Origin of the sequence: Clostridioides sp. GD02377 (assembly GCF_045899875.1) — a bacterium.
GTDB lineage: Bacteria > Bacillota > Clostridia > Peptostreptococcales > Peptostreptococcaceae > Clostridioides > Clostridioides difficile_A.
In genome coordinates, this window is the sequence record NZ_JBJODA010000008.1 from 57672 (window position 1) to 115342 (window position 57671).

Genomic DNA, 57671 nt, shown 5'->3' on the forward strand with positions numbered 1-57671 from the left:
TCTTTTTTTTATTCATATATAACAGTTCTTTTACTTTTTTCAATTTCTTCAATATAATGCAAGAATTTTTCAATTTCATTTGGATTTACACCTGTAAATTCATGTTTAACTAGACATTTTTTAATTAGTGTAAAATATTTTTCTTCCAATCTATAGTAATTTGGATTAACAAGTGCTTCAATATTGTTGTTGTGGTTTTCTTTGCTAAAACTATTTACAAATATTAAAATGTTTTTAATATTTTCTTTCTTTTCCAAATCATCGCTTGTATACTGAAAGCAAAATTCCAAAGTAACTCCAATGTCAGATGTATAACCATCTGTAGAGCCCCACATATCAAAATATAGACTTGGGCCGCTTGTCTCTTTACGAAGTCCGAAATGTCCGTTAGCAGAGTCTTTAAAACTTATATCTAACATGCCCTTGTTAATTTCTTCGACCTTATTTTCTATCATTTCAACATTTTCTTTATTAACTTTCAAATCTAATATTGTACTAAATGTTATATTCATACCAAAACCTCCGTTTATTTTATATTTTAATTATATCATCTGATATAAACTATATTTGTCTCAAGTCAAAATTTTTAACATTCTACACCATCTTTAAATAAAAGGTATGCCACTTCTATTTTTCTTTTTTCATCTTTCATATTTCTATAATTTTCAATTTCATCTTTTTTAATTCCTTTGAAACCATTTTTGTAAAATTGTGGATTTTCTTGTATTAACGTTTCTATAATGTATTCTTTTGTTTTTTCTATTTCTTCTACATTATTAATTTGCTTTACTGCATCGTCGAATATTTCTACTATCTCAAGCACATTTTCTTTTATTTCATTTGCCCAATCATCCTCAAATTTTATATCTTTTGTTATTTCTTTCGCTTCTTCATATGATATTTTAAATTCTTTAATTATTTCTCTGCGATAATTTAGCTTTGCTTTATGTGCTAGTAAGTCCCAACTTCTATTTTCTTCTAATGTAGAATCTTCTATAGCATGACATATCCAAGATGCTTTTTCTCTTAAAGAATTATGTTTCAAAATTTCTTTGAAATAATCTATAAAAAATTTAGCACTATCTACATTTCTTACTTCTTCTCTTATTTTTTCTAATTTTTTTTCCCACGACTTTATCATTTTTATTAAGTCTTTTTTTTCGAAATATTTATTGTCAACTTCTTCTAATTCATCAATTACATTTAAAAGTTCTTTTCTTATATCATTTGCCCAATTAACTTGTTTTTCAGACCCTCTTAATTCTTTCAATTTTATACCCCCTTCTTTATTTAAGAAAGATAAACAAAGACTAAATTGCGCTTTATATTCCACATCATTATATTTTCTTTTTATTTCTCTTGTCATTTTATGTGCTTCTTTAAATAAATTTTTCATCTTTGTTTATCCCCTTTCATTTTATTTGTTAATTATATTATAGTTGCTACCGACTATTTTGTCAATATAAAATAGTCGGTAGAAACATGAATAGTTTATATCAACTATTCCATGTTGATTTTTTAGTCGTTATAGATTATAATTATTGTATAAATAAAAAAGGGATGGTGTAAAAATGAACAAAGAATTATATGACCTGGGCTTTAAAGTTGGAAGTAGTAATGTATTAAGCCAGCATCAAATTTTAACAATAAGTGATGCTCTGCATAGAGGCGATAAGAATAAAGCATTGGAAATAATTTTAAAGGCTTTTATGCGTTTAGAAATGACTGTCCCAAAAGAACTTTTTGATAGTTTAGATAATTATTTAGTTGCTGTCAATTTTATTTTTGGACTTCACAATGGTCAACATTCGTTTTCTACTAATTTTAGTAATTTTATATCTTTGAGTGATGCTTCAAAGAAATACAATAAAGCTGAGTCTACTTTAAGAGAAAACATAAGAAATGGTAAATTTACAAAAGATGTAGATTGTAAACTGTTTGGAAAAACATGGGTTTTTAATATTAATGCACTCGAGAGGGAATATGGTGTGTGGAGTGATTAATTTTGTTTAAAGTCAACTAATATTAGGGCAACTTATGGTTATTTGGCTAAAAATTATAGAATTGAACATGGTATAGAGAAAAGTCATTTTAATGATGCTTTTGCTATAGCTAAGGGTGTTAATTAAGTTAGAAATTCAGAAATATTTAAAGTTGAACAATTCTATGATGCAAAATATATAGACAGTAGAACTGGTGAAAAAGCTTCTGCAAGTGAACTTAATTGTGGAAGAAGAACTAGAAATAAAAATTTAAATTTTGAAAATCTTAGAGTGTTTAGAGGTCAAAAAATATCTAATGGCCAAATCTGATATTTGTATGTAAATACAGAAAAAACTTGTTAATTAAATTTGGCGAATTAATAATAATCAATTATACCTTAACAAATATTTCTGGAAGGAGAAGTCCTTTTGGTCAGATGGATATTTTACTTGTAGTATAAAGGTATAGTGGTTTTACACCTTATCTTATAAAAAAGGGGGTAGAAACTATCAAATTAGTTGCTACCCTTTTAAAAAACTATTTCTTTATAAATTCTAATGCTTTTTTATTAGTTTCACCTAAAAAGCTAAAATTAAATGCAATTATTTTCTTTTTCTATTAAAAAACAAAAGTATAGCAGAAAACATAGCAATTATAGAAAACCCTAGTATACCTGTATCACCTGTCTTTGGAGAATTAATTTTATTAGCATCACTAGAATTTAAATTACTTTCAGTAGAATTATTATCTATAGATGAATTATCCTTTATAGATGAATTATTATCTTCAGTTGGATAATTAGGATTTTTATTACTATTTTCTTTATCAGTTTCCTGTTCATTTTCTTTAAAAGTTCCATCAGGGAATATAATTCCTCCGTTTGGAGGAACTATTACACTTCCATCAGGGAATGTTATCTCTGAGCCTGGTGGAACAATTATATTTCCTTCCTCATCGATGCTGGGTTTCTCTCCATCAGGGTTTGGTTTAATTTCAATATCATCAGGTGTTACAATGCTACCATCAGGAAAAACCTTATTACCATCTTTGTCTATATAATAGTCATTTTGTCCTCCTTGATTGCCATTGTCATCAATATCTGGGAGTTTATCACCATTAGTATCCTCATCAGGCTGCTCAGGTTGGTCTGGCCTATCAGGGATGTTATTATTATGTTCATCATCACCATCATTGTCGCCCCAATCAGGACCAGGGTCGGGTAACTCTCCATCCCCATTATTCCAGCCTCCTTCTTTTACAAGAACAGCAGCTGAACGTATAGAAGTACGATTATCACTATTTGTTACTTTGTATGTGATACCGTAAACGCCTGGTTTTATAGTATTTACAGTTCCACTCATTTTGACTTTATCTGTTAAATATCCATCAACCTCGTCATATGCATATAATAATCCACTTTTTGAGTTAAAGTCATCTCCAACTGAAAGATATACATCTCTTACTTGCAGTTGTGGCCAACGAGTATTCTCCCAGTCTCCAATATCTTCACTATTTTCAGGTATATCTTCTCCTTTTTCTAAAACATGTACAATTCTAGAGAATCTAATTCTATTATCATCAGAATCGCTTACTGAATATGTTATAAGATAAGAACCTACTGTATTGTTATCTAAATCTGTTTCATAAGTTATTTTATCAGTCAAATCTCCATCTTCAGGGTCTATTACTTTTACACCTTTTCTTATTCTATCATCACCATAAATATCTCCAACCGTTATATATTCTTCATCCCACAATGTAGCTTCTGGCTTTCCATTATTCTTATTAGGTTTATTAGGAAGTGAGCTCTTGTAATCTTGAACTATAACCTTACAATTCTTTTCAGATGTTTGACACTTAAAATCTGTAACACTATATTTTAAATTATATTCCCCTGTTTCAAATCGGTTAACATATCCTTCGACTTTTATATATTTTGTTAAGTCTTCACCTCGAAAATCTTTTGCTGTAATACCATCTAGAACATTAAGATTGTCTCCAACATTTATTATTTTTGTGCCAATCTCATCTAGAACAGGTACACCATATGCACTTATAACAGGAGGGGTTAAGATTTCTTCTTCAGAATCTACTCTACCTATTTGATAATGAATGACATCTCCTTCATTTCCGAATGAATCGACTGGCATAAAATGTATATACTTGTTCCCTTTATGTTCAAAAATAATTTGATTAGGAGATAATGATGTAGTTAGCATACCTGTTTTTAATGTATCCTCTCTCTTATTACTTAGCTTATACTTATATGCTTTCACATCACCAACTATATGTCCTTCAGTACCCCACTCATGACCTTCTTCTGTTGTCATGTCTCTTATTATTAAGTTGTTATCTTTGAGTCTAGTCCTAACCTGATATTTTTCAGAGTCGCCTATTTCCACTGCATTAATATTAAGTGTAATTTCATCTTCTAACTCTTCTGTATCCATATCACTTCCATGAACATTTTTTACTCCTGGACCAAACACATCTTTTGCATTTTCATCAGTGAAGCTTAAATCTTCAGTGTAAGCAATTGTTTTATAAACATTTAATTTTTTATCAAGTTTTCTTACTTCATAAAATACTTTATCTCCAAGTTTATTTTCGTCCCAACTTACAATTAGGTTGTTTTCATCTAAATTTGCTTCTACTTTTATTTCCATATCACCATAAACAACTACTTTTCTTTTTACATCTCTTACATTACCTTGAGAATCTTCCACATGATAATTTAACTCATATTCTCCATTTGTATTTGTATCTACACTACCTTGAACCTCAACTTTACTTGTCAAATCACCATCTTCAGTATCGTAAGCCGAAATCCCTTGCATTTCATCAAAGGTACTTCCTTCCTTTACTCTAGCTGTATAAACATCTCGTATAACAGGTATGTGGTTAGTATCATATTTTCCCCCAATTAAATGATGATATGTTTTGCTTACATTTCCATTTTTGTCGATAGCTTTAACATGTAAGAACTTAAATTTACTATTAGAAATATCTATATCTTCTACATTTTTAGTATTTACAAAATTAGCTGCTTCAGTATCTTCTTTACTGTTAATAATATAATTAAATCCAGCTAATCCAGATTCTACAGAACCATTTCTAATTTTAGATGAGTTAATAACATTTCCATTTTTGTCGATAGCTTCTATAAAATATCTATAAGTAGAAGATAAATCTCTTGCAACTAACTTTAACTTTGTGCCATTAGTTGTCTTTTCAGGAATAGAAGCAAGTCTAGAGTTTTTAGCTTCTTCAGCTTCAGAGACTTCGTTTAAATATGTTATAACTGGAGAACTAACATCTTTAGCTTCAGTATCAATAAATCCTGTATTATTAAAAACACCTTTTTCTTTAAAATCAAATCCATTAACATCTGTTCTATATACTATATATTTATCAGCATTTTCTACTTTATCCCAAGATATTGACAATTTATCTTGTGATTCTTCTATGGCGAGTTTTATATTACCTGTCACATGTATTTTTACTATTTCCTCAGTTTTCAACCCTTTCGAGTCTTGTACACTATACTTTAATTCATAAACTCCTTGTACTTGGTTATTAATATCCCCCTGCACAGTTATCTTTGATGTCAAATCGCCATCTTCCATGTCGTAAGCTGTTACATTTTTTAATTTGTCAAATTCTTCATCTATTTCTATAACTTGATTTAGACCAGGTACAGTTAAAATAGGTGCATTATTATGAGAATCATCTGAAAGCTTGATGTGTTTTGTTTTTGTGCGATTACCTGCATTATCAATAGCAACTATATGTAGATAATCATCCTCACTTACACCTTTAAACTCAAAGTTACCATCAGTATTATTTATGTCACTTAAAACTTCTGTATCTGTATTTTTATCAAGAATATAGCTATAACCTTTTAATCCTGTTTTTATTGAAGTTTTTATTGTATTAGAATAAGCTATTTCATAATCATCTGAGTCATATGCCTTGACAGAGTATTCATATTCGCTTTCTAAGTCATCGCAGTCGAACTTTAATTTAGCAGACATCTCTTTGCTTAATGTAAAAGAGAAAAACATATTTGGAGCATCTAAGTCTTGTCCATTTACGTCTTTTAAAGTGTTACTTGAAACTTTTATATATTTAGATTTACTATCACCTATTTTTTTTCTCTCTATTACATAATAAGAAGCTTCCTTATATTTATCCCATGATAAATCTATAAAGTTTTCCTTATCATTTGCATTTGCACTTATTGTAATATCTTTATTAGAGACAATTTTTTCTATATAAACACTATCTTCGTATTTATATGTTCCACCAGTGCTTTCATCTTTTTCTTTTTCATATTCAACGACAAATCCTTCTATATCTGTCCAAGTTGGATTTGGTGAATTAGCTGTATCATTCCACAAACCATTGCTATTTTTAATAGATACTAGATAATTCTCCCCACCTGCATCAAAATTATTTGGTTCTCCAGGACACCAATTTGTATATTCAAAAGGTTCTCCTGTTATCCATTTCCAAGTTCCTTCTTTTTCTTCATCTGTACCCCCTAACCATACAGTTTTTGTGGTTAAGCTATTGAATATATCTAATTCATCTTTAGATGTAATAGTTACTAGATGCCCTTTTAAACCTCTATATTCCATTTTTTCTGCTTCTAATTTTGCATTTTTCCAACTTATTCTTTTTGCAGCTACAAATTGATAGTAGTTTCCATTAGTTGGATTATATACTATATCATCCACAGTATTATTTTGTAGTCTTACATTAAATTTAAAACTTGTGCTATTGTCATGTTCGATTTTTACAGACTTAATTAAATCTTCTACTTCTTTAGTAGTGTATTTATTAGTTAATATTACTTGTTGTCCTTTTACAGATTTCTCTATCCCTCTATCCTTATATTTAATAACTATACTATTATTAAAGCCCTTACTGATATAAAATTTAATACCATCTATAAGTTCCCCACTATTATTTGTAATTGTTGCATCAGGAAAAGTAGTTAAAAATCTTTTTGTATCTGGTTCACCTAAATCGATACTTAGATAATCAAAACTTTCTTTTACTGTTATATATTTTGTAGCTCTACTCTCTTGCCCTTTAGTATCTGCTACAAAGTATTCTAAAGTCCATTTCCCTAAAATATTTGTATCAATGCTGTCTACTATAGCTCCATCAGGATTTTTTATTATTATCTTAATATCTTTAGTTAAATCACCATCATAATCATCAATTGCACTAACGTTTCCCATTACATCAAATTTACTGCCCTTTGATATAGATGTATTTCCACCTATGTTCAGAACAGGAGCATAATCTGTAAATATTCCTAGAACTGGCAATGTTAATACATTACTTTTATTTCCAGCTTTGTCTATTGCTATAATATGCACATATGAGTTACTGGCCAATTCTTTAGCACTTATAAAACCATCTTTACTATTAATACTATTGCCCAAAGAAGCTGATGGAATATTATTATTACTTACTTCATAACTATATCCAGCAAATCCCGATTTTATTTGTAGAGTTTTTTTATTTGAAGTATTAGTTATATCTCCAAATTTTGATATAGCGTCAATATAATATTCATATTCACTACAAATATCAATTGAATCAAATGCTATTCCCTGTTTTATACCAGAATTATATATTTTGTATAATGGAACTGTTGGTGCATCAACATCTTTTGCATCAGAAACTTCTAACTGGCTTTCAGTTAGTTTTCCTTTTTCCTCTTTATTTGAAGAAATTGGTTTAAATTCCTTTTCTCCTTTTTTCTTTTGATATGCAACATAGTAATCTAAATATTTATCCTTAACATCATTCCAATCAAGAAAAACTTGATTTTGTATAATCTCAGTATCTAAAACAATATCTTGTTTAGTCTCAAAAGGTTCTACATTTATAATACTTTCATAGTCAAATAAATTAGTTGTGTCAGGAGAAGGCAATTTCTCGCCTGCTTTACCAAATTCGACTATAAATCCTTTAGAATTATTATTTTCAGTTGAACCATTTGTCCATACAGAATCTTTGGTTAATATGTTTTTATGTTCATCATTTATTGTAGCTAAATCAGCATTATGACCTAGCATTTCTTGTTTTTTAGCTGCTAGTTTAGCTTCTTCTAATGTTAGACCAGGACTCTCTATTAATTTATAGTAATGATTGTTTTTATAGTTATATATTATTTTTTCAGCATTGTTGCTATCTAAAACTATATTAAATTTAAATTTTGTACGATTGTCAGTATCAATTTTTATAGATTTGATTAACTCTTCAGCTTCTTTTATTGTAAACTTATCTTGTATATCTAAACTTCTATCTATCGTAGTATTTTCTACTCCATTTAGCTCATAGTGTATTTTCATAGAGCTATTAAATTCATCACTAAAATATATCTTTATACCATCTATTTCTTTTGAAGAATCACTAGTAGTAATTTTAGCGTTAGGAAGCTTAACAAAAGTGTTTGTTACTAGAATTTCTCCAATATCAAGTTTAAATGGTATATCTTTTATAATATTAATTGTTCTTATATACTCTGTAACTTGTTTTTTAGAATCTTCAACACTATATTTTATAATCCAGTTACCTAAAATTTCTGTATTAATATTTTCTACTATAGCTCCAGCTGGACCTGTTATTTCTGTAGTGATTTTCTCAGTTAAATCTCCATCTATTTCATCATAAGCACTTACGTTCTCTAAAATATTAATACTACTATTTTGTCTTAATGATATATCACTAGGTACAGTTAAAATTGGAGCTTCATCTGTAAATAATTTTAGGATTGGAATAGTTTTAACTTCACTTATATTTCCAAAGTTATCTGAAGCAGTTACGTGCAAATAATTTTTATCAACTAATTCTCTAAATGATATAAATCCATTTGTGCTATTTTTATTTAAAGAAGTTGGAACAGGGCTATTACTTACTTCATAAGAAAATTCTTTAAAATCGCTTTGAACAAATATCTTTTCTATATTAGATGTCCCTATTCTATCTCCATTTTTATTTATTGCATTAATGTAATAAGAATATTCAGTTCCAACATCTTCAGTTTCTAATTGTATTCCTTTTTTTAAACCATCTTTCAAAACTTCAAAATTAGGAAGATTTGGAGCTTTTGAATCAGTTATTTCATAATCTTCAATTTCATTTGTATCTGCTGTAACACTCTTAGATAGAGTCCAATTTTTATCTTCTTTTTTCTTAACATAAATGTTGTATGCATATGCTTCTAAATCACTATTCCACTTCAAGTTTGCCTTTTCTAAGTTGTCTGCTAAAGTAACTTTTAAATTTATGTCAGGTTTAATTTTAATATTAGTAGAAATTTTATCTAAAAATCCAAGTTTGCTAACATTTGCAGTCCCCCATCCATTGTTTACAACATAATATATAGAAATTGCATCATAACTGTCTCTTTGCACATCAATTTCTCTTAATTTAGTATAATCGTAATTTGGATAGAATATTGTAAAATTACCTATATCTTTCCATGTGTTATTTTTTAACCCCTTGATATAAAAGCGATTATCTACTCCAGAAGTTTTTGATATACTTACAGCACTAATTTTTAATGGTGAATTAAATGTTATTATTGCAGTATTTCCACCTTTTCCAGAATACCAGCCTCCTGTTAAAGCTTCTGGTTTATCTGATGTAGTTCCCAAAGGAATATATCTTTCTTCTGCTAAAGTAATATTTAAATCATATTCTAAGCTGCTATCACATTTAATTTTTAATGTCTTTAGAACTTCGTCTAATTCATCCTGATTAGAAACTTGTATAGATAAATTGTTTTGTTTTTTAGTATATTCAGCATCATTTAATTTATATTTTATTTCTATATCATCACTAAAACCTTTATTAAAACTTATGTTTAAACTACCTGCTCTATATAATGAACCTCTTGCGTTTGGGAATATTACATTTCCATTTCCATCATTTTCATATTGTCCCAAAATTAGTTCTAAATCACCTTGAACTTGTGGTATGCTATAATTTTTTGTTATTGTAACTGGCTTACCTAATAAGTTAATAGAGAATTCACAACCTTCATATTCATTATAACTTATAGAAAAACTTCTTAGAAGCTCATTTAAAGTATCTTGTGTTAGTCCTCCAATAATTATATCTTTTCCCTTTTTAGTTATCTCTTCGCCATTTATACTATATCTTATTTCTAACTCAGTTTTTGAAACAAAATTTAAATCTGCCTTATCTCTTATTTTTCCAGTAGCATTTTTGAATGTTATTACTCCATCAGAATGTTGTATCTCACCCATATCCAAGCTATCATCCATTTCAATTTTAATATCTTTTGTAATCTTTTTCCCAGAGTTGAAATTTAGAGAAAAAGACATATCTAAATTAGATGTGTTATCATGTGATATTTTAAGACTACTTAATACTTCTTTTAGTTGCTCATTATTTTCTATATTAATAACTATATTTTCATTGTTTTCTTTTTTTTCTTCGCCATCTACACTATAAGTTGTTACTAAATTTCTATTATATCCATTTTTAAATGATATATTTAAACTAGTATTTGTATTTATTTTGCCAGCTGCACTTGGAAATGTTATATTCCCTTTTCCATCGCTGTTAAAATCACCTATTTCAAAATTAGCTTTATCTATAGATATGTTTAAACATTCCTTTTTTTTATCAGACATAAAAAACTCTAAATCATAGATATGAGCCCAATCTCTTCCATATGAATAGAATTCTAGCTCTTCATAATTATTAGGAACGACATCGAATTTTGCATTTGATTGATTTGCCCCAAATGAGCCAATATCTTTCCAAGTTCCATTATTTTTCCCCCTAACAATTAAAGCGTTTTTAGAATTATATCTTATTGCAGATAGATATACATTATTTATATTTTTTAAATACATTGATGTATTATAAGTTCCTGCGTTCCATCCTACACTACCTTTAAATACATTACTAGGTTGATTATTTCCATAACCTATTCCTGAAGCTACAAAATTTTTAGGAATCTGCCAAGATAAATTTTCCATATCTGCATCTGAAGAAACTGAAAATATCTTTAAAGAACATCCTTCAAGTTCATCAAAAGTAATTTCCAAGCTTTTCAATATCTCATCTAGTTCCTTTTGAGAATTTATTTCTATTTTAATAGTCTTATCTTTTTTTATTATTTCCTCTCCATTTAATTGATACTTTATAGATGTATCCTGATTTTCTACATCATTGAGCTCAAAGACTATACTAGAACCAAATCCGACTGTATTTCCCTTAGCATCAGGAAATGTGATTTTATTATTTATTACTTTCTTTTCTCCAAGCTCTAAATTTAACATACTTTCAATTTTATCTACTGTTACAGAATCTGAAGCAAGTTCTTCTTCTAAATTAGAGTTTAATATAACTTCATGTATAGTAGCCCAAGCACTTCCTAATCCTCCAGTAGCTATCCAAGACGAACTTACATTAATTTCATCATAATCACCTTTTTTTATAATAGGGATATTAACTGTATTCATCTCATTCCCTTTCACTATTTCAACTGTTTGACCAATTACCTCTGATGACCCTCCTTTCTTACCAGTTATAGTGTATTGATTTTTTATTGTTGTCGATGGAGATACTTTTAATTTTATAGTATCAACTTTAGTTTGACTTGGAAATTTGAAATTGATATTTCCAGATTCACTAGGAGCATTCCAATACGTGTTTACATTACAATCAATCACATTCGCTGGATAACCTGCACCATAATAAGTTCCTGTTGCAACCGTTCCATCAGGAAAAGTTTTCTTTAGTTCCATATCTACAAGGCTTACATCAATTTTAACTTTTTGGTTTTTTGTATTTAACTTCAATGTTTTTAGTATTTCATTTATTGTTTTTCTATCATATGCCTCTGTAATTACCACTTTTTCATCACTATTTATCTTATTTCCATTAACTTCATATTCAGTTCCTATAGGTGTCGAATATTCAAGTTTTAGACTCAATTTATTAAATCCATTTACAATTGCACTTGGAAAAGTAACAAAGGAGTCATTAATAGATGGCTCACCTAGGCTTAAACTTGGAGAATCAGTATAGCTAAAATACTGTGCTTCAGTTTCATCAAATGAAATCTCACAAAGTCTACTTATATTGTCATCAGATAAATTAGGGGTTACTTTTATTCCATTATAGATACCTTTATCGACTTTAATAGTTTGAGTCTCTCTAGAATAGAGGTCTATAGCATAGTCACTAGCTTCACCTATCTTTATCCAAGTTCCATCCTTAAGTCCTTCTATTATTGCACCATTTTTTCTTCCAAAAGTTAAATTTATGGTATCTAACTCTGTCTCCTTATCGAATATTAATTGCCACCATCCTTTGCCATCAGCACGAAAATGACTTCCTAAGTCTCCATCTATAGCCTCTTCTTGTCCAACACCATTTGAACTTATAGTTCCACTTGGTACATTAGCCAATTTCACAGAGAAATTTACATTGCCATTAGTTTTAATTTTTAATGTCTTTAGCACTTCATCCAGTTCTTCTTGATTTTCTATTTTGATATTTATGACTCTGCTTTTAAGTGATGGTTCATATGTTATTCCTTCCAAATTTTTTCCATTTTTTGTATAACTGATTTTAACATCACTTTCGCCATCAAAATTGAAAAATAAATTTGTTTTTTCCTTTATAATTCCTTGAGCATTAGGAAAACTTAGAACTCCATCATCATTTTTGTATTCTCCCATATCAAGTGAATTATTTTCATTTTTAGTATCAGTAGTTGTATTATTTCTTTTAACTTGTGTGATTTTTTTGATAAATTCATCTTTGTATTCTTTGATAAATTCATCTGCAAGAGCATTTACAGGAGTATTTGAATTTATTATTGAAGCAGCTATTAATATAGATATTATTTTTTTATTTATCATAAAAAATCTTCCTCCTTTCTGGATTATATAATCTTTATAAGTAAATAAAAAAAATATAGTTTTTTTATTTATAATTTTTTTTGAGAATATTATTTACCATATTTTTTTGTGAATTTAGAATAATTAATAAAGAAAAAATTTAAGATATTATTTAATTATCATCTTAAACAGAGAGGATTAGATAAAAAAATATCAATTATTCGAGATAATTATTAAGTTTTTAAGTAGGGAAAAATATAGTTTGGTTAGAAATTAAATTAATTATAGGTTGTAAATATTTTGATTGAGAATTTAGGTCTAATACAAAAGATTGATTGTAGATGAATTTATCGAATAATAGAGTAAATATAGTATAAAGTTGTATTTGTTTTTAAAAAATATAATAATTATATTGTAATAAATTAGAAATCGAGATAATAAATTGTTCCAAAATAAGAATCTTATCTTAAAATATAAAACAATGATAAATTTAAAACAAATAAATAATAGTAAAAAATAAAATTTATATAGAGTAAAAAATTATATTTATGTAAAATTCGTTATATGTAAAATATGTTAAAAAAATAAGAACTTAAATAAATTTTGGTAAAGTATAAAAAATGATATTAATAAATTTCGAAAATAAAAAAGTGTAATAATTTCAATATAAATTTTGTTGAAAATAAAATCAAAAATAAGAAAGTTTTAAATAGATTTTAAGGTGGTTTAAAAATATATAGTGTGGGTTTTAATTAAGTGTAAAAATAAGAAGCTTAAAATGGATTTTTATACAAAGATAAAGAGGGAGTAATAAAATTTTTTAAAAAAATAGATGAAGTAAAAAAACAGAAAAAAATGAAGCTTTAAAATGGATTTTAAGTGGTCTATAAATTATTGGGCATATATTTAATCAAATGTAAAAAATGAAGCTTTAAAATAGCTCTTTTAGATGGGAATAAGGATAGAATAGTTATTTTTAAAAAAACAGAAAAAATGAAGCTTCAAAATGGATTTTAAAGGGGTCTAGGATTGTTATGTATATATTTAATCGGATATAAAAAAACAAGGGCTTAAAATGGATTTTTATAAAAATAGTAAAAAAATATATATGGCATGGAATACTTAGTTCCATGCCATTTTTGTATTAAATCTACTGTTTGCAAGTGTTACAATGTGATATATATATTAAAAATAGTAATTTAAGTCAAAAGATGGTCAGTAAAAAAAATGAAAATACTTATTTTTTCTTCACTTTAAAGCAGTTAAAAATAGAAGGTGTTTGTAGTGACAAATTGATACATAAAAAATGTGAGATTTAAAACAACTTTAAATCTCACATTTTTTATATACTTATTTTTCTATCATGACAATAAATATATTATATAAATTAATTTTTCCACCTATGTAAATAAATCTTCCAATAATTGATATTTCATCTCCTAAATGGAGATTTTTTAAATATAAGGCATTTTCATTATAAGCGATTATATTAATATAATCATTAGTATTATTACATCTATGAACTTTAAGCATATTATGTCCTATAATAGTACCAGCCTTTGTTGTTTTAATAAATGCTTCTTTTGAGATAGTTCCATTTAGTCTTACTATATTAGCTCTTTTAGTAATTACCTTATCTTTGTTTTTGATTCTTTCTGCAAAAATATATATATTAGATTTTAATTTTTTTATTGAAAATTTTGTTTTAGACTTTTTAGAATAAACAAAACCACTTATTTTAATATTTTTATCAATATCAATATTGCATAATAAGTCCTCGCAAATTATAACTGGTAAAATGTTACTTTGAAAATCATTTCTTTTAACTTCTATAAATGTTTTATAGTATTTCTTGTTACCTTCTTCATATAAGAGTTCTAAATTAGAAATCTTTCCTGTAACACTAATATAATTTCTTGCATGCTTGTTATTATTATTCATCATTAATTACCTTCCTGTATTTTTTCTATAGATAAAACTGAAACCTCATATGCCATCTTAATGCTTTTAAAATTATCTTTTTTTGTTTTATACTCTCTATTTCTAATTTCTCCTATTATCCTAATTTTTGTACCTTCTTTCAATTTAGACAACCTTGTTGCATTTATTCCCCATGATACAACAGGTATGTAATCTGTTTTTCTATAATAACGGTGAATTTTAAGAATAGAAGAATAAACAGCTCCATTACAATTTGTTATTTTATACATAGAGTTAGATGTTATACAACCTTCTAATTCTACTAAATTGTCATCTTTTTCATTATCTGTTATATGAATATCTAATACATATATGTAAAATAACATTTTTTTATTATTATTATCATCTATATATCTACTTCTTACTTGTCCATAGATATTTACTTTATCGCCCTTTGATAAATTTGACAAAAGCTTCTTGTTAATCAAAATATCTATAATATTTTCTTTGTTATTTGTAATTATTTTTATTCGATTTTCAAAGAATAATTCTTCAGAATAAACTTGTTTTGTATTATAGAATTTATTTACAATAAATTTATTACTGTATTTAAATTCATCTAATAATGTGCCTATTACATGTATCTTATTTATACCTATTTCTCTCATTAGTTATATAATTATTAATTTGAATTAATAATATTCTCCTTTCATTTATGATAACTTGAATGTGTCGCATCCTAACTCATTGTAAATATTGTTCACATATATTTTCATTAAAGAATTTTCAGCATTGAGGATTTTTGAGTTATTAAACTCAAGTGAATATGTTAAATTATTTAAATAATTATTTATAATTTCTCTTTCTTTTAAGTCGAATTTTTTAGCAGTTAATATTTTTAAATAATGTGATAAATCATCTTTAGTTTGCCAATTTATAGAATTAAAATTTTCATGTTCTTTGCTAATTAAAATTGGTTTTTTCTTTCCAATAATATAAATTCCATCACTCTTTTCTATTACAACTACTCCCTTTTTTAAATCTATTACAAATCCACCTGTAACAAAAAATAAATCAAGTTTAACAAGTCCAATAATACCTATTTTATCAGTTGCAATAATTCTTTTATTTCCATTAATTACAGTAATAATTTTTTCTTCAGAGTGTATATTTAATTTACTTGAATATTCATTTTCATTATGATTATTTATTATTATTTTTTTAGCCGCACCTGTTCTTTTTATTTCTTTTTTGTTTTCAAAAGCTTTATTTAAAATCATATGTTTTCCTCACCTTCTCATTATTGTATATATATATACTTTTAGAACAATTTTTTTATTTTTTATTTTATTAATAAAAAATAAGACATTATTAAATGTCTTATTTTTTCATTACATATATTATTTTCCCAACTATTTTATTTGATTTTAAAAAAGTGTCTTTCCAGTATCTTGAATCTTCCGAATTTACTCTATTATCTCCAAGAAGATAATAATTTCCTTTAGGAATTTTAACTTTAGGAATATTTAAAGAATCATTATATAAGATATAATCTTCTTTTATACTTTTATCATTTATATATACTACTCCATTTATTATTTCTACTGTATCTCCTTCAACACCAATTACTCTCTTTATATATAATTTTTCTTCTCTACCGAATAATAATATCTTAAAAAGATTATCAGATGTTTTTTTATCTGTAAAAGCTATAATATCACCATATTTATAGCCATTTTGGGGATTTAATCTTGAAAGAACTACTGTGCTATTTTTACTTATTGTTGGAGACATAGAGTTTGTAGGAACTATACCTGCACTAACTACAAACTTAGAGATAATGACAGATAAACTTATGCCTATAAATACTACTATAAATAATTGACTTACTTTTGATAAAGAATTTTTTTTAATCATGAATTTTTACTCCAAACTTATTTTATAATCAGCATATGAGCCTGAAGAAATTAGTAAATCAATTAATTCTTGTTGAACTCCTGATTTATCGTCTTCATATACAAATAAAATTAAAACTCCGTATTCACCTTTTTGAATTACACCTACATTAACTGCATATTGTTTCTTATCAACTGTAATAGGGGCATTTGCTATTAATCCAGCATTTCTACTATCTATAAAAGCTTCTCTATAGGTTATATTTGTCGCAGGGAATGAATTGAAAAAGGATTTTAACATTTCTTTTAGGACATCTTTTTGTATTTCCTCTTTCATGCCAATAGCTTTTAAATTCCCCCACACTCTCGAAGGATGGCTACAATCTAAAGTATTACCTTGTAATTTAACAAGCCAGTTATTGCTAGGGACAAATCTATATTTATTTCCTAAGAGTATATATGAATTATTCACAGCTTCAGTTGAGTTTGGCATTTCCAATCTAGTTGGAAATTCAATCTTCCCATCTATTGTTACAAATTCTGGTACAGATGAACCTTCTACACTTCTCAATGAAGTAGTGGGAGATTCTTCTGTTATTTTTAATCCTCTTATATCTTTTTGTAGCTGCCCTATTATTCTGTCTTTGCTTTCTATATTTTGATTTAATTTCTTATTTTCACTTTTCAATTGTGATACCCTTTTATCACATCCAGTAAATAACACACATGATGATAATAATGTTGTAATTAAAATTATAGTTTTCTTCTTTTTTTCCATTTTCAATTCTCCTTTTATTATAGTTGATTTAAGTCAATTTTTTTATGCTTGTATGATGATTTATTATATTTTCTTAGAGCTTTATTAAAGTGTTCTATAGATATTATGCCTTCAAAATTTTCTTGTTCTGATTTTATTCTAGCTATACATAATATATGAGTTAATTCAGTTAATCTAATATCTTTTGAAGCACAATATAATAAGTTTATAGGGAAATCATTTATAAGTTTGAAATCATATTTTATTAAAAGTTCTTCAATATAATTATCTTTTCTATTAATCTTAATTAATTTATCAAAATAATTATTTTTGCTTAGTACTTTCTCTAATCCTTTTTTGCCACTCACAGTTCCTATAAATATTATTTTACCTTCTAAACTATTTAACTCTTTTGCTAAAATATTTTGGCAAAATGTATTTAATTCATCTATATCATCAATTTGTAAGAAACAAGGTGATAGAGACTTTGCTAGACTAAATTTATCATGTAATTTGTTTTGTCCAAGAAAATCAAAGTAGTTATTGAAATCTGATGCTTTATATAATAAAAAATTTATATTTTTATAACCATTTCTTGCATGTAACAATATATCTTTGCTAAAATAGCTATTTTCTTCTAAAAGAATCGAAGAAGCAAAATTATTTTTTTTAAATTCTATGTTAGAATTTTGGAAATAGGATATTGCATCTTTTATTATCTTTTTATATTCTAATAAATTGCATATTAGCAATTCTCTTTTTATATCTTGATTTATTTCTGTCATACATACCTCCATAAGCTTTGATTCCTCCTATTCTTTTACTTTAAATACTTTTACTGTTTGTTTTCCAAACTTATCACATTCATCATGTGTTGAATAATATATATCTAACCTATTACCTTTGATTGCACCACCACAATCGGTAGCAATGAGAACACCTATTCCTTCTATATAAATTTTTGTGCCATATGGAATTATATTAGGGTCTACTGCAACAGTATTTCCTTGATATGCACCAACACCAATAGAAGTAATTTTATCCTCTGGACTTGAAGCCCACTGTTCACAACACTTTTCACATGGACAGTATGCAGTAGCAGTGAAATTTCCCAAATCTTCTAGTTTCAAATCTTCTAGATTTTTTGTGTCTGGGATTTCTATATTTTTGGTTGATACAAAAGTTTTAGGATTTACTAAAACATCTTTGTTAATTACATGCTTTATAACCAGTGTATCTGTTTCACTTGTACTTTCTACAGCATTTAAGACATCTGGTTTTTGTAAAATAAACCCTACAATGAAGCTAAATAGACATAATGTAATTAAACTGTGTATTTTCATGTTATCCCTCCTAATTAAAAAACTTTATAAACTTTTAAATTTTTTGTACCTAAACGAATTACATCATCATGGCTTTTAACATAAACTTTTATTTCTTTTCCAGTAACTTTCTGAGAACTAGGTTGGGCTTGTCTTATGCCTAATCCATCAATGTAAATTTTTGTGCCATAATCAATAAGGTTAGCATCTACAGCTGCATTAACACCATCATAATTTCTATATTTTACATTAGAATTTGTATTATTTTTACATTTCTTACAATTACAAAATGCACTTACTTTAAACTCGCCTATCTCTTTAGTTTGTATTCCATCCATATTTTTAGGCATCTCAGATATATTTGTTATGTAATGATTATCAAAAATATAATTTGCTTTTTCAATAATTTCAACTTTTATAACTGGGAGTTTTACTGTACTCAATGTAGAGTTTTCTTTAATATCATCTCTGATTTTTCTATAACCAGAAGTATAATCTTTTAGAAGTGGGTCATTTTTATTACTTTTTTCTAATAATATTTGTTTTTGTTTTTGTGTGGGAGTATCATTTTCTCCAAAGACTAAAGGAGACTGTATAAATGTACCCATTAATGTTACTACTATTAAAATCCCAGTATTTATAAAATATTTCTTGTATTTTTTAAATTTTTTATCAAACATAAAATCACCTTCGCTATTTCTTTATAATAGTGTAAAATTAATATCATAATTTTACTTGGTCCTGAAAAAACAATTTTTATTTTAAATTAATGCTTTAGATTTTGAATGTCCAATGTGAAATATTTCTGTTATCTCATCAAATTCTTTGTCACTAATTTTTAAAATTTTGACATTTACCATTTTACCAATATATTTTTTATAAAATTTATAATTATTTCTTCCATCTAGCACAAATTCTAGCTTTTTATATTTTAATATAGTCTCATATCTATAACGATGTGTTGTAGTATTATAGTATTTATCAGAACTTACAACAACTGCTTTTACATTTTCCTTATCACAATAAAAGTCAAGAGGGTTCATTTCTTCAAAAAAATAATTTGTTATAGTATTTTGGATTAGTATAATTAGTAAGATATTAAGTGCAAGAGTCAAAAATTTATTCATAATAATCTCCTTTTTTTTGAGTCGTTTTATATATTCAAAAAATAACAAAAAAATAAATTCCTTTAAAAAAGGAATTTATTTTTTGTTTATAAGTTTAACATTTTTTTAAATTTATCCCAAAACCCATCAGAATTTTGATTATTTAATTGGGAATTATTATTTGTGGAATCTATTTTAGTATTTTCACCTAAAGCGGTATCATTTGTATTATTTAATATTCCTAAATTTTCATTATCATTTTCTTTTTCTCCTGAGAATAGACCCACAAAGAAAGATTTTATACTATCCCATAATCCTGATTTTTCAAACTCAGTTCCAACTTTATTTAATATTTTATTTACATTGTCTGTAACCTTATTTAAAGAATTTTCTATTTTTGAATAATCATAATCTTGTTCTCCAACTTTTAACATCATATTTGATAAAGCATTTTTTTGTTCAGCACTTAAAGAAACACCATATTGGCCAGAAACATCATCTATTATTTTATTTATAGTTTCTGTATCTTTAACTTTTTCTTTTATAACATCTTTTTTTACATCATTTACAACACCAGTTGCTTTCTCTTGTCCAATATCTTCACCTAAATCCCCTGTTATAACTAGCTCTTCAGTAGCTATTTCTTTCTTTTCTTCATCCAATTGTTTTCCAGTAGCTGCTTCAAATGCTTTGAAACATCCTGTTAAAGCTCCTGTTCCACTTACCTCGAATGGAGCCACTGCAATCACATTGGCATTTTCAACTCCTGCAGTTATTAAAGTTGAGGATATCATACTTGCAGTAACCCAATTTAAATTTGCTATTTTAGCATTAACACCTCCAGAGTTGGTAGGTTCTATGTATGCACAAGATAATGTTTTATGTCCGATTTGCTCCTCTGTAGCTACTCCTTCTAAGTATTTTCTTTCATCTTGATTATTTACAGTTATAACATCAACATCATTCTCAGATACCCCAAAGTATTGAAAAATCTTTGTTTTCTGTGTTGAATTTAAGTTTTCTCCTATAGTAACAACTTTTGATGAATCTGCGAAACAACTTAAAGTACTTATAAAAAGTAAAGAGATTACTATACATGAAACTTTTATTGATTTTATATATTTTTTTATTTTCATATCCGACACCCCTAATAAATTTTAATGTTTTTTAGACTTACTTATAGATATACCTCTAAACTTAGCTATAATAAATATTGGAATTAATACACCAAATATACATCCTGAAATTCCAATAGGATTTAGTTGGATATTAAGTCTAATTATAGACACTATAGAAAATATTAAAAGAAGAATGAACAATAGGAACATTACTATTCCCCAGAAAGCCATCTTAATAATTTCTTTTTTTTCCATTTTGCTACCATCATTTTTTAACATATATATACCTCCTGTAATTAAATTTTTTATTTGATTAATATAGATAAAGATTATAAACTTGTTTCTATATCTAAATTTATATATTTAGTACAAATATCATCTAGAAAACACTTATTTAGCAAGAATTTTTTTTGTTTTTCACTAATAGATATTATTTCTAATACAATTAAATCAATATTAAATTTATTAGAGTATTTGTACTTTTTGGTATGTTGTTTTATAAGAGCCTTTAACATAACTGGGGATATTCTTACTTCAGATTTTTGCAAATCAAAATCATCTAAAGATTTATTATCTTTTAAAATGTTTTTTCTTAAATTATTTTTCTTTATGTATTCTAGAAAAATATTATTTAAATTGATTGAAGAAATATAGAAGTCATTATTTTTACTACCTTTATAACATATTCCAATTATCATGTTTTCTAATTCTAAATCTGTTAGTAATGAAATTTCACTTTTTTTCTTGTTATACCATAAGTTATAACAATATTTAACCAAGTCCTCAAATAAATCTTTTGTTATACCAACATATGCCATTTGTTTATCCACCTTTCAAAATTAATGTGTTTTTTTATTGAATTATATATATTCCTAAAGTATATAAAAAAGTTTTTTGTTTTTTTATTTTGATTTTTTTATGAAAAATAGATAATAAACTTAAAATTATTTTTTTGCAAAAAAAAACTAGTAATTACTTGACAGTGTAATTACTAGCAAAAATATTTATTGATTTTGATAAACAAAAATACATACATATATGTATATCATTAACAATATCATAAATTTATCTAAAATTATATGGTAAAAATTACCATAATATACACAGTTAAGTTTTTAAATCAAAAGGGATATGCTTATTTCTACTATAATAATAAAAAGGTTTATCTCTAAAGAATAGAAATAAACCTTTTTAAATTTAAAATTATTTGCTTAATATTTCATTTGTAGAGTCTGTATCTAACATATTTATGAATTCACTTTCAGATAAAATTACTACACCTAATTTTAATGCAGTATCTAATTTAGAACCAGCTTCTTCGCCAGCGATAACAAAATTTGTAGACTTACTAACAGATGATGTTATCTTACCTCCTCTACCCTCTATGAGTTCTTTAGCTTCAGTTCTTTTTAATGAACTGAGAGTGCCAGTTAAAACAATCTTCATATCTTTAAATATCTGTGGATGTTCATTAGCAACTTTTATTTTATTTGTGTTTACTCCTTTTTCAATAAGTTTTTTTATAATAGTTTGATTTCTAGAGTCATTAAAGAAGTTAATTATATGTTTTGCAGTAATACTACCTATATCTTTGATACATTCTAATGTACCCATATCAGCATTCATTAAGTTCTCAAGATTCTCAAAGTTATCTGCTAATATTTTTGAACCCTTACTTCCAACTTCATTAATCCCTAGTCCAGATATTAGACGCCATAAATCATTACTTTTAGATTTTTCTATAGAAGCGATTAATTTAGAAGCTGACTTTTCTTTTATTCCTTCAAGCTTTGTTAAATCCTCTATTTTCAAGTCATATAAATCACTAATACTATGAATCAATTTATTTTCAAGCAATGTGTTGATAGTGTTTTTTCCTAAGCCATCTATATTCATAACATCTTTTCCAACATAATGAATGATACCTCTTTTTATTTGAGCATTACATTTTGTGTTTATACATTTTGTAGCAGATTCTCCCTCTAATCTAGTTACTTTCTCTCCACAACATGGACAATGAGAAGGCATATCAAAGTTTATTTCTAAACCTGTTCTTTTAGATTTAACAACTTCGACTACCTGTGGTATGACATCTCCAGCCTTTTCAATTATTACAACATCATTTATTTTTATGTCTTTTTCTTTTATATAATCCTCATTGTGTAAAGTAGCACTACTTATAGTACTTCCAGCTAGTTTAACAGGTTTAAATATCCCTCGAGGCGTTAAATTACCTGTTCTTCCAACTTCCACCTCAATATCCAAAAGAACAGTTTCTTTTCTTTCAGCTTTGAATTTATAAGCTATAGCCCATCTAGGGCTCTTCTCTGTATCACCTAATTCTTCTCTTTGTGCTATACTATCAACTTTTATTACCATACCATCTATATCAAATTTAAGTTCTTGCCTATGTTCTTCCCAGTATTCTATAACTTTTATGACTTCTTCTATGTTATTGCATACTTTATAATCTTCACTTACTTTAAAACCTAAGTTTTTAAGATAATTTAATGATTGACTATGAGTTGTTATTTCAGGAAAATCATCATAGTTTTCAAGATTAAAAATAAATATATCTAATGGTCTTTTTGCTGTGACCTTAGAATCAAGTTGTCTCAGGGAGCCAGCTGATAAATTTCTAGAATTTGCATATAAAGGAAGACCTAAATTTTCTTGAGTGCTATTTATATTTAAAAAGTCAGCTTTAGATATATGAACTTCACCTCTTACAGTTAGATTTCTTGACTCATCTATTTTAAGAGGAATATTTCTTACTGTTTTTAAGTTCTCGGTCACATTCTCTCCCAAAATCCCATCACCTCTTGTGGCACCTAATGTAAAGAAATTATTAATATAATTTAATCCAACAGTTAAACCATCAATTTTGAATTCAACAACATAATTTACATTATCTTTTATTGTATTTTTCACCCTTTTGTCAAAAGCTCTTAAGTCATCTGCAGAGAATGCGTTTGATAAGCTTAGCATTTTTCTTATATGATTAACAGATTCAAATTTATCTAAAGCTTTTCCACCTACCCTTAATGTAGGTGAGTCTTTTCTCCTATATTCTGGATATTTACTTTCTAATTCAGTTAAATTATTCATTAGGTTATCATATTCATAATCTGTTATTTCAGATACATCCTCATTATAATATTTATTATTATGATATTCTATTTTACTTATAAGTTCATTTATTTCATTTTCTATCATCATATTATATTCTCCTTCGTTTTATTAAAGTCATTATATATTAAGCTAACATAATAAACAACACTTGATTATTTGGTGATTTATAGATACAAATATAATTTATATATTTTGTATATAAAGCAAGATATTGCTAGTTTCTTTTAACTTGTAACAATTTTAGTTTCATTGAAAATAGTTGTTACAAGTGCTTATATACTAATAATTATTTGTTTTTTAATATGTTTTCAATATCTTGTGATTGTATTTTAATTCTATTTGTTTCTAAACTTTGTAACACAAGTTCTCTTTCAACTAGATTTGATAACAACTTATGTTTAATTTCTTCATTTTCGAATACAGGGAATCCTATTATTAAATCTTTTAGATTTAGATTCCATGAACTTAATTGTTTAGAAACTTCAAGTACTGTATTTTCAGAAAATTGATTTTTATACAATATTAAATCTAATATAGTATTTTTATTAATGCTACTTTCAAAATAGTTTTTTATAAATAAGTCTAGATGTTTATATATCAGACTATATATAGTTCCAAAATCATTTAATATCAATTGAATTTTTTTATTGTCAATATTTAATAATAGATGAACAGATAATTTAATTAAAAAACCATCTTTTGTTATTCCAACTATAGGATTTAGATTTATATCTTGATAGTCTTCATAGGACTTACTGTCATCCCATTTTATATATAAGCCATCTATAGGAAGCTTAATTATGTGTTCATAAAAAATATTTGTATAGTATATACCTTCATTTATTGTCTTAATAATTTTCTGTTCATCTGTATAATAAAATCCAATTTCATTTTGGCTAATTCTAATCGGTTTAAATCCATTCTTTTTATCAATATAGCTTCTTATTGCTTCTATGTCTTCATACTGAGCATTTGAGATTGAAGTATCATCATTAAAATAAATCAAATTTCTTGCTGTTATAATAGTAAATTGAGCTAAGTTAATAGCATATGAACCAGGTCCTAGAATTGAACGCTGAATGCCTTTCATTCCACCGTTTTTAAGAAATGTTCTAGTATCCTGAAAATTATCACAATCAATTACTTTGCTAAAAGACTGCTTAGGGTATAAATCCTCTCCCGATTTAGCAAATACATAAGCTACTTCACCAGGATTTATTTCTATTAAAGGAAATTTGTATACTCGATATAAAAATCTAGATTTTAAATAAAATCCAGCTCTTAATATGTCAGCTTCAAATCCAGCTTCTCCATTTAAAGATATTAAATTATTTGATTTTTGCTTTGAAAAACGTCTTTCTAAGATTATAAATTCATTTCCTTTTACTACTGTTATCCCTACTGAATTAATTGCAATCAAAATAAAAATACAAAAAATTAAAATTTTGATAAGTAATATTGCTATACCATTCATAATATTTATACCTCCATAAAGTTTATATCGATATTCTTTTTTTACTAAAAATAATGTTTTTATTTTTTATCAAAAATAAAAAGACTAATAAAATTTTATTAGCCTTTTTTTCTAAATTTTTTACATGTTTTCATTTAGCAAATCATATAGTGGTTTTTTAGTATTATTATCATAGTATATTTTTAGAAATTTTTCTTTATTATATTTTACACCTCTATCTTCAAATACCGCATATATAGCATCTATAGTTGGAAACCAAGTATTAACAAAATTATCATCTCTTTTAATCCATTGAAATGCTCCATCAGATTCTACTAATCTTAAAAACATAGTCTCCTCATCATATGTTAAATCGTCTATCCCAAAGCTCACATAACTAAAAGCCTCTTGAGTCACTGGATATAAATTAAAATCTTTATCACTTAGTCCCTCATCCCATGAATTATTGTTTTTGACAACCTTTAGATTTATATATCTAGTCAATTTTGTTTCAACAAGAGGATAATAATCTATTGTAAAATTTTCTTTTGTAATATTTCTTATAACAGCTGGATAACATTTCTCTAAATTTGGTATTTTATCATCACTTATATATTTAGAATATTTTTGTTTTTTACAATTTCTTTTATAGTATAAAAGAACATCACCTACTTCATAATTATTAATAATATAATTGTATTTTTCTTGTATGGTATAAGGTCTATTCATATGCCCTAGTTGTCTTCTATATATTACATAGCTATTATTTTCTTCATTTGTATTTGTTTCCTTACATACACCTTTCCACTCTATATCTTTTATAAATTTGTTTCCATATCTATGAAGGATTATTATATGACTATATTCTTTAAACATAAAATGATAGCTATCATTACCTAGAATGATTTTAGGAAATGATTTTTTATTTAAAAAAGATTTGACATATATATATGCAACTATAGAAATATATGCATGGTCTTTATTAGCACCATGATAAATTCTATTTATTTCAGGTTTACTATCAAAATCATATATTACTCTTTCATCTGTATATTCAGAGAAAAATATTTTATCTTCTGTTATTGTATCTAAAAATAAAAATGGTCTTATTTTACTATAACTTTTCATCTCATATTCATAATTAAATGCTAATCCCTTATTCATTGCAAAGATAAAAAAATTACCTTTTCTAAGTTCTGGTAATATAGTCACATCCTCTAAATCAAGTCTCTCTTTTGCTATTGATTGCAAGTATTTATCAAGTTCACAAATTAGTAATAGTTCTGAAGTGCTTTGTATTACAATTTGTTTACTTTCTAATCCAAATAAATCTTTTAAATGTACAGACATTAATGATGTACCTCCTCTATAAGTTTCATTAGTTCTTGTAAATCTATTTTATCTTTTAGATAGCTATGTAATAAATCTGATTTTTCATTAGAATTTTCTTTTTCTAAAAACCACATTATATGTGAAAGATGCTGCATAGATAATGTACTAAAGTTATTATGAAAGCTTCTTAAAGTGAAATAGGATAAAAAAGAAAGCTCTCTTTTACAATCTAATAAGGTTATGTCTTCTGAATACTTTGCTTCAGGAAGCTTACTTCTTAGTTCTAATAAGAATTGTTCTCTTGATAAATTTAACTTCTCAGATAAATCTCTGTCACCAAAAGAAATGTCATTTCCAAAAGCTTCTCTCAATATTCTTTCACCAATTGCATCTTTAAATATTTTACCAGCACGAGAAATAATACTTTTTGCAGAAGGTATTGTTGTTGAAAATTTTTCAGCTAATAATTCGTATGAATAATAATTATTTATAAAATAATCAACTTTGGAAATCAATTTTGTATTTGTTAACCAAGTGTATTTTTTCATTTCGCAATCAATAATATCTAGAAGTTTTTTTCTTCTTATTAGAATTGCATACTCCTTATCATTATTTTTTTGTTCTAATAAACTTTTTTTTATTTTTAATTGTTCTTTTTCAATTTCTTTAAATATATTAGCCATATTTATAAATTGCATAAAACTAATTTATGTTTTATGACAAATCCTCCTTTATTATATTTTTGAAAACAACCTTTTTAAGTATAAAGTTAAAGAATAGTAAAAATAATATGGATTATATAAAAAAAACGATTAAAATCTTTAACTATATTTTAACTTTTGTATGTATAATAAACATAAACACATAGTGTGTTTTAACTGTACTTTAACTTTGAAAGCTTTCTATAAAGAGTATTTAAGTATGAAAAGTTTGTATTGAAAATAAATTTATTATAACCCCTATATTTACTAATTCGCCCAAATATAAGATAAAATTTATATGTATTATAACTATATATTTATAAATAATATAACACAATTCTCTGAAAATAAAAATAAAATATTGATTTGAAAAATAAAACATAGAAAATAAAAAATAAAATATGAATACTAAAAAATAAAATAAGGGTATCGTATAGTGTATTATTGATGCTGAAAAATAAAATATTGATATTTAAAATAAATTTATGATTATAAAAATATTTTATGTTAATAAATTATATAAAAAATTGAAATAAAAATAAAATATGGTAAATATTTATTTTATAAATATATTATACAATAAATATATCAGATAATTTATTTTACAAATAGCCAATTAAATAGGAGGATTCTTTATAAAAAATATAAAAGTCACTCATAAATGTGAACTATACCCACTGTTTTAACTGTATAAAACAGTGGGCATAGCTCAAAATGAGTGACTTAAGAACTTTTAACTTAAAGATTCTTTATAAAAATCTTCTAGGTCTAATATCGTTTCTTCTTCAATAATATTATATATAGCCAGTAAATGTACTTTTATGCTTTCTTTAGAATCATTAGTTAGCTTATATTTATAAACAGAACTCTCATTAAATTCAACTTCATCTTCATTTTTAACAGTAGCTATTATCTCAGCACCTTGTATCCTATTTGGAAAATTTATATCAATCTTTTCATTTTTTAGTACATATTTAAGTAAATCTGAAGCTGAAAACATTCCTTGTAAGTCCGTAATTGTATAAGCATTTTCTTCAGATATAACCATATTTATACTTTTACCATCTTCTTTTTTTACTCTTAGAATAGCTCCTCTAAAACCATTTTTATAATCTAGAAATATCTTGTTCCAACCTAAATTTTTTACTTGCTTTATGATTTCTTTTTTTTCTATTGTATCATTCATCTTATTCCTCCTATTCATTTTGAAATTAAATATCGTATAAATTTGTTCTATTATAACACATGTAAAATATATTTTTTAGTAATATACATTTTATATATGTACATAAAGATATATTTTAAAGTAATCTGACAGCTTTAACAAATCTCTCACTATAAAATGCTGTAGTTATATCTTGAACTTTTACATAGCTATTTGTATGAGGAGCATGTATCATTTTCCCATTGCCAACATAAATGCCTACGTGACTTATTCTAGTTGTAGATTCTCCAGTTGCAAAGAATACTAAATCGCCAGCTTCTAAAGAATTTCTATCAATCTCTTTACCTATTTTAGCTTGGTCTCTTGAGACTCTAGGTATGTTTATACCTAATGCGTTTTTATATGTCCACATTGTGAATCCTGAGCAATCAAAAGAGTTATCACCTTCTGCACCCCAAACATATGGACAACCTTGTTTTTCATAAGCTAAATTTAATAATTTTTGGGCTGCATACTTATCAGCATGAGGGACTTGTTGTAGATTGTCATTATCTTTAACCAAGATAGAATCAACTACATAATTACTACCTTTGTTATTCAATCTTTTTATATATTCTCTTACATTTTTATTATTTCTTTCTATGTCTTTTATATAATCTAGTGATTCAGCATTTGAATTACCCATGTCTATAACTTTTACATCATCTGAAGTTCTATTTTCAAAGCTTTCTTTATCTTCAAGATATTTTGATTTTATGTACCCTTCTTTACTTCCACTAAGTACTTTGAACCATTCTCCATCACTATTTAATACTACTACACAATCGCCTTTTTTCAATTCAGCTTGAATCTTAGAGCTTGTATTTTTTTCAGAGCGCATATTAATATAATCTGCGTTTACATATAACTTACTTTCAGTTATATCAACATATTTTGATTCAATGTAACCTTTATTATCTTTTGTTTCTATTTCCAGTTTATCATTATTATAACTTTTAACTTTTAATTCTTCACCAGCGTTAGCTTTAGCTATAATCTCATTTTTAGAATTTCTAATATTTAAACATAATCCATCTTTAACTGTAGCTATTGTAAAATTAGATTTTTTTATATTATCTGCATGAACATATGAAGAACTTGTGACCATAATTAAAAACAATGTAGTAAATAATTTTTTCTTATGCATTAATATCCTGTTATTTAAAATAACAGGTCTCACCTCTCTTTCATCAATAAGTATATTTATTTTATTTTTTATCTTTTTTAATATAATTTTTATAGACATTGTATCCAGCAAATGCACTGAATACTAATCCCCATCCTCCGAATATAGTAGCTAATACAAATGCTGATTTAATTCCTACTGTATATCCAACTGCACTGCCAACCGTTCTCATTGGTTTAGAGGACCAGATTCTTCCCAATGGAGATATATCGCTTTGTTGGTTAAAATCTTCCATTCCCATAGCTCGTTTAATTTTTTCTTGAAATTTATGTTTATAGCATTCTTCATCTTCAGTTTCATCTTGATCTAAAGGTATTCCTATTTCTTCTCCATCTATTTCTAAATAAATAAGCGATTCACAGTAGTCATATAAATTACTCCAATGTTCTTTTTTACCCATACCAATTTCTTTTTTTAGACGAGTATATGCAAAGTATCCATCCTCAACAATTAATTTTGATAATTCTTTAAGATGAGGTATCAATCTTAAATCAAAGAAATCTATAATATTACCACTTCTAACTTTATCTCTAATATCAAAAGGAAGACTATCTATTACATTTTCAGGTAGAGAAGGTCTAAAAGCTGTTTTATTTATAAATACTCCATTTCTACTACTTAAAACTAAAATCTCTATTCTATCAAGAGAACCATAGACTCTTTTTATTTCTTTTGTAATAATTTTGAACATTTGACCAAACGGATATAAACTTCCTAAAATTGTGTTTGAAAGCCCTAATTCAAATGGATTTGTTTCTATTTTTAGCTCATCATTATAAACTAGACAGCTCATAAATTTATTTGGCTTCATTTCAGCATCATTTTGTATATCAGAAGCTTGTTTTCTATACATTGACCTTATATAATTTTCATCTATAGCATCTTTTTGTTTTAAATTAGAATCATCAGTATTTAATTCTTTATTATATTCATCGTTAGATGTATCTTTTATTTTAGTACTAACAATATCATCTAAAAGATTGTTTAAGTTATTTTCTACAATATTATTAGTTTTTAAATTGTTGTTTAAGGGTAAATTTTCTTTAAATTGTGTGCTATTCAATTTGTTGTAATCAATATTAGTAAATTCATCTAATATATTTTCATTTTCCTGTAATTCAGCAGAAGTTTTGGTATTAAACATTTTATTTGTATACATCTCAAATTCTTCTTGACTTATAGCACCAATATTTTTTAATGCACAATAAACCATATTAGTTTTTTCTCCAAATGGATTATTTGCATCTTCAAAAAAGCCATTTTTTATAGCATATTTTACTATGTTTTCAAATTGTTTCATTCCATCGAAGCTTGTATTTAAGTCATTTAAAGCTTCATTTAACTCATTGATAGGTAAATACATACATTTTACTAAAGAATTTGAAGTACTACTTCCAGCATAAAAAACACCCTGTCCCATTATAGCTTTATCTTTATCTCCATCAGGACAATTTAGGTCTTCATATTTTAATACATTCACATTAGGGTTTATTCCATAATAAGCGTATCTTTCTTCACTTAATTCTCCAACTATAGAATATGGATAATTTGACCTTTCATTTGCTGGAATAATAGATTTTGATAGGTCCTGACCACATAAAAGCCATCCAAGTCCTGATGTTCGTGTCGATTTAGCTTGTGGTATAGAATCTGAAAATATTTTTTGTCCTCTCCCATTATCAAACTTATCTAAAGAGCTTTTCATTAAATTTAGCTCATCAACGATAACAGCAGTTCTTGGGATATGAAGTACATCTTCTATAGATATGTTACTTTTATTAAAATCTATAAAATCAGTTCCAGAATCAGAATTAAATTTATTTAGTAGGTCCTGAATAGCATAAAAAACACATTTAATAAATACTAAACCTGCTATATATCCAGGAATCGGAGTACCTATTGGAACAACTTCCTTTTCTCCCCTTCTGTTTACTACTTCTTTTTTTAACTCATTTTCAGGAAGTTTCTCAGCATCAAAACCATATAATTGAATTCCAAAATTTTTGAATGCTTTTATCCAAGGTCTTGGTAATTCCATTTTTGCATCTATCAAGACTATAGCTCCTAAGCCTTGTACAACATCTTCTAAAGCTAGATGTTGTATTGCAAGACTATATAGCATAGCTGTTTTGCCTGAACCCGCACCACCACACATTAAACAAGCACTTTGATTTCTGTCATTTCTAAATTCTAATGAAAATAATCCGCCTGGAATAACTCCAGGAACAATTTTTTTGCCAAGAGGTAAATTTTTAAAATCTTTAAATACAGTGTCTGTTTCTATTCCTTTAGCTTGTTTTATATAATCTCTAAGTGGCCATAGCTCTTGTTTAAATTTGACTAAGCTTTTTACTATTACAAATTGAACACAATTATAAATAGAATCTATACCAAATCCTTTGAATGATGTTACAGTAGGCATTTCAAAGAAAGAAGAGGTATATAAATCTCCATAATCAGGATTAGAATTACTAAATAATGCAGGAATTAGTTTCATTTCATTTACGGCATCCATACATTTAAATTCTTTTTTGGATTGAGATAAATATAAGTTTTTCTTTTCTACAAACCTGAACTGTCCAAGATGTAAAGGAATTTTAACTCTTACTCTAAATGAAGTATCATCTTCTTTTACAAATACTCTAAATGCTAAATCCTCATCTTTCGTGTAAACATCTGGAGACCACAAATTGGCAGTCTGATAATTCATATTTATACTCTCTAATAAAGACTTATTTGACATATTTGCAATATCAAATGTTTGACCATTTTTAGTTACTTTAGATGGTTCATAAACAGATTCTAATATTTCAATTATTTCTGTATGTAAATTTTTATTTCCAGCTATTAATGTATCATTTGTCACTATATCGTAACCTTGTTTTTTTAACTCAAGAATATAGTCTGTTTTTCTATATTCTTTATTGTTATTAATAATATCATCTTTAGATACCTTTATAGACTCAAGCAATTTACACATGTTATCTAATCCTTCTATTATGTTATCTCCATTTAAGATTTCTTTAATCTTAAAATAAAATTCATCTTCAATAGGATATATAAGTGTAGTGTAATTCTTAGCATATTTTTTTATATCATCTATACTTATATGCTTTTTTAGGAGTTCATCCCAATATAATTTGATTGCACCTTTAGCAAATGAATTTGTTAAAAGTTCATAGTCTTCACTATAGAATAAATCAAATTGTTCATCTTTTAGATTCAATTTAGGATACATATTTTTTAATAAATTAATATATTTAATATCATCTTTTCTAGCATGTAATAATAAATTTGAAACATCACTTTCTGTTGTATCTAATACTTTTATCATAGTACTTATTATAGTATGTCTTGCATCCTCTATATTGCACTTTGAGGCATTCAGTAAATTATATACCTTATTTGATATATAATCTAAATTAGATATGTCCATTTGTACACCTCATTTCTAGTGTTAACTTAAATGTAAATTTTTAAATGTATCAAACATGTTACTTATTGTTTGCCTTTTTTCTAATAAGGTATAATCTTCTTGTTTAACAAGAACAAAGGATAACTTGTTATGAACTTTATGAATTTTATTCTTATCTTCATAGGCATTATAGATTTCTATATCGTTTTTTGTATATTTTTTAATTAATAAATTTCTTAAATTCAATATATCTAGATGGTAATCTACATATTTTATACCTTCTCTACTAACATAAGATATAAAAGTTAGATTACATGAGCTAAATATTACAGTATAGAGTATAAAATTTAAAAGATTAATAAGCTTCTTTACACTATTTTTAATATCTGATTTTTTATAATTAGCTTTATAGTTTTCCTTTTTTAAGATTTTATTATATAAAATGTCATTGAAGAAAATAAGTTCTTTTGATAATTCATCTTCATTCATTACTTTTAAGATACTAATTATCTTCTCAATATCAATAGACCTGATATATTCTAGTGTATTACCATATTTATCAAGTAACATTTTTTTGATGAAACTTGGTGTTAAGTATAGTCCCCATTCAGATTTTTCAATCATAGATAATGTATTTGATATTTTATTCATCGTATTTAGGTTCTTATTTATATTATTAATTAATGAAAATATTTTATTTCTATGTTCATTTAATATCTTTTTTGTATTATCTAATTCAATATCTTGCAGTTTTTTTTCTTTAAGCTCATCTTCTTTGTTTAATTTTAGAGCTCTAAAGTACTGATATAATTTACCATTTTCTTTATCCATTGTATACCAACGTTCTCTCATACTTGTGTTCATATACCAGTCATTTTCATGAATTCTTTCCACAACTGTTACAGGATATTTCTTTTTTAATTCTTCAATAAGCAATTTGTCAGGGCTTTCTACAGCTCTAACTAAACTAGCAACATTTAATACACTGCAATCAACTATAGATATATTATGAAGTCTTACAAATCTTGATTTTAATTTAGATTTTTCTTTAAGTAGCCAACTATTTACATCTACATTCAATAATGCTGTATTATAATTATTTGAACAAAATATAATTTCTTCAATAGAGGAAATTATTCGTTTTGAAGTTAAAACTCTTAAAATAGATGAGTAATTATTATTCTCTAAAAGAAGTAAATCATTATCTATTTTATTACCAAATTTAACGAGTTCACTAATATTTTTATATTTACCTCCTGTTATGTAATATTGAACTAACGCCTGGTTATTTCCTATTATTAATCTTCTTAAATTATTTGGTGTCCAATTGTCTATAATTACATTATTTTTTTCATCTATTACTATATTTTTATTTATTTCAGCTTCTAACATCGTATATCTAGTCATTATTATCTAAATCTCCTTTTGTATAACCCTAAAGTATTTAAATATTTTTCTTTTAATCATCATCAAATTCATCATCATCATACTCATCATCATCAAAGTCGTACTCATCATCATCATCATACTCATCGTAATCAAACTCATCATCATTATCGTATATATCTTGATTATTAGAGTGTTCTGAGTTAATACATTTGTTCACAAATATTAATTTATCATCTTGTACAGATTCAAGGACACATTTAAAAATACTTTCTAAAGCTCCACCATATATTTGTTCATCAGAGACATTATTTAAAATAAATGTATCTATACTTATGTATGTATAATCTTCTAAATTTTGTATTTTAACTACTTTTGAATTAATTTCTTTAAAAAAACCTTTTTTTAATTTAAATGTGATAGTTCCCCATTTAAAATCATTGCTTATTTTCCAATCATGAAAAAATATATCTATTCCTTTTAGTTTTAACATCATACAAGCTCCTTTCAATAAATTACTTACTAATTAAATAAAAAAATTACAAGAAAAATCTTTATAAAAAAATAGACTATATTTTCATAGTCTATTTTTATTTTATTTAAGAAAAATTTTTAATTGGGATATTTAATTTTAATTTTATATTAATAGTAGATTTTTTTAGTGAATTGGAAATTTCTTTTTTTTGTTTTTCATATTTAATATCTGATTCTATATCTTTTTTTATTTCTTCTAATAGAGGATTCTTTTCATCTGTCTTTTTTATTATGAAATAACCAGATGCAGTTTTTATTGGTGCTGGATACACTTCCCCTACATTTAAATTTTCAGAGAATAAAGCTTTTTTTAGTTCATCTTGCAAATCATTTTTTGAAAGATAGCCTAAATCGCCATTGGTACTATTAGTTGTTGACTTGGTATCATCATATTTATTATATAAATCTTCAAATTTATCACCATTTTTTAATTTACTAATAATTTCAGTAGCTTTTTTATTTCCTGAATCAGTTATATCTTTTATTAAGATTTTAGAGACTCTTATTTCTTTGTAATTAGACTTATTTTTATTAAAGTATTTATTTAATTCTTCATTAGAAACACTAGATTTGTTTGATAAGTATTTTGAAACCAATAGGTCTTCTTTGAATAATTTTTTTAAATAGGTTTCCTTTAAATCATAGCATTTAAAAAACTCTTTTTTATTCATATTTGTTGAATCTAGCATGTTTTTTAGTATTTTATCATAATGAGAGTCTAATTCTTCATCTGCCACAGTAATTTCTTTATCTTTATTTATTGTATCTAATAATGATTTGCTTAAAATCATACTATTCAAAGATTCGCTTTCTATAACATCTATGTTATCATTTGTTAGATTTTCCCTATCACTTATGGGAATACTAAGTGAATATATATCTAAGTGTTTTTCTAAATCTTCTCCTAAAATGTTTTGTCCATTTACAGTTGCAATAACCTCTTTTGGTTTATATTCTCTCAAGTGATTTATATGTGTAGTTCCCTTTTCAATCCCCAGAAAAAAGCATAAAAATCCAAAACATAATAAAGATACAAAAAAAGCTATTTTTCTTTTAGTTAGTTTATTCTTCATGATATATTTGCTACTTAATTTATAATTAATTTTATTTACTCAGATTTATATAAATTAGCAGCACTCCTTTCTTGAACTGTTTTTAATGATAGTATCTAGAAACTATATGAATCTTCTTCTTAAATGTCTTTCGTCTATTAAAGATATATTTAAAATTATTATATTAGATACATTTGTTATATCCATATTATCTTTTATAATCTTTATAATCTTGTCACATCTATCAAAAGAGTTTATCTTATGATTTAAGTATACTTGAATACATCCAAATCCAGTATTGAAATCATTTGTAAAGCTGTAACTAATTAGATATTTATATTTAACCACAATATATATTCTCCATTCTTATACTATTAGTTAAAAGAGTTTATTTTTATTGATTTTATGATGAAGTTAAGTTAATACATATTATTTTCTATTTCTATTAATGTATCTGTTTGTAGAAGCGTGTATGTTACATCTTTTTTTTCTTCTTCATTGTTTAATGAACAGGTGAGAACTTTGCACTCATACATTTTATAATTTTCCTTAAAAATCCATTTAGAATTAGTTTTCATTATTGTTATCTTTAATATAGAAAATAATTTTTCTAATGCAGAATCAATCTCTAACCCCTTAAGTACCACTTCTACACTATTATTTATTGATTTAATATAAGCATTACTTTTAGTATGAATTCTTAAATTAAAAGATTTTCCTTTATTAATTATGTATTCTTCTCTATAATCTTCTTCTAATAAAACTAGTTCTTTAAAAAAACACAATATAAACACCTCCATCAATAGATATTCTAGTATTCTTATAAAATACTTTTTACATTTAGATAATTAGTTTCTTCTGATATTAATTCAAAAATATAATTCAAGTAATCATTCATATCATCTTTATAAAAAATCTCTGTATGTACTGGTAAAATAGAAAGTTCCAAAGATAGTGTTATAAAATTCTTTATTAATTCTTTCTTGCAATCTTCCTTTTCAATAAAGTTAAATATTGTCTTATTATTTATAAATATATTGTAAGCAGATGTTTTTATTTTTGAATTTTGATGTAATAGACGCAATCGTGATATTCCCCACCTATACACTGATAAAGAAGTCTCATCTGAATTCTCTTTTTTAGAAAAATATTTTTTATATCCTTTATAAAATTCTCCAGAACTATCAAATAGACCTAATATACCTATTAAGTTATTGTTCTTTTCAATTAGACCTAAGTATACTTTTGTTTTATCTTTCATGTTTTGCCCCTTTTTATTTTATTTAAAAATAAACTCTTTTAAGTATTCAAAAAAAACAAAAAAAATTATAACAAAGTTTTTGTTATAATTTTTTTGTTTTTTATATTTAACAAATAAATCTATAATTTTATTATTAAAACAATTAATATCAGTATTTATAATAATTTCTTGACTTGTTTTATATAATAATTTGTTTGTAAGAAATTTAATATAAGTTCATTTTGTATAAAAGTTAATAATTCTTTTGAATTAACATTTGGGAATTCCATATAAAACTTATTAATTTGTAATAATATTATACTAATCTTAAATCTATAAAATATGAATTTATCTAAGTTAATAGTTATTAAAAAAAGAAGCATTTTGTTAAATAACAAATATATACTATGAATATTTACACTTCTTTTTTATAGATAGTTTTTTTTAGCAAGTTAAAACATTTTGGATTTAGCATAGTTTCTAATAAGTCCTCTATGTGATATTTCTCACATAAAAATTTAAGCTTTTCTAGAGCTAGACCATTGAAAACCTTTGCCTTTTTTATCAAATAATATAAATCCATGTTTTCTTCAAACATTAATTTAGCTCTTATTTCTAAAAATTTAGAAATTTCTATTGGAAAGGAGGCTTCTTCAAGAACGTCATCTAAGTTAGCATCTATTTCACCAAGTATAGCATCTCCTACTCCAGGAACTTTATTTGAGCTATTTTCTGATTCAGCCCAAGTTATAATTTGACATTCATTTTGCATTATTTTTAGTCTAGATTTTTGTTCACAACTATATCCCCACTTATCAATATCAATACCTTCATTAAATTTATTGCTGTCTAAAGAAGATGTAATCCAGACATTGTGTAACCATTCTTTACCAAGATGAGTTGATGGAAGTATTGATACATCAATCTTTGAATATGCTGCATAGTTATTTGGATTGATAGAAAAAGTATCCATTATTATTTTCCCCCTTCACATTTTTGCTATTACAATATTATTTTACGACTTTTCATTTAAAAAAACAATTTTAAATTTAAATAAAATAGAATGATAAATATTTTATTTAGTAAATATATCATAATTATTTATTATATTATATATAATTAAACAAAAAATCATTTAAAGCTAATTATATTAAGTTTTTTTATAAAAAAAATATGTATTTATGTAAGTTATTTTGATATAGATTATTGTTTGGCATATTAAATACAAATATTCTTTGAACAGAGTTGATTTTTCAAACTTGTACTATTTTTATAATATTGTAATTAGCATTAGTTCTATTTATATTATTTAAATATAATAAAAATTTTTATTTGTCTGTTGTCATATATTTTTCAGTTTTATGTGATGATAAATAAAAGTTTTTAATAAGTTAATACATTTTTTAATACAAAAAATAAAAAGAAATAATTTTAAAATTATTTCTTTTACATTAATATACTTAAAATCAAATATTTATTTTTCTGAAAGATTTTTAATTCCTTCCAATTTTGCATGAACTACTAATCTTTTATTTGTTCCAGAATTTCCATAACAAGTAGAAAATGTTAGAATTTTATCTCCAAAAGATAGATTATTTTTACTAAAAATTTTTTTTATATTTTTATCCTTTATATTTTCAATAAAAGAAGCTTTTCTATCATCTTTTTCAAATGATATTTCTGTATAACTCCAATTATTTTCTTTTACTATATATATAGAACTTATTTTAAAAATCATTTCTTTATCTTCTGTTGTAAATTGTATTAAATCAAAATCTTTTTTGTTGTTTATGTTATTATCTAATAGTCTTTTTAATAATCCAAATTGTTTATTTCTTAAATTGTGTCCATAAAGAACCGTGTTCATATCTAAGTAATTCAAGTTATTACGTGAATCAATGAATGCCCATCCAGCACTATTTTTATTTTTATCTATGTCATGATTGAGATAAAATTCATTGTTATCCCCTTGTACAATGGGCATATCTAAGGATATACTAGGAATCCTTAACCAAGCAATAATATCTTTATTTTTGTCATTAAGCTTTTTTATATCAACCTTAAGATATGGTAATTCTTCTTTGTTATTTACAATAATTTTTACATTCTCCTTGTAATCATTTATGTTCTCATTTATTTTGTTCCTATCATTTATGCTTTTTATTACTATGGCTGACATTATAGCTAAAAAGACTATAGAGAATGTAGCTAATGCAATTTTCTTTTTACTTAAGTTATAAATCTTCATATGACATCACCTAAACTATCCTTAAATTTTAAAATGTTTTTTATACTGAAATCTTCTATATATTTAATATCATTAAACAACCTATTATCGTAAATATGTATATTACTATAGTAGTAATAGTATAAATTTTATATGATTTAAAAGAAATATCTTTAAAAGGAGTTATTAATAGCCCTAATAATAATAAATAAAGTAAAGGTATAATATTTCTATATGATATTATGAGTACTAGAGCTATAAATAAGCTTATTTGACTGTTTATGTTTAATGTAGGCAGTTTGTCTATTATGATATACATATACAATATAGATATAGAAGATATAGTATAAAAAATAAATAATAATTTTGAATTTGTTAAACTAATTACATGTTTCTTCAGGTCCATATTTTCTTTTTGAGAATTGTCAGATATTTTTTTCATAAATATTCTCCTTATAATATTAGTATTTTTAATTTTAAATCTCATTTCAGGAAAAAAGATTAATTTATAAGCCTTATATAGTTTAAACTTTCATAGAAATCTTCTTTATATAATAATAGGCTTCTATATATTTTTGTTATTCTTGATTCAATAAATTTATTATCTAATAGCTTGTATAATAAATTATGTTTATTCTTTTCTAAATCATTATAAAACTCATCAAATGAATTATAATTACTGAATAAAGCTTCTTCTAGCCCTTCTAAGCTCCTTATATGACCTAAGCTTACTAATTTGATTAAATTAAGCTCTCTATTTATTGAAATAGCTTTTATAATACATTCATCTAATATAGAACTGGAGTTAGGATGCAACTTAAAATTATGATTACAACAAAAAATATAATATATATTTGTAATTTTATGGTGTCTAATAAATTCTATGCAATCTTCAATATCAATTTTTACTTTTATATCCTCTAATAAATCTTTAAGTCTGTAACATAAGTTATAGATACAAAAATCGTTTATACAACTTATATTTGATAAAGTTTTTGTAATTATTAACTCCTCACCACAATCACATTTATTTAAGGGAAGACAATCATAAAACTTTTTATCAAATATATTTGTTTGCTTAAAGTCTTCTAAACTTATTGAAGCTCGAAAAATTTTTTCTTTCATGTTTTAACAACTCCTTTATTAAAATTTTTTACCTTTATATAATTCTTAAAGTATAAAAATAAGAACATTTATTATTTTGTAAGAGTCTTTGAACTTAAGATATTTATTTTAAGAAACAAATATCTTAATAACTTTACAAGGTAAGTTAACTATGCTACTATGAAATAGAATAATAAAGAATATGAATAGATTTTCTTTATTAATCTTTTCTATACAGTTTTAAGTTTAAAGGTACAGTTAATAATTAACTGTACCTTTCTTGTTTTGTTTAAACATTACTTATAAAGTATAAAAATATTTTCAATTATAGTAATGCTTAATGGAAATAATTATTTTTGATTTTAAATAGAAAATAATTTTGATTAAAATAATATTTTTAATTATGATATTTTATTTTTAAAAATAAAATAAAAATAAAAAAAGCAAATAAATATTTTAGAATCGCAAAATAAAATAAAAATAACAGATATTCTATTTTAGAATCGTAAAGTAAAATAAAAAAAGCAAATAAATATTATTAAATAACTTTTTAATAATATTTATTTGCTTTTAACATGATAAGAACATTTAAAATCATATGTAAAAAATAAGAAATTATTTACAAGAGGGATTCTTTATTAGGACTTAGTTTTCACCGTTTTATTACTTCTAACTAAAACTAGTGACTTACAGAACTTGTTTAAAAGATTAATTATATTTTCTTCAAATTGGGAAAGTACTGAAAAAATAGTTAACATAGACCTATCCTCTTCTATATCTATAGGTATCATTAAATCAATTGATTTATTTGTCATCCTTTTATCTTTTATACTATATTCTACTACTGCTAAATATACAAAACTATCATATTTATAAAAGATAGGAATACCTGACCTTAATAAATCAGAAACAGTTTGATTATTGTCTGAAGCATATTTTTCTATAGGAATCATTATTTTATTCGTTTTTATATATGGAGATACTAACTTTAAATCTTTATCTAAGGCAAATATTGATTGTATGAATGTTGCTTTAGTAGTTTTTCTTTTTTTTATAGTACTTTTAATATATGGAATATTATTAATATCACTTGTATATTGCACACTTGAGCACTTTATATTATTTAACATTTTCTCAACTCCCTTTAAATTGAACCTTCTACTATATCTTTATAATTTATTCTTTGAACTTTTTTAAGAAGAATATTACTAACTGGGAAAACATCTTCTACATCAAAATCATTTTTAATAGCTATTCCAATTCTATAATCACTTATATGATAAAATTTAAAGTTATTAGCAGTTCCATTATATTTAGCATCATCTTTAAAACATTCACACATTTTTCCGATGAAGTTTATCATAAAAGGTTTTATATAATAAGTATAAAAATCTGCAGAAGATGGATTTTGTCTAACATCTGGTATTATGGAGTTATTTCTTAATTTAAAAGAATTTGAATAAGTTCCATCCAAGATTTCATAGTCAAATTTATTTGATAATATATAATTTAAATAAGTTTCTTCTATATTTAAATCTAAGTCTTTAAAAAACATTCCTTTTTTCATTTTTTTTGTGATAAATTCACTTTCATTCATATTATATTTTTTTATTACTGATAAATAGGCTATATGAGCTAAGTTTTTTTTCTCATAATAATAGCCTGTGTAATTTGGTGGAATTGTCAAATCTAGCATATATTTATTAAAAATATCAGGACATCTTTTCCAGAAGTAACCTTGAAAATTTAATGAATATATTGGATAAAGAGTACTCCATGAAGAAGCTTTTACAAGCTGGTCCAAATTTTTATTTAAAGTGTTAGAATAAATATAATAAATTAATCCTAGAATATCTGATATATCTTCTTCTTTATTTTTCATTACATTTTGTAATATCATCAATCTTTCAATAGAGTAATCCAACTCAAGAGTAAGACTATTATTTAAAAAAGCTAAATATTTTTCTCCTATTAAATCTATAAGAAGTCTTTTTGTTGTCATAATATCTGTTTCAGCTGAAATATTATATTTTTCAAGAAGTTCATTATGATATTCTTCTATCTTGAATCTTTTAATTTTATGTTTATTTAAGAAAAGACCATCCTTTTTTAGAGTATTGGCTATATCAAAAAAATTCACTACATATTTATTTTCCATAATTATCTTTTAAGCGAGTAAATCATTTATAACCATCTCGCATTATATATCACCTAAAATGACTTTTATTATTTTAGGGAATTCTCCTTTCCTACATTTTTAGTTTTAAGTTTTTATATAAATATATCTTATACTGTTCCTTTGCAGGCTTTCTATAAGATATTTGAGTTTTTATTCATTACAACTATCTAACTTTAACATTTGCAGAGTTACATATCTTACTAAAACCTAAAGGAACAGAATCCTTTTTTTCTTTGTTAGATAAGGAATCGTTTTTATTTATAACATCCTCACTATTTGCTTCATCATTATCGATTACAATATCCTCATCATTTGCTTCATCATCATCGATTATAATATCCTCACTATTTGCTTCATCATCGATTACAACATCCTCATCATTTGCTTCATCATCATCGATTATAATATCCTCACTATTTGCTTCATCATCATCGATTATAATATCCTCATCATTTGCTTCATCATCATCGATTATAATATCTTCACCATTTTTAACTATAATATCATCTTCAGATATTTCCATGTTCTCTACAGTATCTATATTAACTTCTATGTTATCATTAGAATGATTTTCAGAATATGATTTAGGATTATTTATGTATTTCAAAGAATCATTATCAATTTTACTTAGCTTTTGTTGTAATTCTTCTACTTGATTTTCTAATTCATAGACTTTCTTTCCCAGAACTCGCTCTGTTTTTTCTTTGATTTCTGGAGGAAGTATATTTTTCATGTGGTCAAGTATACCAACGCTATCAAAAGGATTTTCTTTATTAAAAGTAATAGAATCATAATTATCTATTTGTTCTGAAGTTAGAATACTCTGCAAAACTTTAGCTGTTACAGTAGATTTCTCTAGCTCTGAAGATAACTCATTAATTCTTCTTTTTGTTTTCTCAGGAATAGTATTATACTTTATAACACTATCAATATGTTTTCTTAATTCTTCATCATTATAATAAGCTTCCAAAATATTTTGTGTTAAATTAGATAATTGTCTATTGGATTTTAGTGGAACAATAAAATCATTATAAAAGGAAGAATCTTTTTCTAGCTTAAGACCTACAGAAGTACTTATTTCTTGTGATTGATTTTTATTTTTCATAACTTATTTTTATTAAACAATATATTGCTTAATAGCCTCCTATCTTTTAACTTTTAGTATATAATGTGTAACCTTTAGGTCACATTATATAGATACCTAATGATACTAATTAATTTAGATTATAGAAATAATTAATTAGATACAAAACATAACATTTAAAAATAAAAATAAAATTCTTGAATATTATATTATATTTCTAAAAAATATTGTTTTATTTGAAATTATATCATATAATTTCAAAATATAAAATAAAAATTAGAAATGTAAAATAAAAAATATGTATATAACAATAAAAAATATAAAATAAAAATAAAACTTTTAGATATTGTATTTTTTATTTAAAAAATAATTCCTATATTATAAATATTAAATATAAAATTCAAGGATAAAAAATAAACATTCCTAATTATAGGAATGTTTATTAAAGATTTATTAATGTGTCTTTTCTATCTCTACAATGTATCGTAATCTAACTTGATTAGGATTATAAACGATGAATTCTGTATTTTTTAAATAAGTACCTCTTACACCTTTAACACTATGATATCCTATAGGAGGTTTTATAAATTGTCTTGGACTATCTACTTCATACACATTGCCTAATGCAACTTCAGCTATAAATAAGAATGCACTTTTATATTTATTTGGCCTATTTTGCCATACTCCAAAACTATATTCAGCTGATTTGGTACATTTACTAGCTGTATAAATCCCATGTCCAAACATTTTACCAGTTTGTACAACATTGTTATTTACATATTGTGGTAATTTGAGATAACTTGATAATATACCTACTAAATTAGCACTTTTTGAACCATGAAAAAGATTAACAACATTTCCAATAGATGAATCAAGTTCTGGTGCATTTTTTTGTTTTATACGAAAGGCATTTATAACTTTCAATTTAAAAGCATGATTTGATGAATGACTATTTTTAATCTTGGTTTTAATATAGGACATTTCATCAGAGTTCTCTTCTACAGCTCTTATTAAACAATCTAATTTTTTATATTTCATATCTATATCAGAAATACTCATTACTGGTAATAATCTTAATGCATCTTCATATAAATCTAATATCTCCATTTCCTTTTTAATTCTATTTTTAGAGTTCAAAATCCAAGTATTTTCATCTCTTACATCAGAAGCTATTTTTCTTGGTATATACCTAAAATAATATATGCTTAATTCTCGCACCATCTTAATATTATTATTTTCTAACGCATCCATTGTTTTTCTTAATATTTCTCTTCCTTTATTTATTCCTTGTACTCCTAAGTTACCTAGTGGTTTTCTTATATCTGATTTTGAACTACCCGTAATTGACAAGCTTACTGCCTGATTTGCTTCCTCATATATTTTACTTACAAAATCTGTTACTAATGGTGATAAATCTGATTGCTTTGTATTAGTCGGATAGTTTATATTCCCTAAAGAGTTTTTGTTTACTTTTGTTTTTGCAACTGTACTACCTACTGTAGTATTGGCCATATCTAATTGCACATATCCTTTTTGAATTTTTGAAGATATTTTCTCTTCAAAAACATTTTTTGAATCTTGTAAATTCCTACAAGCTGTAGCCCTCTGTATACCATTGCTACCTATTCTACCATAATTAATAAAACATCTGTACTCATCTGTATTATTCTTATGTATTTCAGCAATATAATATTTGTGCTTATTTTCATTAGGCTCAAAAAAGTTTAATGTTACTTGTTCTAACACATCATAGTTTTTTTTGTAAAAAGAATCCCCATTTATTGGATTAAACTTTACTTGCATTTTAAAACACTCCCTCGATGTCAAAAATTTTAATTTTTAGCTTAAATATTTCACCCTAATTTAATACAAAATTTTTAATAGAAATATTTTTTAAAAAAATTTAGTTTTTGTTAATCAAATTTTGTTTTATAATGCAGAATAAATTTAATTTAATGTAAATTATGTTTTTTTGTGATGTTTGTAAAGTCAAAGCAACATATAATGTGAATATAGCTAGGAAATAGCTTTATAAGCTTTTTAAATAGGTCACAATGGTTTTATAAGGGAATTGTTTTCTAATACCCTTATAATGCCATTTATAGCATCAATATAAATGTGATAATTCAATTCAATATAATTTTATCAATAAGTCTTGCATTTTTTGTTATAATTTCTTTTTCTTTCCTTATATTTGTATAAGCTATGATATCTTCAATTTTAATTTTATACTTTGTAATGATTCCCCCATTTTTACACCAACGAGTTGCAAAGAATTTTGCTTGGTCATATGATAATGTATAACTAAAACCATTTATATTTTTAGCTTTGCTTCCACGATAAACGGTTATCTCATAATTTTCATCTATTTCATCTTGCAGTTTATAATAAATTTTTTTAGTAAATTCATCTTTTCTCTGGAGAAATAAATCTTCTAAAATATTAACTAACTGATAATAACAATTTGAATCTTCAATACTACAATAAACGTATAAGCCACATTCAAATAAAGATTTTATAGAAAAACAATTTTCGGATTCTAAAAAATTATCTATCATTAATTTATATTGTTGAAATAAATCTCTTTTGTTATTTAGAAATAATGCATGTATAGCATCATCTTCTAACAATGATTCTTTGAAAGATTCTTTTTTAGATAAATAAAGTTCTATTACCAAATTACATATCTCATTTTTCTTAGTATATATGATATTATCTATAGATGTAACTTCTTTATGTCCAAGCTTAAATATTATATAGCTAAAATCAATACTAAAGTAAATTTGTGTATCATAAACAGATATGTATGATAAAAATAAAAAAGTTTTATCAATAATTATATCTGTTGAAAAATCATCATTTATATAAAATTTATAAATTATAGTATCTTCTTTCTCTAAGAAAAATTCATTCACTATATAACCTCCCAAATTTAAATATATCATTATTAAAGCACATGCTATTACTTTAAAAAAGCCTTTACTTTACAAAAAAAGATGATTTAATTTGATATATTTTCAATTTAAATCATCTTTTAATATTAATAAGTTGTACAAAATAATAATTGGCCATCCTTTGTTACAGGAATTATAATACTATTATCTATATATAAAAAACTAATAAAATCATCTTTGTGTATATCGAGCATAAGAATATTGCTAGGAGAATACAAGTTTATATACCTTACTAAGTCTTCATCAATTATCAAAGGTTGTATTTCTGCGATAGGAACAATTCCTTTTTTACTATAGCACCAAAACACATCCTTTATAATAGCAACATAGGATTTTACTTTCCAATAATCCATTTTAAGTAAGAAATTTAGAGTTGCACTTCCTTTTATATCATTAGATTTAATGAAAACACCATCGCTCTGATAATTATAGTAAGAAGCTTTCTTTTGAAATATGCTTAGTACATCTTTAATACCCTCAATAAAAGTATCTCTATTTGTTTTCAGAGCTAAAAAACATGGCATTTCAAAACCATTACAAGTGCAAAAAACTTCTGTTTCATAAAAAGTATTAATCTCTGCTATATTGTCTACAACAAAGTTTAGGTAGTTGCGTATATTATTTCTTAATACATAAATGATTGCATCTGCAGGATTATCTATATTTTTATTTTTGTCTTTAATTTTTTTGAGTTTAGCATTAGAGATAGTTACATAACCATTTATAGTAAGTATATTTTGTGTATTTTTTATATTGTTTGGAATAATGTCGCTCAAATAAGCCATCAAAGCGTGATATATATTTTTAAACTTTGTATTACAATCTACAAATAATCCTTTTTTATATATTAAACTAATATAAAATCCTTTCACCTTTAAACTATATATTATTTCAATATCATATATAGGTAATAATCTTGAAACATTATTTATACATTTATCTGCTAGACTAGTTACAAAACTTAACTGTGTACTATTATTTCTTTTAGCATAAAAACTTGAATTTAATATATTAAAGTAAGTTTTATACATATCATAATAATCATCATTTATTAGCTTAATATTTTCTTCATAGTAGCTATGTATATATTTTTTTAGTTTCGACTCTAATGAGTCTAATAATAATTTATCTGTCAAATCAATAAAATTTAAATTAAAATAATCAATTAAATGCATTAATTAAAATATTTAAGTCAAAATCTATAAATATCTATAAATATAGTTTTGATTAAAGGATTAGAAAAGTAATCTATTTTAAGATACCTATATTTTGGCTATTCTCCTTTCAGTATTATTTAGTTATATAATTTTATTTATAACTGTTAATATAATATATAATAGTATTACAATAGAAACATTTTATGTAAGATATACTATATCCATCTAAAGTTAAATATTCAGGATTAAATATGCCTATACCTGAGTTGTTGCAACAATGCCTCCAATGTTTAGGTTTATCAGATAATCTTTCTATATTTTTTACATTAAGTACTTTTTTAAAATAATTTTCAATATTAACATATCTAGTATTTCTATCTAAAAAGTTTTTAGCAATTCTAATTGCACGATTAATTGGCTGCATAGACTCTATCATTTGTGTATGACCAGGTATAATAATTTTATATAAATTTTTTTCTTTATTAAGGAGTAAATCTACATATTCTCCATTACTTTTATTTAAAAATCTTATATTTCCACTTGCATTAATATACTTTTCTGTCACTTCTATCACCCCCCTTTGTATTTAATAAATGGTTATTGTAACAAAAGCACCAGTTTTAGAGGAAGCTATTTGCAATGCTTGATAGATTTCTTTAGTTTTATTTTGATTTAATGTTTCAGTATTAAGATTAATTATATCCTCTTTATTATTTTCAATTATTTTTATACCAAGTGTCTTTTTGTAAATTTTATTTTTTTTAATGAATCTAGTTAATATGTATTTCAAATCTAGCTTATATGCTGGATATTCTGACTCATTTAGTCTTATTATATTTTTATCATTTGTACAAAAAGCTCCTAATATCAAAATATAATAATTATTTCTTCTTTTTAAATACTTAGATTTAAGTGTCAGCACAGAGTCTAAAAACTTATCAAATTTTATTTTTTCTTCCTCTTGAATAAGGTTGATTTTATCTATAAACTGTTTATCTATAGTCTCAGGAATAAGATAATTTACAGCATTTTTAAAATAATTTCTATTACATAATACAATTATTCCATTGCTAACATTGTATAATGTAATATCATTTGTTCCAGGACCAATAGCATTAACAACATCATTATATTTCTCCTCATCTTTAATCAAATATCCCCAATTACCACCTATGCAAAAAGATTTTGCACAAATACCTATTGCTAATTGTTCTTTTTCAGGTAAATTTAATAGTTTTTCTTCAGAAAACTGGTTATTATAACTTTCTTTATCTTTGTATGTTAAATTGTTCATTAATATACACCTCTCATTTGTTTATAAGTTTTGCTTTGTAAAATCGTTTACTATAATCTAAATTCAAATAAAATCTCCATTTTTATTCATATTGTCTCCTTTCATTAAAATAAGCTTATAAAATACATATTTTTATTTTGATAAATTGATTTTTTATATTATTCTAGATTATAAGTTGTATTTTATTTAGAATTAAAAATATCTGGGACTAAAATTTTTTGAGTTTTCATTTTATAATTTTTATTTACATTGAAGAAAAATAAAAAATTTACATTTAAATCTTTTTGAAATTGTTTATATAATAGATGTAAACAAGTTAGTACATTTTCAGAGATACCATCACAATTTATTAAAAAAATACCTAAATGTTTTCCATGAATTATTAAAATATCGAGGAGCTTTAGCAACATATAGACATCATCTTCTTCAATATCATTTATAGATTTTATAGGAGTATTTGTGATGGAGTTTATTATTTGTAAATGTCCATTTTGAAAACTATATATATAATTAAATTTTGACTTTAGTAAAGCAGCTATAGCATTTGCAAGATTTTCTTTAAAAAGCTTCTTATTGTTTAAAGATTTGTTTTTTATTATGTTTATACTGCCATTATCAAGTAAGACTCCTTTAGCATAGAAGTTTTCTTCTCTTAATTCTTTTTTACTTAATATATAGATAGATGTTTTTAATTTAGAATAAGATAAATTCCAGTTAACATTACATCTGTTTTTTTCAATACTTCCAAAAGTTCCACAATCAATACTGATTCCACTTATATTTCCATACAAACAGTTTGACAAGCCTTTGAAGGTTGCTTCTAGTGCATTCATGTATAGATGCGTATTTTCTTGTGTATTACCTTTAAAAACAATTTCTATAGGCTTTTTATCTTTTGAATCAATATTAAATGATTTATTTTTTATATCATTTGCATATTCAAATGTAAGTATCATTTTATCACCATCTTTCAACTTAATATTTTTTTGTATAGTAATATACTAAAAATATAATTTTAAATTTAATAAAAAAAATGATAACTATTTTATCTAGTTATCATTTTTTTATTTTTTATATTTATTAATTATATAAAATTATCTTTTAATTTTTATTTTGTAATGAAAAAACATGTAAAAGTATAGAAATAATAAATCTATTTTTATAATCTATGCTCTAGAAACACATCATAAGAACGATTAAAAGTACATTTAGAATCCATAAGTATTGTGAGTTTATTTATATTTATATATTAAATAATTGTTTTACGATTTTTAAAAGTTATTAGAAAATAAAGTGTATCATAAGTAATCTTATTGTATTTTGTGAAAATTTAGATAGTAATGATTACATAGTCGCAAATAATATTTTTTTATCTATTTAAATTAATATGGGACTTATTTTCTAAACTTATAAACTATAGAATATGCATTCATAATTTAAATATTAGACTGAAATACATATCCTTTTTGCACTCTTTTAAATATATCAATTATGAATATATACAAACTATCCTTTATTTCTTCTATGTAATCTATATTAGAATTGTTTTTTATAGACTCAAATATGGCAGATATTTCATTTAAAAAAGATATCTTAGGGTTTGATTCTTGATTATTATTTGTTATCTTCAACCAATATGATAAAGATTCAGCAAATAATTTTAGATGCTCTTCCCTATCTTCACCTATTTTCTGATATTCGGGGTCTTTACTATGTATCTTTTTATTTGCAAAAACTGAATAGCTACGAATTATTTCTTTAATTAAATTCTTTAAATCTTGCTCCATTTCCAGATTAAGTTCCAACTTTCCCATAATTAAATCTCCTCCTTGATTTTTTAGTACAATTCTTAAATATATTTAATTGTTACTTGCAAATATATTATTACATCTAAATCTAAAAAATTTTTATAGCGCTAAATAATATAAAATTCAAATAATATCTAAATTTAAATTTTATATTATTTAGCACTATCTATGTTATGTTATATTTTATCATTTTTTATATTTTATCATCTTTTACATTATTTATACAATAATTTAATTAACAACTTAGTTAGAAAATAGTACTATAATAATAGTTTTTTTAGTAGTTATTTACATAAAAAATATCAGGCATATAGCTATACCTGATATTTTTATCTATTTTTTATCTATACAGAGAGCATTTTTCTTTGAAAAGTCAGCTTTTTCAGTTTTTACATTTAAAGTCCTAGTATAATCAACTACTTTCCATTCAGAATCACTTAATGCTACATCTACAGTAGCCTCTGTATCATAATTTCCTTCTTTAGTTTCAAAAATTTCACGTAATGTAATAGATGCGAAACCATTAGTTTTTGTATTCCATGAAACTATGTAAGAAGTTTTCTTATCTGCATGAAGAGCAGTAACTGTATGTGCTATTTTTTGTAAAGTACTCTGTGATATTCCCATATCTACAATACTTGTAAATTCCTTACTGCTAACATCTCCTTTTAACACAGCTTTACTAAATTTTTTCAAAGTATTTTTTATAGCAAGTTCATTTTCTTTTGTAAAAGAAGAACTAGAGTAGTTTATTATATCAGATACTCCTGTGACATTCTCTATAACTGAAAGTGGTTCCCCTACCATTTTTATATTAATTGGGTATATACTTTTTATTTTTAAAGTATCATCATTTGCTAAAGCTAAGTTAAATATAAGAGTCTCTTGATAAGTTGGGAAAGACATATTAGTACCTTTTGGTCTTGTCTTACTAACTCTGTCTACCTTAACAACAAGAGTATCTCCTCTTTTCTCTAAAATATCATATGTATATCCACCATAGGATGTATAAGTATAGTTAGATAAGTCATCATAATACTTATCCATTCCACCATAATCCTCAAAAAGTTTGAATAATCCAACATGATTTGTTTCTTCTACAGCTTTATTATGACTTAAAATAAGTTTATCTACAAAGGGCTTTAATACTTCTATCCCAGTATTATTTTTAGATGAATATTGAGATAATAAAGCTTCATAGCTGCTTAATTCATAATCTTTTAGATATAGAGCTTTTACTGTCATATCTGTTTCCTCACCAAGATTGTGATTATAATTAAACACATATCTTATTGTTAGTGCTCCTCCAACGTTTAAATTTGTATCTGCTAGTAATCCACTATAAGTTAAACGACCTATTCCTTTTGTATCACTTTCTAATTTTCTAGTTCTTTCTAATAATGATATTCCTTGTTGTTCAGCTCGAATTTTTTCTGGTTCTCCCCACTTAACAATAAAGTCTTGTAATTTCTGACTAGCAGTATCACTACCTGCACTTTGTAGCTCAAGTACATTTTGATAGTCTTCTACTCTTTGCTTTTTCTTAGCTTCTTCACTTGCACTTCCATTCGCTATAGCACTTGGAGGAACAACACTTTTTAGCGATTCTGTTGTTCTATACTTTACATCAACAAAATATAATCTTGTTGCAGGGTCATAACCAACTTCACTTATTTTAAATTGTTCCCATTCAAAAGGTGTTTTCGCAAATTCTGTTAATAAATAGTTCCCATAGCTAAAGTTCAAGACATCATTATCTTCTCCTTTTAAATATTTATCAACTTTTTCCAAACAAATTCTTATTGCAGTCATATCTTTTTCATTAATTTTTAATAAATTAGATTTATCAACAGTTATTCTATCACTAATAAGGTTATAAATAATATTGTCTTTTTCATCTGCAGTTGTCTGTGCCAATCTTCTTCCTGCCACTTCTTCTAATGTTAAAGAATTTGTCTTTTCAACGTTAGATTTACAACCTGTGACTGTTGACCCTAATAATGTTATTAAAAATAAACTTAGAAATTTTTTATTCAAACTTATGCACCATCCTTTACATCAAATAATTAATTTGCCATGCTTTTTAAATATCTTACATTTTTTTAAATTATCCTGTATTTCGTCTGAAGAAAAATACTCTAACACATCTTTTTCTAAGCGTTTATCAGGATTTTGTTTTAAAAATTCTCTTATACTCATTCCTTTTTTATAAATTATATTTTTTTTATTAAATAAAAAATTGTCATCAGATTCTGATTTTATATTATTTGTTTCTTTTAAGACGTCTTTTCCTTTTTTAATACTAACTTTTTTAATTTCTAGTAGATATCCATTTTGAATATTAATATTTTGTGAAGCTAAATTATGACCATCTTGAATATAAACTTGAGGTATACTTAAATTAATACCAGATTCTATATCTATATTTTTGATACTTTTTCTACGATATTTTTCTTTAATAAAAAATATTTCTTTTTTTAGTTCTGAGTCTATATTAGAAATACATATCATATTACAAACTCCTTTTAATTAAATTTCTTTCCAAATACTGAATTCATCATCATCAAATATTTCTTTTTTTTCTTTAGATGACTTTATTTCATTACTTGATTCAATTGATGAATTGTTTTTATTACTATTAGGTTCTTGTTTTAGCCAAAATTTATTGAGAAATTGAAAAAATTCAGCTAATTCTTCATTAGATGGAGTTAAAAGTATTCCATGCACAAATTTCGTCTTTTCATTAAAGAATTTAACAGCTAATTCCCCTTTATTTTTTAATCTTTCTCTAAACTTCCTATCTCCAGTAGTTCTTTCAATATGTTCAGGGCTTCCCATAACAGAAATTCTACATGGAATATTGTCTGTTACTGTTTTTGAGATTATTTCATTTTTTATAATATGAGGCATCATAATTATTCTTATTCCAGTCGCAGGTAATCTTGTAACTAGTTCACTTAATAATCCTTGAAATTCTGATTTAGTATCTTTATCCATAGTTTCTGCCAGTGTTATAACTTCATCTATAACCACATAAAGTAGAGGCATATGTACATCTGGATTCTTTTTTTTGTAATCCCATATATTAACATATCCTGCACTTCCAATTAGTTCTTGCCTTTTTGAACCTTCTACCTTAACAACATATCTTAGCTCTTTTAAAATATCTTCAGGGGAACTTACAAATCTTTTAACATGTGGTATTTTAAAAGAATTATAGTCTGATAACTTATCTTTTGGGTCACATATATGAAATTCCGCTTCAGATGGAGGAAGAAAAAAGGCAATTTGTGATAAAATACTAAGTGCTAAAGATGTTTTTCCAGTTCGAGGAGTACCTGATATAAGAAGAGAGTCCATATGTTTTAAATCCTTACATACAACTTCCCCTTCCATATCAATACCAAATATAACTGGAAGGTAGTTTCCACTATCAAGCACATAATTTTCAGCTAATTTATATGTATCTCTTAAGGATACCTTTGTAAAAGCACCCTTCATTATTTTTATTTTTATAATATCTCCAACTGTTACACCTAGACCATATATATTTTCATCCAAGACTCCTTTATCATTGTCAAAGGCATATATATTTACAATTTCTTTAACTAGAGAATCTTCATTTTTTAACCAACGTGGTCTTTTTATAGATAAAGATATATAGAATAATTTTTCTTCCAATTCGACTAAGTACATTTTTTCTATCTCTTGATTTCTTCCACCTATTATTTTTGCTGAGTTTTCTATTATTACATCCCAAGCTAAAAATTCATCATCATCTTCATCAAATTTTTTTACATCATTAAAATTAGGATTTATATATGGCAAACAATTACTTATGCTATCATAAAGAAATTTTCGAGGTATCATTCCATTTAGCATATTTGTTCTAAGGTTTTCTAATATAAAAGCCATATTATTTTGAATATTTTCATTATCAGTTAAAATATCAGAATATGTATCTTCCTCATCATCAAAGAAATAGTCCTCATCGTCTTCATCATCCTCTTCGAGAGTATAAGAAGAATCAGCTTCTGATATTTCTTCGTTTATGGTACTCTTATCCTCATTAGTGTTTTTAATATTTAAGTAAGAAATATAAAATAAAGGGACTCCTATCCCAGCTGAAAATAATCCACTAAGTATCAGTTCCAGTCCCTTCGTTTTTCCGAATATTAGACCTATAGTCCCTATTGCAGTAGTAATTATACTTGTTATAACTATAGTGCGACCAGTTTTTACTATAGTTAATAGTTTTAAATCATTAAATGAAGTTACAAAGTCTTTTAAGAAATCAAAGAAACTTTTAAAAAATATTACAAATGTATCAAATATTTTTTCTTCACTGGAGGCAGGGGATGTCTGTTGTTGCAAACTAGACATCCAATCATCTGAAATGTTATTACTCATATTAGGTTCAGAAAAATCCAAACCTTCATCCCAATTCAAGTCTCCTAAACTACTTTCATCTGAGTCAAAATCATCTAAACTAGGTTCTTTATCTGCTGAATAAAGGTTGTTTCGTTCTATTTTCCTGTCATCTATAGCACTTTTAGATACTTTGCTTTGCATACTCATTAGAATCACCCCTTTGCGATAAAAACATAGATAAATAAGAATATTGCAAATAAACTAAACACTATATAAAAACTTGTTTTTGATTTTTCATTCATGGAGCTATTTAATATATAACTAAATAGAAATATTAACAAAATTATAATAAATATCATGATAGCCTCCTAATTTTTTAAATTAACACCTGTTTTAAATATGTTTGAAGAAGCTATATCATTTGGAAGTTCCATTCTTGTTAAACCGATTTTATCTGAATCTAAAGAAAATAAGAAAGCATTTTGTAAGTGGGAACTTATTTTTGATGAACTATTTTTATTATGTTGATTTTTATTTTTAATTCTTTTTGCAGATGATAATTCATATAAAGTAGGTTTAAATTGTGGGACCTGCAATCTTGTAACAAGTTCATCAATTACTTTTGTATCTTTAATCGCTCCAACAAAGAAAGATGTTGTATTACTAAATATTCCAAATTTATCATCATCCAATAGTTTTTGAACATCATTTGTTACAATTATATTTACATCTCCAATTTTTCTTCCACCAGTTACAGCAACTCCGAGTGTCTTGTCTGAGTCAGGGAATTTACCCCAACGTTGAAATTCTTCCCAAAGTTTAACATTAAAACAACCTTGTGCCTTGCTATATATTGAGCGAAGATGACTTAATATAGAAGCCTCTATTTGCATCAAGGTTAATTGAGTTTCGTCAACAGCATGTTGAGATTTACCTTCCATACCAAAAGAACATATAATCAAATCTGCAGACATAAGAGAATCTATATTAACTTTTTCTTTAAATGTATGTGACATTGTTCCATTTTTCTCAAAATATCTACTAGTCAATGCAATTGCTTTTTTAACTGCATTTTTATACTCAGTATTTGTTCTGTAAATGTGTGTTTCATTATAGGAACTTAAACTTTTTAATTTGTCATAGACATCAAAAATAGATAAACCTTTTGAGTTAACCCAAGTACTCTCTTCATCTGTAATTCCAGCCTCAGAATATACTAATCCTATTGCATCTTCTAGTACAACACTTAACCAAGTATCTTTATCAAACTCTTTGCCTAATAAAGCTCTAAGTTTTGCACGTGTGAAATCTAAAGAAAGTGCCTTAGCTTTTTCATCTATCTCTCTTATACCTGTTTTTGGAGCTATTTCCATTGATTCGAAGTACTTGCCAGTACCATCACCCATATTTAAAATTTCTACCTTACTGTTATGACTTAAAAAATTAGCCATAGGAATATATTCAGTTCCTTCTATATCCATTATAGTTATTTTGAATCCAGCAGCTATTAATTGAAGTAGTATACTCTTTACAAACAGGGATTTTCCCCATCCTGTTTCTGATGTGACTAGCCAATTCTCAGCACTAACAGACTCTTGCTTCACCTTTTTAAACACTGGAAATCTAGAGTTTATATCAGTTCCAAAACATATTCCCTCTTCACCTAAAGTTCCTTGTTCATAGGTAGAATATCTTGATACAATTTCATCTGTAATTATCTGAGCAGGAATATAATCTTTTACTGATTTTAAGTACAAATGGCTAAATGGGCTGAAATATTTTAAAAAATCAGGTATTTCATATAAAATTCTTTTTGTTTTTATTCCAAGATTTTTTGTACATTGCTCCAT

General features: G+C 25.1%; 47 protein-coding genes (1 of these 47 only partly in view). 1 reads left to right on the forward strand and 46 read right to left on the reverse strand.

The features are described from left to right. Positions 1–8 precede the first annotated feature (8 nt). Together Q3304_RS08565 and Q3304_RS08570 are read right to left on the reverse strand one after the other, a co-directional pair. Entirely contained in the window at positions 9–512 is a 504-nt protein-coding gene (locus tag Q3304_RS08565; protein WP_407813493.1) for a hypothetical protein, read from the reverse strand. Between the two features lie 74 nt (positions 513–586). Then, entirely contained in the window at positions 587–1396 is an 810-nt protein-coding gene (locus Q3304_RS08570) for a hypothetical protein (RefSeq protein ID WP_407813492.1), read from the reverse strand. A gap of 175 nt (positions 1397–1571) precedes the next feature. On the opposite strand from Q3304_RS08570, the gene Q3304_RS08575 reads away from it, so the two are divergent. Beyond that, positions 1572–2003: a hypothetical protein gene (locus Q3304_RS08575; protein ID WP_407813491.1), complete on the forward strand. Its 432-nt coding sequence runs from the start codon at positions 1572–1574 to the stop codon at positions 2001–2003. A 582-nt stretch (positions 2004–2585) separates the two neighbouring features. On the opposite strand, the gene Q3304_RS08580 is transcribed toward Q3304_RS08575, so the two are convergent. From Q3304_RS08580 to Q3304_RS08795, 44 genes are all read right to left on the reverse strand, one after another. Further along, positions 2586–12911, reverse strand: a complete 10326-nt coding sequence (locus Q3304_RS08580) for an immunoglobulin-like domain-containing protein (protein ID WP_407813490.1) — start codon at positions 12909–12911, stop codon at positions 2586–2588. 1329 nt (positions 12912–14240) lie between these two features. Beyond that, positions 14241–14834 (reverse strand): hypothetical protein, encoded by a 594-nt coding sequence (locus tag Q3304_RS08585; protein WP_407813489.1) that lies wholly within the window; start codon positions 14832–14834, stop codon positions 14241–14243. Continuing rightward, positions 14834–15478 carry a single-stranded DNA-binding protein gene (locus Q3304_RS08590; protein ID WP_407813488.1) on the reverse strand — a complete coding sequence of 215 codons (645 nt, stop codon included), beginning with the start codon at positions 15476–15478 and terminating at the stop codon, positions 14834–14836. The genes Q3304_RS08585 and Q3304_RS08590 overlap by 1 nt, the downstream gene beginning before the upstream one ends. A 45-nt stretch (positions 15479–15523) precedes the next feature. Next, positions 15524–16090 carry a hypothetical protein gene (locus Q3304_RS08595; RefSeq protein WP_407813487.1) on the reverse strand — a complete coding sequence of 189 codons (567 nt, stop codon included), beginning with the start codon at positions 16088–16090 and terminating at the stop codon, positions 15524–15526. A 100-nt stretch (positions 16091–16190) separates the two neighbouring features. Then, positions 16191–16727, reverse strand: coding sequence for a signal peptidase I (gene lepB, locus Q3304_RS08600; RefSeq protein ID WP_407813486.1), 537 nt, complete (start codon positions 16725–16727; stop codon positions 16191–16193). Positions 16728–16733: 6 nt separating this feature from the next. Then, positions 16734–17483 (reverse strand): hypothetical protein, encoded by a 750-nt coding sequence (locus tag Q3304_RS08605; protein ID WP_407813485.1) that lies wholly within the window; start codon positions 17481–17483, stop codon positions 16734–16736. A 17-nt stretch (positions 17484–17500) separates the two neighbouring features. Beyond that, positions 17501–18259 carry an AAA family ATPase gene (locus tag Q3304_RS08610; protein ID WP_407813484.1) on the reverse strand — a complete coding sequence of 253 codons (759 nt, stop codon included), beginning with the start codon at positions 18257–18259 and terminating at the stop codon, positions 17501–17503. A 15-nt stretch (positions 18260–18274) separates the two neighbouring features. Beyond that, positions 18275–18805, reverse strand: a complete 531-nt coding sequence (locus Q3304_RS08615) for a 3D domain-containing protein (RefSeq protein ID WP_407813483.1) — start codon at positions 18803–18805, stop codon at positions 18275–18277. Between the two features lie 14 nt (positions 18806–18819). Then, positions 18820–19464 carry a 3D domain-containing protein gene (locus Q3304_RS08620; protein WP_407813482.1) on the reverse strand — a complete coding sequence of 215 codons (645 nt, stop codon included), beginning with the start codon at positions 19462–19464 and terminating at the stop codon, positions 18820–18822. Between the two features lie 81 nt (positions 19465–19545). Next, entirely contained in the window at positions 19546–19911 is a 366-nt protein-coding gene (locus Q3304_RS08625) for a hypothetical protein (protein WP_407813481.1), read from the reverse strand. Positions 19912–19997: 86 nt separating this feature from the next. Then, positions 19998–21026: a DUF1002 domain-containing protein gene (locus tag Q3304_RS08630; protein WP_407813480.1), complete on the reverse strand. Its 1029-nt coding sequence runs from the start codon at positions 21024–21026 to the stop codon at positions 19998–20000. Between the two features lie 21 nt (positions 21027–21047). Further along, positions 21048–21287 (reverse strand): hypothetical protein, encoded by a 240-nt coding sequence (locus Q3304_RS08635; RefSeq protein ID WP_407813479.1) that lies wholly within the window; start codon positions 21285–21287, stop codon positions 21048–21050. Positions 21288–21337: 50 nt separating this feature from the next. Next, entirely contained in the window at positions 21338–21826 is a 489-nt protein-coding gene (locus Q3304_RS08640; RefSeq protein ID WP_407813478.1) for a hypothetical protein, read from the reverse strand. Positions 21827–22211: 385 nt separating this feature from the next. After that, entirely contained in the window at positions 22212–24227 is a 2016-nt protein-coding gene (gene ligA, locus Q3304_RS08645; RefSeq protein ID WP_407813477.1) for an NAD-dependent DNA ligase LigA, read from the reverse strand. A 199-nt stretch (positions 24228–24426) separates the two neighbouring features. Then, on the reverse strand, positions 24427–25614 hold the full coding sequence (locus tag Q3304_RS08650; RefSeq protein WP_407813476.1) for an SPFH domain-containing protein: 1188 nt from the start codon (positions 25612–25614) through the stop codon (positions 24427–24429). A 120-nt stretch (positions 25615–25734) separates the two neighbouring features. Then, on the reverse strand, positions 25735–26943 hold the full coding sequence (locus Q3304_RS08655) for a hypothetical protein (RefSeq protein ID WP_407813475.1): 1209 nt from the start codon (positions 26941–26943) through the stop codon (positions 25735–25737). Then, on the reverse strand, positions 26943–27623 hold the full coding sequence (locus Q3304_RS08660; RefSeq protein WP_407813474.1) for a hypothetical protein: 681 nt from the start codon (positions 27621–27623) through the stop codon (positions 26943–26945). The genes Q3304_RS08655 and Q3304_RS08660 overlap by 1 nt, the downstream gene beginning before the upstream one ends. Positions 27624–28359: 736 nt before the next feature. Then, on the reverse strand, positions 28360–28812 hold the full coding sequence (locus Q3304_RS08665; RefSeq protein ID WP_407813473.1) for a hypothetical protein: 453 nt from the start codon (positions 28810–28812) through the stop codon (positions 28360–28362). A gap of 115 nt (positions 28813–28927) precedes the next feature. Then, positions 28928–30076 carry an NlpC/P60 family protein gene (locus Q3304_RS08670; protein ID WP_407813472.1) on the reverse strand — a complete coding sequence of 383 codons (1149 nt, stop codon included), beginning with the start codon at positions 30074–30076 and terminating at the stop codon, positions 28928–28930. Then, positions 30039–33452, reverse strand: a complete 3414-nt coding sequence (locus Q3304_RS08675) for a hypothetical protein (RefSeq protein ID WP_407813471.1) — start codon at positions 33450–33452, stop codon at positions 30039–30041. Before Q3304_RS08675 ends, Q3304_RS08670 begins: the two co-directional genes overlap by 38 nt. Positions 33453–33473: 21 nt before the next feature. Next, positions 33474–34838: a hypothetical protein gene (locus tag Q3304_RS08680; protein ID WP_407813470.1), complete on the reverse strand. Its 1365-nt coding sequence runs from the start codon at positions 34836–34838 to the stop codon at positions 33474–33476. 52 nt (positions 34839–34890) lie between these two features. After that, positions 34891–35310: a hypothetical protein gene (locus Q3304_RS08685; RefSeq protein WP_407813469.1), complete on the reverse strand. Its 420-nt coding sequence runs from the start codon at positions 35308–35310 to the stop codon at positions 34891–34893. A 106-nt stretch (positions 35311–35416) separates the two neighbouring features. After that, positions 35417–36424: a peptidylprolyl isomerase gene (locus Q3304_RS08690; RefSeq protein WP_407813468.1), complete on the reverse strand. Its 1008-nt coding sequence runs from the start codon at positions 36422–36424 to the stop codon at positions 35417–35419. Positions 36425–36526: 102 nt separating this feature from the next. Continuing rightward, positions 36527–36751: a hypothetical protein gene (locus Q3304_RS08695; RefSeq protein ID WP_407813467.1), complete on the reverse strand. Its 225-nt coding sequence runs from the start codon at positions 36749–36751 to the stop codon at positions 36527–36529. Between the two features lie 71 nt (positions 36752–36822). Further along, positions 36823–37188 carry a hypothetical protein gene (locus tag Q3304_RS08700; protein WP_407813466.1) on the reverse strand — a complete coding sequence of 122 codons (366 nt, stop codon included), beginning with the start codon at positions 37186–37188 and terminating at the stop codon, positions 36823–36825. A 35-nt stretch (positions 37189–37223) separates the two neighbouring features. Then, positions 37224–37664, reverse strand: a complete 441-nt coding sequence (locus Q3304_RS08705) for a hypothetical protein (protein WP_407813465.1) — start codon at positions 37662–37664, stop codon at positions 37224–37226. Positions 37665–38058: 394 nt separating this feature from the next. Further along, the gene (locus tag Q3304_RS08710) at positions 38059–38616 is read right to left on the reverse strand and encodes a hypothetical protein (protein WP_407813464.1); all 558 of its coding nucleotides are present in this window, start codon (positions 38614–38616) and stop codon (positions 38059–38061) included. Positions 38617–39117: 501 nt separating this feature from the next. Next, entirely contained in the window at positions 39118–39891 is a 774-nt protein-coding gene (locus Q3304_RS08715) for a class B sortase (protein ID WP_407813463.1), read from the reverse strand. A gap of 55 nt (positions 39892–39946) precedes the next feature. Then, positions 39947–40312, reverse strand: coding sequence for a hypothetical protein (locus Q3304_RS08720; protein WP_407813462.1), 366 nt, complete (start codon positions 40310–40312; stop codon positions 39947–39949). Positions 40313–40371: 59 nt separating this feature from the next. Beyond that, positions 40372–40995, reverse strand: a complete 624-nt coding sequence (locus Q3304_RS08725; RefSeq protein ID WP_407813461.1) for a hypothetical protein — start codon at positions 40993–40995, stop codon at positions 40372–40374. A gap of 617 nt (positions 40996–41612) precedes the next feature. Further along, entirely contained in the window at positions 41613–42104 is a 492-nt protein-coding gene (locus Q3304_RS08730; protein ID WP_021382227.1) for a hypothetical protein, read from the reverse strand. A gap of 14 nt (positions 42105–42118) precedes the next feature. Continuing rightward, on the reverse strand, positions 42119–43132 hold the full coding sequence (locus Q3304_RS08735) for a hypothetical protein (RefSeq protein WP_407813460.1): 1014 nt from the start codon (positions 43130–43132) through the stop codon (positions 42119–42121). A gap of 184 nt (positions 43133–43316) precedes the next feature. Further along, a complete protein-coding gene (locus tag Q3304_RS08740; RefSeq protein ID WP_407813459.1) occupies positions 43317–44258 on the reverse strand; it encodes a hypothetical protein in 942 nt (313 codons plus the stop codon). Positions 44259–44690: 432 nt separating this feature from the next. Then, the gene (locus Q3304_RS08745; protein WP_407813458.1) at positions 44691–46040 is read right to left on the reverse strand and encodes a WGR domain-containing protein; all 1350 of its coding nucleotides are present in this window, start codon (positions 46038–46040) and stop codon (positions 44691–44693) included. A 323-nt stretch (positions 46041–46363) separates the two neighbouring features. Beyond that, on the reverse strand, positions 46364–47152 hold the full coding sequence (locus Q3304_RS08750; protein ID WP_407813457.1) for a hypothetical protein: 789 nt from the start codon (positions 47150–47152) through the stop codon (positions 46364–46366). Positions 47153–47277: 125 nt separating this feature from the next. Next, on the reverse strand, positions 47278–48327 hold the full coding sequence (locus tag Q3304_RS08755) for a hypothetical protein (protein ID WP_407815422.1): 1050 nt from the start codon (positions 48325–48327) through the stop codon (positions 47278–47280). A gap of 172 nt (positions 48328–48499) precedes the next feature. Then, positions 48500–48913 (reverse strand): hypothetical protein, encoded by a 414-nt coding sequence (locus Q3304_RS08760; protein WP_407813455.1) that lies wholly within the window; start codon positions 48911–48913, stop codon positions 48500–48502. 21 nt (positions 48914–48934) lie between these two features. Further along, a complete protein-coding gene (locus Q3304_RS08765; RefSeq protein WP_407813454.1) occupies positions 48935–49642 on the reverse strand; it encodes a hypothetical protein in 708 nt (235 codons plus the stop codon). A gap of 182 nt (positions 49643–49824) precedes the next feature. Further along, positions 49825–50598, reverse strand: coding sequence for a hypothetical protein (locus tag Q3304_RS08770; RefSeq protein WP_407813453.1), 774 nt, complete (start codon positions 50596–50598; stop codon positions 49825–49827). 480 nt (positions 50599–51078) lie between these two features. Further along, the gene (locus Q3304_RS08775) at positions 51079–51456 is read right to left on the reverse strand and encodes a hypothetical protein (RefSeq protein ID WP_021382363.1); all 378 of its coding nucleotides are present in this window, start codon (positions 51454–51456) and stop codon (positions 51079–51081) included. Positions 51457–51783: 327 nt separating this feature from the next. Beyond that, positions 51784–53487 (reverse strand): hypothetical protein, encoded by a 1704-nt coding sequence (locus Q3304_RS08780; protein ID WP_407813452.1) that lies wholly within the window; start codon positions 53485–53487, stop codon positions 51784–51786. Positions 53488–53508: 21 nt separating this feature from the next. Beyond that, positions 53509–53961, reverse strand: a complete 453-nt coding sequence (locus tag Q3304_RS08785; protein WP_407813451.1) for a hypothetical protein — start codon at positions 53959–53961, stop codon at positions 53509–53511. Between the two features lie 18 nt (positions 53962–53979). Beyond that, a complete protein-coding gene (locus Q3304_RS08790; RefSeq protein WP_407813450.1) occupies positions 53980–56028 on the reverse strand; it encodes an FtsK/SpoIIIE domain-containing protein in 2049 nt (682 codons plus the stop codon). A gap of 161 nt (positions 56029–56189) precedes the next feature. Continuing rightward, positions 56190–57671 carry the 3' portion of a helicase HerA domain-containing protein gene (locus tag Q3304_RS08795; protein WP_407813449.1) on the reverse strand. 576 nt of this gene lie beyond the right edge of the window, so the window shows 1482 of its 2058 coding nt (coding positions 577–2058); its start codon lies off the right edge, out of view; the stop codon is at positions 56190–56192.

Bases quoted from the DNA above. Each gene is read 5' to 3' on its own strand.
- Q3304_RS08565 (WP_407813493.1), bottom strand. From the start codon at position 512: ATGAATATAACATTTAGTACAATATTAGATTTGAAAGTTAATAAAGAA.
- Q3304_RS08570 (WP_407813492.1), bottom strand. From the start codon at position 1,396: ATGAAAAATTTATTTAAAGAAGCACATAAAATGACAAGAGAAATAAAA.
- Q3304_RS08575 (WP_407813491.1), top strand. From the start codon at position 1,572: ATGAACAAAGAATTATATGACCTGGGCTTTAAAGTTGGAAGTAGTAAT.
- Q3304_RS08580 (WP_407813490.1), bottom strand. From the start codon at position 12,911: ATGATAAATAAAAAAATAATATCTATATTAATAGCTGCTTCAATAATA.
- Q3304_RS08585 (WP_407813489.1), bottom strand. From the start codon at position 14,834: ATGATGAATAATAATAACAAGCATGCAAGAAATTATATTAGTGTTACA.
- Q3304_RS08590 (WP_407813488.1), bottom strand. From the start codon at position 15,478: ATGAGAGAAATAGGTATAAATAAGATACATGTAATAGGCACATTATTA.
- Q3304_RS08595 (WP_407813487.1), bottom strand. From the start codon at position 16,090: ATGATTTTAAATAAAGCTTTTGAAAACAAAAAAGAAATAAAAAGAACA.
- lepB (WP_407813486.1), bottom strand. From the start codon at position 16,727: ATGATTAAAAAAAATTCTTTATCAAAAGTAAGTCAATTATTTATAGTA.
- Q3304_RS08605 (WP_407813485.1), bottom strand. From the start codon at position 17,483: ATGGAAAAAAAGAAGAAAACTATAATTTTAATTACAACATTATTATCA.
- Q3304_RS08610 (WP_407813484.1), bottom strand. From the start codon at position 18,259: ATGGAGGTATGTATGACAGAAATAAATCAAGATATAAAAAGAGAATTG.
- Q3304_RS08615 (WP_407813483.1), bottom strand. From the start codon at position 18,805: ATGAAAATACACAGTTTAATTACATTATGTCTATTTAGCTTCATTGTA.
- Q3304_RS08620 (WP_407813482.1), bottom strand. From the start codon at position 19,464: ATGTTTGATAAAAAATTTAAAAAATACAAGAAATATTTTATAAATACT.
- Q3304_RS08625 (WP_407813481.1), bottom strand. From the start codon at position 19,911: ATGAATAAATTTTTGACTCTTGCACTTAATATCTTACTAATTATACTA.
- Q3304_RS08630 (WP_407813480.1), bottom strand. From the start codon at position 21,026: ATGAAAATAAAAAAATATATAAAATCAATAAAAGTTTCATGTATAGTA.
- Q3304_RS08635 (WP_407813479.1), bottom strand. From the start codon at position 21,287: ATGTTAAAAAATGATGGTAGCAAAATGGAAAAAAAAGAAATTATTAAG.
- Q3304_RS08640 (WP_407813478.1), bottom strand. From the start codon at position 21,826: ATGGCATATGTTGGTATAACAAAAGATTTATTTGAGGACTTGGTTAAA.
- ligA (WP_407813477.1), bottom strand. From the start codon at position 24,227: ATGATGATAGAAAATGAAATAAATGAACTTATAAGTAAAATAGAATAT.
- Q3304_RS08650 (WP_407813476.1), bottom strand. From the start codon at position 25,614: ATGAATGGTATAGCAATATTACTTATCAAAATTTTAATTTTTTGTATT.
- Q3304_RS08655 (WP_407813475.1), bottom strand. From the start codon at position 26,943: ATGTCTGTACATTTAAAAGATTTATTTGGATTAGAAAGTAAACAAATT.
- Q3304_RS08660 (WP_407813474.1), bottom strand. From the start codon at position 27,623: ATGCAATTTATAAATATGGCTAATATATTTAAAGAAATTGAAAAAGAA.
- Q3304_RS08665 (WP_407813473.1), bottom strand. From the start codon at position 28,812: ATGAATGATACAATAGAAAAAAAAGAAATCATAAAGCAAGTAAAAAAT.
- Q3304_RS08670 (WP_407813472.1), bottom strand. From the start codon at position 30,076: ATGTCTATAAAAATTATATTAAAAAAGATAAAAAATAAAATAAATATA.
- Q3304_RS08675 (WP_407813471.1), bottom strand. From the start codon at position 33,452: ATGGACATATCTAATTTAGATTATATATCAAATAAGGTATATAATTTA.
- Q3304_RS08680 (WP_407813470.1), bottom strand. From the start codon at position 34,838: ATGACTAGATATACGATGTTAGAAGCTGAAATAAATAAAAATATAGTA.
- Q3304_RS08685 (WP_407813469.1), bottom strand. From the start codon at position 35,310: ATGTTAAAACTAAAAGGAATAGATATATTTTTTCATGATTGGAAAATA.
- Q3304_RS08690 (WP_407813468.1), bottom strand. From the start codon at position 36,424: ATGAAGAATAAACTAACTAAAAGAAAAATAGCTTTTTTTGTATCTTTA.
- Q3304_RS08705 (WP_407813465.1), bottom strand. From the start codon at position 37,664: ATGAAAGATAAAACAAAAGTATACTTAGGTCTAATTGAAAAGAACAAT.
- Q3304_RS08710 (WP_407813464.1), bottom strand. From the start codon at position 38,616: ATGGATACTTTTTCTATCAATCCAAATAACTATGCAGCATATTCAAAG.
- Q3304_RS08715 (WP_407813463.1), bottom strand. From the start codon at position 39,891: ATGAAGATTTATAACTTAAGTAAAAAGAAAATTGCATTAGCTACATTC.
- Q3304_RS08720 (WP_407813462.1), bottom strand. From the start codon at position 40,312: ATGAAAAAAATATCTGACAATTCTCAAAAAGAAAATATGGACCTGAAG.
- Q3304_RS08725 (WP_407813461.1), bottom strand. From the start codon at position 40,995: ATGAAAGAAAAAATTTTTCGAGCTTCAATAAGTTTAGAAGACTTTAAG.
- Q3304_RS08730 (WP_021382227.1), bottom strand. From the start codon at position 42,104: ATGTTAAATAATATAAAGTGCTCAAGTGTGCAATATACAAGTGATATT.
- Q3304_RS08735 (WP_407813460.1), bottom strand. From the start codon at position 43,132: ATGGAAAATAAATATGTAGTGAATTTTTTTGATATAGCCAATACTCTA.
- Q3304_RS08740 (WP_407813459.1), bottom strand. From the start codon at position 44,258: ATGAAAAATAAAAATCAATCACAAGAAATAAGTACTTCTGTAGGTCTT.
- Q3304_RS08745 (WP_407813458.1), bottom strand. From the start codon at position 46,040: ATGCAAGTAAAGTTTAATCCAATAAATGGGGATTCTTTTTACAAAAAA.
- Q3304_RS08765 (WP_407813454.1), bottom strand. From the start codon at position 49,642: ATGAACAATTTAACATACAAAGATAAAGAAAGTTATAATAACCAGTTT.
- Q3304_RS08770 (WP_407813453.1), bottom strand. From the start codon at position 50,598: ATGATACTTACATTTGAATATGCAAATGATATAAAAAATAAATCATTT.
- Q3304_RS08775 (WP_021382363.1), bottom strand. From the start codon at position 51,456: ATGGGAAAGTTGGAACTTAATCTGGAAATGGAGCAAGATTTAAAGAAT.
- Q3304_RS08785 (WP_407813451.1), bottom strand. From the start codon at position 53,961: ATGATATGTATTTCTAATATAGACTCAGAACTAAAAAAAGAAATATTT.
- Q3304_RS08790 (WP_407813450.1), bottom strand. From the start codon at position 56,028: ATGAGTATGCAAAGCAAAGTATCTAAAAGTGCTATAGATGACAGGAAA.